Source organism: Methylobacillus glycogenes JCM 2850 (assembly GCF_000617925.1).
In the GTDB taxonomy this organism is placed as follows: Bacteria; Pseudomonadota; Gammaproteobacteria; order Burkholderiales; family Methylophilaceae; genus Methylobacillus; species Methylobacillus glycogenes.
Map to the genome: position 1 here is coordinate 55,320 of NZ_BAMT01000005.1, position 56,240 is coordinate 111,559.

Consider the following 56,240-nt stretch of genomic DNA (forward strand, 5'->3'; position numbering starts at 1 on the left):
GGCCTTTGGTGCCAGCCTGACCTATTGGATTATCAGTGGAGTAACTCAACCCTTGCACAGCGCAATTGAAATTGCCAAGACTGTCGCCAGTGGCGATCTGACAGCGCAGATTGTGGTGCAATCCAGTGATGAAACCGGGCAGTTGCTGCAAGCACTCAAGGAAATGAACAATAGGCTGACCACCATCGTCAGCAAGGTGAGGCTGGGTACAGACACCATCGCTACAGGCTCCAGCGAAATTGCCAGCGGCAATCTCGACCTGTCGTCACGCACGGAAGAGCAAGCCAGTGCGCTGGAAGAAACCGCTTCTTCCATGGAGCAGATTACTTCCGCCGTAAAGCAGAATGCCGACAATGCCCGTCACGCCAATACTCTGGTGTCATCCTCGGCCGAAATTGCCGTGCGCGGCGGCAAGGTGGTGGCTCAGGTAGTGGCCACCATGGCGTCTATCAATGAAGCTTCACGTCGGGTGGAAGACATTATCTCGGTCATAGACGGCATTGCCTTCCAGACCAATATTCTGGCGCTGAATGCGGCGGTAGAAGCGGCGCGTGCGGGTGAGCATGGGCGAGGCTTTGCCGTGGTGGCTTCTGAAGTGCGCGGCCTGGCGCAGCGCTCGGCGGTGGCCGCCAAGGAAATCAAGGAATTGATCGCCAACTCAGTGGCACGCGTGGATACAGGCGAAAAGCTGGTGGAAGAAGCCGGGGCCACCATGCAGGAGATTGTGGATAGCGTAAAACGCGTCACTGGCATCATGAGCGAAATCAGCAATGCCAGCCAGGAGCAAAGCAGCGGCATAGATCAGGTCAATATTGCCATCACGCAGATGGATGAGGTGACGCAGCAGAATGCAGCCCTGGTAGAACAGGCCGCCGCTGCCGCCGCTTCATTGCAGGATCAGGCAGATCAACTGGCGCAGACCGTGGCCTGGTTCAAGGTGCCCAACTGATGTAGCAGCGCTGCAACTAGGCTTGCTGGTTAAATAAAAATGGGCGCTACAGCGCCCATTTTTTATTAGCTGATGCTAGCTTGCGCTTAAGGCGCAGGGTTCATATAGCGCAAATGTATTGCTTCTATCTCTTGCAGAATTTCGGCAGACAAAGGCTTTTGCCAGGCCTGAATATTCTCTTGCAACTGCAACATGCTGGTGGCCCCAATAATCGTGCTGGTAACAAACCAGCGGTGGTAAACAAAGGATAGCGCCAGCTGCGCCGGGCTCATGCCATGCTTGTGTGCCAAGGCAGCGTAAGCGGCAGTGGCAGGCTGCACATTGGGCTTGGTGTAGCGCTGGGCATAACCGGGGAAGAGATTGACCCGGCCCTGGGCTTGCGGGTCGCAATATATTTGCCACTCAGATGACCAAAGGCCATGGGCGAGTATGCTGTCAGGCTCACCTGCTCACGGTAGATCAACTCGGTCATGCCAAACTCGAAACCACGGTTAAGCAGGCTATAGCTGTTCTGGATGGAGGCGATACGCGGCAGGTCATATTCCTTGGCCACGCGCAGGAACTCCATGACACCCCACGGTTGTTCATTTGAAACACCAACGTAGCGTACCTTGCCTTCCTGCACCAGTTCCGCCAGCACTTCCAGTTGGGTTTGTATGCTCACCCATTGCTTTTCCTTGCTCGGGTCGAACTGGTACTGGCCAAAGATAGGCACATTTCTTTCTGGCCAATGAATTTGGTAGAGATCGAGGTAATCGGTCTGCAAGCGCTTCAGCGAGCCTTCAATTGCGCTGCGTACATTGTCTCTATCGACGGCGGTAGGCCCACCACGTATCCATTCCAGCTTGCGGTTACCGCCGGAAACCTTGCTCGCCAGTATCACCTTGTCGCGCGGCTGGCGCTTGAGCCAGGTGCCTATGATGCTTTCGGTACGGGTGAAGGTATCGGCCTTGGGCGGCACCGGATACATTTCGGCGGTATCAATGAAATTAATGCCCTGAGCCAGGGCGTAGTCCAGTTGTTCATGACCTTGTGCTTCGGTGTTCTGGTCGCCAAAAGTCATGGTGCCCAGGCAGATGGCGGAAACCTTGAGGTCGGATTGACCGAGATTGCGATATTCCATGGCGCGTGTTCTTCAAGACAAAAGAACAAGTGTACTGCAAGCCGATGGCTTTCGTATTGTCGAGCTGAGTGCTGCTAGGTATGATGAAAGCCATTATTCAACTTGTCTTCAACTCGCAGATACCCGCATGACTTACTGTGTTGCCTTACTGTTAGACCAGGGCCTGGTGCTGGCCTCGGATACCCGCACCAATGCAGGTGTAGATCATGTGGCAGTTTTCCCCAAGATGAATGTGTTTGAAGTCAGGGGCGAGCGCGTGATTACGCTGATGAGTGCAGGCAATCTTGCCATCACTCAGGCAGTGATCAACCGCCTGCGCGATGCCATCAAGCGTGATGACGGTGAGCACCTGCACAATGTGGCCAATCTGTTTGATGCCGCCAGATTGATAGGCGAGCAACTGCGTGTGGTCTACGAGCTGGATAACGAGCACCTGAAAAACCACAACACCGAATTCAATGCCAGCATTCTGGTGGGCGGCCAGATCAAGGGTGAAGCGCCGCGTTTGTTTTCCATCTATGCCGCAGGCAACTTTATTGAAGCCAGCCAGGAAACGCCGTATTTCCAGATTGGTGAAACCAAGTACGGCAAACCCATCATAGACCGCGTAGTCAGCCACGATAGCGACATTATGGAAGTGGTGAAGTGTGTGCTGATTTCATTTGATTCCACCATACGCAGCAATATCTCGGTGGCACCGCCCATTGATATTCTTATCTACCGCAGTGATAGCCTGCATGCCGATTGCAAGCAGCGCATCACCGAGCATGACGCCTATTACGCCAGCATACGTCAGGCTGGTCAGACGGTTTGCGCCAGGTATTTGCCGGCCTGCCTAACCCAGATTGGTGTTGATCTTTAGCCTTAAGCGCTTTTCCAGGCGTCATGGCTACCCTGCTGCAGCAGGGCAATAAAACGGCTGGCCCCTAGCCCCAGCGGGCGTTCCCGGCTCCACACCATATCTACCCACAGCCTTAACTGGTTGCTCATATTTTCCAGGCTTAACACATGTAGCGCGCCGCTTTTGACCAGCGGCGTCACCAGGCCTTGCGGCAGGAAGGCCCAACCCAAGCCGGCTTGCACCAGCGCCAAACTGGCGAGGTGGCTATCGGTACGCCATATCTGCCTAGCTATGCGCAAACGCGGGTCATGATGCTCATCCCCACGGCTGGCAATGACGATTTGCCTGCTGTTCAGAAGGTCACTATCTCTGAGTAATTGCGTGGATTGCTGCAAGGGGTGCCCGGGGGCAACCACCGCCAGCAGGATTTCGCTGCTGAGCTCCTGAAAGGCCTCGCGCTCATCGGCAGCCGGGCGTTCAAACACCAGCGCCAGTTGCACACAGCCTTCATGCAGCATGCGCAGTGCATCGGCTTGAGGTGCAGATAATACTTCCACCTCCAGCGCAGGAAACTCAGAGGCGAGCTTGGCCAAAGGCTGGTTCCAGGGACCATAAAGCAGCTCAGGCGCGATGGCGATGCTGAGTCGCTGCTCCAGGCCCTGATGCAAGCTTAAAGCATGGGCCTGCAATTGCCGCATCTGGCTGGCGACTTGCCGGGCTTGCGGCTCCAAAGCACGTGCCGCCTCGGTGGGGCGTGGTTCACGTCCGCTGCGGTCAAACAATACCAAGTCCAGCTCAGCCTCAAGCTGGGCAATGGTCATGCTCACTGCCGAAGGCACTTTACCAAGCTGGCGCGCAGCGGCAGAGAAAGAGCCATGATCGAGCACGGCCAGTAAGACTTTGAGGTTGTCGCTACTAAATGCCATCGGTAAGTTTTGAATATCATCTGTCAAAAATATTGATAGATACTAACTTTTTATATCAGGATATGCCAAATAAAATGCCTACCATTGACTAAGTTGGGAGAGCATCATGCAAGGCATCAAGCGCAAGCTGGTTTATGTCAGTTTCTATGAAATGTTTGCCATGTTATTCACCAGCATAGGGCTGGCCTTGTTTTCAGGCCAATCCCTGGCGCATGCGGGGGTGGCTGGCGTGGCTTCCTCGCTGGTGGCCCTGGTGTGGAACCTCATTTACAACACCATGTTTGAAGCCTGGGAAGCCAAACAAGCCGAGGCGGGACGTAGTATCAAGCGCCGCATTGCCCATGCGCTGGGTTTTGAACTGGGGCTGGTGATCACGCTGGTGCCTTGTTTGCCTGGTGGCTGCAAGTGAGCTGGTGGCAGGCGCTGGTGATGGATGCCGGGCTGATTGTGTTTTTCCTGATCTATACCTATTTATTCAATTTGGTCTTTGACCATCTATTCGGCTTGCCAGCCTCGGCGCAGCCGCGTAAGCCAGCACTTGCTCACTAAGCCAACTATGGGATGTAGCCCATGGCTTAGTGCATGAACGCAGCGGGGAAACTGCGGGCAACTCCAGTATAATGGCGGGGTATTTTCCTCCCGATTTGAAAGCCCCCGCTTGAGCGACCTCAGTAGCGATCTGCAGCACGTGTTTTCCGCGCAAGGCCCCCTGGCTGAAACCATCCCTGGTTATCGCTCGCGGGTGCAGCAGCAGGAAATGGCCCTGGCCATTGCTGAAGCCATCAAGGGCAATCGCCAGTTGGTGGCCGAGGCGGGCACAGGCACAGGCAAGACCTTTGCCTATCTGGTGCCCGCTTTGCTCTCTGGCGGCAAGGTGATTATTTCCACTGGCACCAAAACCCTGCAGGATCAGCTTTATAACCGCGATTTGCCCGCAGTGCGCGATGCACTCAAGGTGCCTGTGACCGTGGCCATGCTCAAGGGCAGATCCAACTATGTCTGCCACTTCCATTTGCAGCGTGCCATGAGCGAGGGCAAGTTTTTCTCGCGCGAAGATGCCACTTATGTGCACAAAATCCAGGCCTTTGCCGAAAACAGCGCCACCGGAGACAAGAGCGAGCTGACCGCCGTGCCGGAAAGCGCCACCATTTGGCCCGCCGTGACCTCAACGCGCGATAACTGCATGGGTCAGGAATGCGCACATTACAAAGAGTGCTTTGTGATGGAGGCGCGCAAACGCGCACTGGCCGCCGATGTGGTGGTGGTTAACCATCATTTGTTCTTTGCCGATGTCATGCTGCGCGATGAGGGTGTGGCCGAATTATTGCCCTCGGCCAATACCGTGATTTTTGACGAGGCCCATCAGTTGCCTGCAGTGGCAGGGGCTTTCTTTGGTGAAGGCTATTCCACCACCCAGTTGATGGAGCTGGCGCGCGATGCGCACACCGAATACATCACCAGCATCAAGGACTGCACCGCCTTGCCCGAGGCCACGGCTGCGCTGGAAAAAGCCGTGCGCGATTTCCGCCTGATTTTTGCCTATGAAGGCGCACGCCTGCCAGTACAAAAGGCCTTGGCCTTGCGCAATTTCGAGAGCGCTTATGTCTTGATGCAGGAAAAACTCGCCGCCCTGGATGCCATACTGGAAACCCAGGCCGCGCGTGAGCCTGCGGTGGAAAACTGCTGGCAGCGTGCCCAAGCCCTTAAAGTCATGCTGCAACGCTGGCTATCGGCCGAAGACCCCAACCTGGTGCGTTGGTAGAAGTGTTTACGCAGTCAGTTCAGCTGCATGCCACGCCATTGTCGGTGGCCGCTGGCTTCAGCAAGCAGCTTAACGCCCAGCCACGCGCTTGGGTGTTTACCTCGGCCACGCTGGCGGTTAAGAGTGATTTCAGCCATTACCTGACGCAAATGGGCCTAGAGCAAGCCAGCACAGGTTACTGGAACAGCCCCTTCGATTATGGCAGTCAGGGTTTGTTCTATGTGCCGCAAGGCATGCCTGAGCCCAATAGCGCAGGCTATGCCGCCGCAGTGGCTGCGATGGCCTTGCCTGTGATCAAGGCCAGTCGGGGCCGGGCTTTTGTGCTCTGCACCAGCCTGCGCGCCATGCGCGAACTGCATGCCCTGCTTAAGGACGCCATGGAAACCGAAGGCCTGGATTATCCCATTCTGCTGCAAGGCGATACCGCGCGTAGCGAGTTGTTGGATCGCTTCCGCCGCCTGGGCAATGCCGTGCTGGTAGGCTCGCAGAGTTTCTGGGAAGGCGTGGATGTGCGTGGCGAAGCCTTGTCTGCGGTCATCATAGACAAGCTGCCGTTTGCGCCGCCGGATGACCCGGTACTGGCCGCGCGCATAGATAAAATGAATGCCGAAGCAAGAACGCCTTTATGGAATACCAGCTGCCTTATGCCGTGATTACCCTCAAGCAGGGCGCAGGGCGCTTGATCCGTGATGAGGCTGACAGAGGCGTGCTGATGATTTGTGACCCGCGCCTGATCAGCAAGCCTTATGGCCGCCGCATCTGGCAGAGCCTGCCCCCCATGCGCCGGACGCGTGAGGTGGCAGATGTAGTAGAATTCTTTGCACCCCCACAGTCTGACCCAGCATGAAAATCCTCGCCCTAGATACCTCCACCGAATACCTCTCGCTTGCGCTGGCACTAGATGGCCAGTTCTATGGCCGTGAACTGCTGGCGGGGCAAACCCATTCCCAGCGCATACTGCCTTTGTTGCGTGAATTGCTCGATGAAGCGGATATTGAACTGATGGATCTGGACGGCATTGCCTTTGGTGCCGGGCCAGGCTCGTTCACTGGTTTGCGCATAGGCTGTGGCGTGGCCCAGGGCCTAGCATTTGGTGCAAACTTACCTGTGGTGGGTGTCAGCACCTTGCTGGCGCTGGCCGAAGATGCAGGCGATGCCCAGCAAGTGATTGCCTGTCTGGATGCGCGTATGGGCGAGGTGTATCACGCGGCCTATCGTCGGCAGGCAGGCGGCTGGCAAGAGGTGCTGGCCCCTGGCCTGTATGCGCCAGAATCTGTACCTATAGTGCCGCAACAGGATGGACTAGCGGCTGACTGGGTAGGCATAGGCAGTGGCTGGAAAACCTATGCTGATAGCTTGCAACAACAGTATGCAGCGCATGTGCAGCAGATATTGCCGGATGCCTACCCGCGCGCTGCCGCCATCGCCAAGCTGGCGCTGCCAAGGTTTGCTGCGGGTGAGGCACGTCCGGCAGCAGAGGCAGCGCCCGTGTATATCCGTAACAAGGTGGCCATGACCACCAGTGAACGGCAAAAAGGTCAGGCCGCATGAGTAGCGCAAACAGGTTGGCAACATCCTCACTTTCAGCGCAACTGCATCCTGCGCAGGCCAGGCCCATGCAGATGGAAGACTTGCCTGCGATTGCCCGTATAGAGCCCACTATCTTTCCCTATCCCTGGACCCTGGGTAATTTCCGCGACTCACTGAATTCTGGCTATAGCTGCTGGGTATTTGAACAAAATAGCCAGATCATGGGCTATGCCGTGCTAATGATGGTGCTGGATGAAGCGCACTTGCTCAATATCAGCGTGGCCTTGCCCTGGCAGGGCAAAGGCTATGGCCGTGCCTTGCTGCAACATATGATGGAGATTGGCCGCAGGCATGGCGGTGCCAATATGTTTCTGGAAGTGCGACCATCCAACACCGCCGCGATTGCGCTTTACGAAAGCCAGGCTTTAATGAAATGGCCATACGCCGTGGCTACTATCCTGCCGCCAATGGCCGTGAAGACGCCGTATTGATGGGAGCAGCCTTATGAGTGCCTTGCCGGAAGACAAGCGCCGCGAAGACATTCTGCGCGAACTGGAGCTACTGCCAGTATGGCGCCAGCGTGATGTTGCCACTGTGCTACAGGTGGCGGCTGCTGAGAAAACCATAGCCGTCGCGCCCAGCAGTGCTGGCGCAGTTCTGCCGCACAGTGAGCCGAAGAGTGAGCCTGCATTCAATACAACCGATACCCACGCAGCCGCAACCGAACAGGGCAGCGCGCCTGCGGCTTTGGTCATAGCCAGTGCTGAGGAAGCAGCGCCTCTGCTTGTATCTGCTGAAGATTCGTCCGCAGAGGCCTTATTTGCAGAAGCTAGGCCTGCAGAAGCTAGGCCTGCAGAAACTTCCCTGCAAGTTGCCGAGCCGCATGTCCCAACACCCACTGCCGCAGTGGTCGCTATAGCTGATGATGACCAGATTGAAGTCAGCCCAGGCGCAACAGCGCCCGCTGTCGTTACCCCGCAAGCCCAGGCTGACTACGCAGGCGATGAGCATGCGGCCGAGCGCGAATATTACGCCGCCAGCCCTACGGCCTGGATGGAATATGCCGAAAGTGTGGAGCCAGACTGGTATAGCCAGGAAGAGCTGGCTGCGGCGACGCCAGACAGACGTGCCGAGATCATGGGCATGAGCTGGCAGGCCTTGCAGCAAAATGTGGCAGGCTGCCAAGCTTGCCAACTGCACAGCACCCGCACGCAAACCGTATTTGGCGTGGGCGATCCGCAGGCCGAGTGGCTGTTGGTTGGTGAAGCGCCAGGCGCTGAAGAAGACAGGCGCGGTGAGCCTTTTGTCGGCCAGGCTGGCAAGCTGCTGGATAATATGTTGGCGGCGATACAACTCAAGCGCGGCGAAAATGTCTATATCGCCAATGTGCTGAAATGCCGCCCGCCTGCCAACCGTGATCCGCAGGGTGAGGAAGTCCAGCAATGTGACCCTTACCTCAAACGGCAGGTGGAATTGATCAAGCCCAAACTGATAGTGGCACTGGGCAAGTTTGCGGCGCAATCGCTATTGCAGAGTGAGGGCAGCATTGCCAGCTTGCGCGGTGGTTTGCATGATTTTCATGGGGTGCCAGTGATCGTTACCTATCACCCGGCCTATCTACTGCGCAACCTGCCGGATAAAGCCCGCGCCTGGGAAGATTTATGCTTTGCGCGTGACACCATGCGCGGCTTGCAATCGCAGCAGGCAGCCCCATCTTCGCTCTAGATTTGTCAGTAGTGCTAGGTTTTAGTCTAGCTGTGCTTAAATCAGCCGCAGCTAGATATGAATATATCAATCAATATATTAATCAATACTTGTTCATCAATTTGGAGACAATGAAATGCAAAAAATCTGGTTAAAGCTGGCGGCAGTGATGCTGGCATTGAGCTTGAGTGGCTGTGGCTATAACACCTTCCAGGCGCTGGATGAGCAGGTCAATGCCGATTGGTCTGAAGTGCTGAACCAATATCAGCGTCGTGCCGATCTGGTGCCTAATCTGGTCAATACCGTCAAGGGTTATGCCTCGCATGAGAAAGAAGTGCTGACACAAGTGGCCGATGCACGCTCCAAGGTGGGCAGCATTCAAGCCACCCCAGAACTGATCAACGATGAGCAGGCGTTTGCACGCTTCCAGGCTGCGCAAGGTCAAATGACCTCGGCTTTGTCACGCTTGATGGCCGTGGCAGAAAACTATCCGCAGCTCAAGGCAGATGCCAACTTCCGCGATCTGCAAGCACAGCTGGAAGGTACGGAAAACCGCGTGACCGTGGCGCGTAACCGCTATATCAAATCGGTACAGGCTTATAACACCACCATACGCCAGTTCCCCAACAACATGACCGCGAAGATGTTTGACTACAAGGCCAAGCCTAACTTCTCGGTCGAGAACGAGCGCGAAATCTCCAAGGCACCTGCTGTTAGCTTCGATAAGTAAGCCGCATGCCTAGTGTTAGCCTCAGCGCGCTTACTCGCTGGCCCTTGAGCGGGCTAGCCACCATGCTTGACCCTAGGCTAGACCTGAGGCGCATCGTCTTTAGTCTGTTGCTGCTGTGCAGTCTGGCGCTTAGCCTGCTGCTGCCTGCCATGGTGCAGGCTGAAGATGAGGTGGCGGTGCCCAAGCTGACCGCCCGCGTCACAGACCTGACGGGCAGCCTGAGCCAGCAGGATCAAGCCGCACTGGAAAGTCATCTGGCCCAGCTGGAGCAACAGAAGGGCAGCCAGATAGCAATTTTGCTGGTGCCCACCACACAACCAGAAACCGTGGAGCAATATGCGCTGCGCGTGGCGGAAGCGTGGAAGCTGGGGCGCGGCAAGGTTGATGATGGCGTGCTGATTCTACTGGCCAAGAATGATCGCAAGATGCGCATAGAAGTAGGCTATGGCCTGGAAGGTGCCATTCCTGATGTGGTTGCCAAGCGCATCATTGCCGAAGTCATGGCCCCGGCCTTCCGCAAGGGTGATTTCGCTGGTGGCCTGGCCGCAGCGGTCGATACCCTGGCGCGGCTGGTGGATGGCGAGCAATTGCCACCCCCGCCTGCGCGGCAGAACAAACCTCAGGACGAAGGCAGCCTGGGCGAAATGCTGCCCTTGTTGCTGTTTGGTGGCTTGATCGTCGGCGGCGTGCTCAGGTCTATCTTCGGTAGCTTCCTCGGTGGCTCTATCAATGGTGGCCTCATCGGTCTGGCGGTATTTCTGCTGGGTGGCGGCTTGCTGTTTGCGCTGGTGCTGGGCGTCATGGCCTTTATCTTCACCATGAGCGGCGGTTTTGGCCTGCCCATGGGCATAGGCGGTGGAGGGTTTGGCGGCGGTAGTGGCGGCGGCGGATTCTCGGGTGGTGGTGGCTCTTTTGGTGGCGGCGGCGCTTCCGGTGATTGGTAAAGAGAGGCGACGGGTAAGGATATGAAGAAACGCAATACGTTGATGCGCCTGTTCAGCCATCTGTTCAGCACGCCCTGGCATGTGCGGCGGCATTTCACCAAAACCGCGCTGCACAATATAGAGCAGGCGATTGCCGCCAGCGAGCGCCAACACAATGGCGAGATACGCTTTGTGGTGGAAGGTGATTTACATCCGCTGGCTATTTTGCGCGGCGTCACGCCCAGGCAGCGGGCCATCAGCCTGTTTTCGCAACTGGGCATCTGGGATACCGAGCAAAACAACGGTGTGCTGATTTACCTCTTGCTGGCAGATCATGATGTTGAAATTCTCGCGGATCGCGGTATCAACCGCCATCTGGGTCAGCATGGTTGGGAAAGCATCTGCAAGGCCATGGAAGCGGAGTTCCGCCAGGGCCGCTTCGAGCAAGGTGTGATCCATGGCATTAATGAGATCGGTCACTCGCTAGCGCAGTATTTCCCCGCAACCGCAGACGATACCAACGAGCTAAGCAACAAGCCCATCGTGCTTTAAAGGGTAAAGTTGATGAAACTATGGCCTGCTCGCGACGTGATCGCGGCAGGCCATAGTTTTTAGAGCGGTAGCTTAGGTTGGCAAAGCTGGATGCTGAGTTTAGGTGTAGTTCAGGACTTCGCCGCGCAAGGTGTAACTTGCCACCCGACAGGCTTCCACAATCGGGCGCCAGGCGCGACCATAAATTTCGCTACAGGGCACATGGTCGATATTGTGTTTCATCTCGGCAGGCTCGGGTGCCAACAGGGTATTGGCAGCTTCCAATTGAGAGAAGATAATCATGACTTGTTCTACTGCCGTGATCGTGCCCAGGTTATGGATGGGAATTGCATGCAATGCCATTTCCAGCCGTCCCAGCTTGTTGCGGTTGAACTCGCGCATCTGCCGGGTTTCATTCTTGTAAGGATTGCTGCGCAACTGTTCAATATTGTGCAGGGTCAAAAAGATGTCATACGCCAGTTTGTGCGTCACCGACATCAAGCGCTTGGAGTAACCACGCTGCTCCATGCTGCGACGGCGGGTATCAACATAGTTCTGCCAGGCAGAAATACCGATGGCAGCAAAAATGGCAACGATGGAGCCTATGGCCTGAACCCAGGCGGCCCAGTCTGAAGTAGTATGTTCTGTCATGTGCTAGCGTTAAAATTGAAGCGGTTGAATAAACTCATGCGGCATAAGGGTATAACAGTTTGCTGTGGTTGTGGGATTTGTGGGCCAAATCGAAAGTACTGCTGACCAAATCAAGCAACCGCATGTTAAGGATGATGACAAGGTGATCGCGGCTTAAGTGTGATCACCCTGTCGCTAAAGCGGGCCGGGCCAAAAGCCTAGCCTTCTTGGCGTAGCCAGGCCAGTGTTCATTGTGCTGGCTTACGCGTTTTTGTAGATGGATACCATCCAGAGAAAGGCACTAATCATGAAAGCCTTGTTTAGAGGTAATGTCATTCGTGGCATGCGTCTGGTCGGCGTGTATGAAGACCAGGATCAAGCAGCCATCGATCACTATATGAACCAGCTGGACGATCCGCTGGCCAACAATCAGGACAGGCTGTTCCATCAGTTTGTCGACCTGACCCCCTCCTCGCATGCGGCGCAATATGGCGAAATTCCACCCGCATCACGCACCATACTAGTGTCGGGTAGCCTGACCCGTGGTGTCATCGCCCGTGGCCCCTTCCCAGCGCGTTCAATTGCGCTGGGCTATGCCGTCAATCTGAGCTTTGGCCAAAGCACCAATTACTACGTGATTGATCTTGAGCCGGAATATGCCGAATTGCGCGATAGCCTTTACGGCCTAGTGGAAACGGCGGCGGTCGCCTAGCCACAGGCTGGGCATGACGCGATGCACGTTTCCCTATAAAATCCGCAGCTTCCGAGATTTTAAAGACTATCCCCATGCGTGCATCACAGTTTTTTATTGCCACCCAAAAAGAAGCGCCCCAGGAAGCGGAGCTGATCAGTCATAAGCTCATGCTGCGTGCCGGCCTGATCAAGCGCCTGGGCTCCGGCCTTTATAGCTGGATGCCGCTGGGGCTGCGCGTGCTGCGCAAGGTTGAGGCCGTGGTGCGTGAAGAAATGAACAATGCCGGGGCGCTGGAATTGCTGATGCCTGCGGTGCAGCCCAAGGAATTGTGGGAAGAAACCGGGCGCTGGGCAGTATTTGGCCCGCAAATGCTCAAGATCCGCGACCGCCATGAACGTGACTTCTGTTTTGGCCCTACCCATGAGGAAGTTATTACCGATCTGGCACGCCGCGAGATTCGCTCCTACAAGCAGTTGCCACTGAATTTCTACCAAATTCAAACCAAATTCCGCGATGAAATACGCCCACGTTTTGGCGTGATGCGCGCGCGTGAATTCATGATGAAGGATGCTTACTCCTTCCATACCAGCCTGGAATCTCTGGAGCAAACCTACCAGACCATGTACCAGGCCTATAGCAATGTCTTCAACCGCCTGGGCCTGAAATTCCGCGCCGTACGTGCCGATACTGGTGCCATAGGTGGCGATGGCTCGCATGAGTTCCATGTGCTGGCCGACTCCGGTGAAGATGCCCTGGCTTATAGCGAAGATTCTGACTTTGCCGCCAACGTTGAATTGGCCGAGGCCGTGGCACCTGCAGGTAGCCGTGCTGCCGCCAGTGAAGCGCTGCGCGAGGTGGATACGCCCAAGCAGACCAGCTGCGAAGCCGTGGCTGAACTGCTGGGCATACCGCTGAGCAAGACCGTGAAATCGATTGCGCTGATTGCAACGGATGAAGCAGGTCAGACCAGCTTCTACCTGTTGCTGCTGCGTGGCGACCACAACCTGAACGAAATCAAGGCTGCCAAGGTGGCAGGCCTGAGCAATTTCCGCTTTGCCACAGAAGAAGAAATCCGTGATCACCTCAATTGCCCACCAGGCTTTATTGGCCCGGTCGGTGTTTCCGAGCGCGTGCATCTGGTAGCAGATCGCAGCGTGGCGGCATTGCACGACTTTGTCTGTGGCGCTAACAAGCCCAAGTTCCACCTGGCGGGTGTGAACTTTGGCCGTGACCTGCCCGAGCCTTTGGTGGCGGATATCCGCAATGTGGTAGAGGGCGACCCTAGCCCGGATGGCAAGGGCAGCATCAGCCTGTGCCGTGGTATCGAAGTGGGTCATATCTTCCAGCTGCGCACCAAGTATGCGGCGGCTATGGATGCGAGCTATCTGGATGAAAACGGCCAGAAGCAAATCATGGAAATGGGCTGCTACGGCATAGGTGTATCGCGCATTATCGGCGCTGCGATTGAGCAAGGCCATGATGAGCGCGGCATTATCTTCCCCACCGCCATGGCACCGTTCAGCGTGGCGATTGCCCCCATAGGCTATGACAAGAGCGAGGCGGTGCAAGAGGCCGCGCACGCGCTTTACGCCGAATTGCAGGCTGCGGGTGTGGATGTACTGCTGGATGACAGAGGTGAGCGCCCAGGCGTGATGTTTGCCGATATGGAACTGATAGGCATCCCACACCGTATTGTGATTGGCGATAGAGGCCTGAAAGAGGGTCAGGTGGAATACCAGGCGCGTACGGACAGTGCCGCCCGCAACCTGGCGATTGCTGACGTGGTAGGCGTGATTCAGCAGGCGCTCTGATGCGCAGCCTGACGCTGTTACTGAGAGGGTGGCTAGCGCTGGCAGGTATTGCCCTGGCAGTGCTGAGCATCAATGGCACTGCCCTCGCAGGCGGGCAACGCGAGGAACCGCTCTCCAACAGCGTCAAAGCGCTAATGCAGCGCTCCATCAGCGATAGCGCAGCACCACGGCTGGTGTTTGCCAGTGCCGAGGAAGGTACGCTGTGGATGACAGCCATGTCACAGCGCCTGAAGTCGCGCATGCCGGATGACAGAATGCGTGAAGATTTTTTGCGTACCGTCAATTACGAGGCTGCGCGTGCGGGGCTGGACCCGCAACTGGTGCTGGCCTTGATTCAGGTAGAGAGCGCCTTCAAGAAATACGCGGTGTCTTCAGTGGGTGCACGCGGCTTTATGCAGGTCATGCCGTTCTGGGTCAAAAGCATAGGCAACAGCGAGCACAATCTGTTTCATATGCGCCTCAATCTGCGTTATGGCTGCACTATCCTGCGGCATTATCTGGATATAGAAAGTGGCGATCTCTACCGTGCCCTGGGGCGTTATAACGGCAGCCTGGGCCAGCCGCAATATCCCAATCTGGTGGTCAATGCCTGGAAGAAAAACTGGACCTACCAAATGCCTTTACGTCCTGTCAGTGCCAGCCAATAGCCTTGCTGTTTGAGGCGGCATACCCCTACATATCTAGCCTCTTGCCCTCATGGCTCAAAATAAACTGATTCAAACTCAAAAGACCCAAGCGCCTCAAGTGCCCCCAGCGACTCATAGCAGCAAGCTGGTGGTTTATATTTCCGGCCATGGTTATGGCCATGTGGCACAGGTAGCCCCAGTGCTCAATCAGCTGGGCCAGCGTTATCCGCAATTGCAGTTGCTCATCTGCAGCGCCGTCAACGAGACCTTTCTGCGCTCACGTATTCATGTGGCCTTCAGCTACCAGCCACGCAGTGCCGATTTCGGCATGTTGATGCAATCGGCGTTCAAGGTCGATGTCGCCGCCAGTGTGGCTGCCTATATAGCATTCCACAGTGACTGGCAGCAAAAACTGGACAGCGAGATTGCCTGGCTGCGTGAGCAGCAAGCCACGGCTGTATTCTGCAATGTTGCCTATCTGCCCCTGGCGGCGGCCCAGCAGTTGGGCTTGCCCGCCCTGGCGCTGTGCTCACTGAACTGGGCAGATATTCTTGAGTATTACGCCCCGGCCCATCCTGCGCTGCTGGCGGCACAGCAACAGATACGCGCAGCTTATGCCAGCAGCCTGTTCTTGCGCCCCAGCCCATCCATGCCCATGCCCTGGCTGCATAGTGTAGAGATAGGGCCGCTGGCGGACCCGCTGCCCTCTGCGCGCCAGACCTTATTGCAAAGCCTGGGGCTAAATGCAGATAGCCGCCTGGTGCTGGTGGGCATGGGCGGTATAGAGACCCAGGTTTCCGTGCAGGCCTTCCCGCGGATAGCTGGCGTGCATTGGTTGTTGCCACGGGAGTGGCTGCCTGTTGAACACGCTGATAAACCTGAAAGTCTTAAAAGCTCTGAAAATCTGCGCGATGACTTCCATGCGCAGCAGGATATCCCCCTGGGTTTTTCCAGCCTGATTGCCAGCGTTGATCTGGTATTGACCAAGCCCGGCTATGGCACTTTCGTGGAGGCCGCCTGCCATGGCTTGCCTGTGCTGTATGTGCCGCGCGATGGCTGGCCGGAGCAGGATGATCTGATTGCCTGGCTGCAAGCGCATGGGCAATGCCTGCCTGTCACCGAGGATGCCTTGCGTGACGGCGAGTTTGCCGATCCATTGCAGCAGCTACTGGCCTTGCCCAAATCCGCCCCTGTGCAGCCCGTGGGCAATCAGCAGGCGGCTAGCTTGCTTGCCCGGCATCTAGCATTTAATTGAGCCTTTAAACCAAAAAAACCTGGCTTTATGCGTGGCATAAGGCCAGGTTTTAAGTGAGTCTGCTGGTATCTACAAGACTAAATAAATTGCGAGAACAGCCAGTAGATAGAGCCAGAAAGCAGCATGGCCATAGGCAGGGTCAGCACCCAGGCCATCAGCAGATTGCGTATGGTGGCCATCTGTAGGCCAGAGCGATTGGCCGCCATGGTGCCAGCCACACCTGAGGACAAGACCTGGGTGGTGGAGACTGGCAGACCGTACATATCGGCAGCGCCTATGGTCAGCATGGCCACAGTCTCGGCAGAGGCACCCTGGGCGTAGGTGAGGTGGGTTTTGCCTATGCGCTCACCCACGGTCACCACAATACGTTTCCAGCCCACCATGGTGCCCAGGCCCAGCGCAATTGCCACGGCCACCTTGACCCATAGCGGAATGAATTTGGTGGCCTTGTCGATTTCCTTCTTGAAGGCCATCAGATTGTCTTTGGTATCCCCCTGCAATGGCACCAGCGCAGGGTTTTTATCCAGCACGCGTATGGTTTCAGATGTCAGGTACATATCGTTACGCACGTTGGCCACCGCGTCAGCAGGCACCAGGGACAGGCTGCCATAGCCACGCACCTGCTGGCCTATGCTCCAGTCACCGCGGCCAGCGCAGGGAGCAGTTCAGGCGTCACTTGCTTGGTGCGGACAAAGGCGGAGAGGGTATCCAGTGGTTTCTCTGGCGCAGCGCCAGGGGCAATCTTGATCAGCGATTGCTGCGTTACCTGGGCTACGGCGGCAAACTGCACGGCTTGATCCGCAGGCATGGCGCGATTGAGCGCATACGCCATAGGCACCGTGCCCACCAGAATCAGCATGATCAAACCCATGCCTTTTTGCCCGTCATTAGAGCCATGGGCAAAGGAAACGCCAGTACAGGTCAGTATCAGCAGGCCGCGTATCCAGGCTGGTGGTGGCTTGTTGCCCTTGGGTTCACGGAACAGCTCACGGTTTTTGATGACGGCGCGCAGGGTCAGCAACACCAGTGCAGCAGCAACAAAACCTATCATGGGGGAGAGCAGCAGCGAGTAACCTACCTTGCTGGCTTGCGCCCAATCCACCCCGCTGGTGCCGTCACGGCCATGCATCAGTGCATTGGCAACGCCTACACCTATGATGGAGCCGATTAAAGTATGCGAGGAAGAGGCAGGCAGGCCGAGGAACCAGGTGCCCAGATTCCAGAGTATGGCGGCGATCAAAAGCGAGAACACCATGCAAAGCCCGCAGCGGAGCCGACTTGCAGTATCAATTCGACCGGGAGCAGGGAAATAATGCCAAACGCTACCGCGCCGCTGGAAGCCATGACGCCGAGGAAGTTGAAGAAACCAGACCAGACCACAGCGACGTTAGCGGGCAGTGAGTGGGTGTAGATAACGGTGGCCACCGCATTGGCGGTGTCGTGGAAGCCGTTGACGAATTCAAAGCCCAGGGCAATCAGCAAGGCCACGCCCAGCAGCAGGAAAGGCAACCAGGTGCTGGTGGCAGTGCCAGTGCTGACCACATCATGATTGAGATTGGTGATGGTGAAAATCACACCCGCCAGCATCAAACCAAAGAACAGTATCTTGGTGAATATGCCGGGCTTGCTGTGCAATTCCGGACGGCTGGCTGACTTGTTTGCGTCGAGGACGCTGCTTGAATTGTTCATCTGCTCATGGCTTTAGGCGGGTCTAGCCCGCATTTTGCTGGCGCATTATGACATATTCATGACAATTACTAGTCAAAATTAACTGCTTGATTGGTGTTGACATTTCCTAGGTTGCAAACCTAGCCAGCCCATCCTCAAGTCACCTATCAAGGCGCGGATGACGCCTGCCGCTCCAGCAACATGGCATCGCCATAGCTGAAGAAGCGATAGCGCTCACTCACTGCATGCGCGTAGGCAGCACGGATATGGTCATAGCCAGCAAACGCCGACACCAGCATCAGCAGGGTGCTCTTGGGCAGGTGGAAATTGGTCAGCAGGCGTTCAACCACCTGGAAGCGATAACCCGGAGTAATAAAGATATCGGTATCGCCTTGTCCGGCCACAATGCTGCCGCTGCGGGCCGCACTCTCCAGTGCACGCAGCGCCGTGGTGCCCACCGCTGTCACCTTGCCGCCACTGGCGCGGGTCTGGCTGATCAGTTGCACAGTCGATTCAGGCACGGAATACAACTCGCTATGCATTTTGTGTTCATGGATATCATCCACGCGCACGGGCTGGAAAGTGCCTGCGCCTACATGCAGGGTGACATAGGCAATATTGATGCCTTGCGCCTGCAGCAGATCGAGCATGGCCTGATCGAAATGCAGGCCTGCCGTGGGCGCAGCCACAGCGCCAGGTTCACGCGCATAGACGGTTTGATAGCGTTCGTCGTCGGCTTCGCCCGCGTCATGCGTAATATAAGGTGGCAGCGGCAGCGCGCCATATTGCTCCAGCAAGTCCAGCAAGGGGGTCTCACCCAGGAAGCGCAGGTGGAACAAATCATCATCACGCCCCAGCACTTCGGCTTCAATCTCGCCTGCCAGTTGGATGCGGCTACCCGGCTTGGGTGAGCGCGATGAGCGCACATGGGCCAAGGCTTCAAACGGATTGAGAATGCGCTCAACCAGCACTTCCACCTTGCCGCCGCTGGCTTTTTCACCGTGCAGCCTGGCCTTGATCACGCGCGTATCGTTGAAGATCAGCAGGTCACCCGGCTGTAGCCAGGAGGGCAGGTCGGTGAACTGCTGATCGGTCAAATTACCCGTGTTGCCATCCAGATGAAGCAGGCGGCTATCGCGGCGCTGTTTGGCGGGAAATTGGGCGATTAGCTCGTCCGGTAAGAAAAAATCAAAATCTATGGTGCGCATCGTCATAAGGATTGCTATAATGCGCGACTTGTTGCCGAGGTGGCGGAATTGGTAGACGCAGCGGACTCAAAATCCGCCGCCGCAAGGTTTGGGGGTTCGATTCCCCCCCTCGGCACCAACAACAAGTTTTCAGCACTATTCAGCAGTCCTGTTTTTCCTCAGTAAAATTTCAAAAGTACTACCTTGTTTCCAGGCGTTACTAGCTGGTGGCCTTGAGTCACAGCCTGCACGGCCTGCATGCACTGGCTAGATCATTCCAGCCTGTCTGCCTTATTACCGCCTTTTACCCTGGGCAGGGCTTGGCACGTCTGCGTTGCAGAACGACGCCGGATTATACCTAAGTTGTCACCACTCCTTATAGTGGGCTTTCTATAAGGCAAAACAGTGCAGATCGTGCGGCTGCGTTATAAATCGTGCGGCTGCGTTATAATGAGTGTCGTTCTCATTTTGTTGCGTCATTTCGCCTTCTGCTTATGCAATCAGTGCAATCTTCCTCTGGCGCACGTTCCTTCTGGCTAAAACATCTTTATCGCTGGCACTGGATCAGTTCTGCCATCTGCCTGATCGGCATGCTGCTGTTTGCCGCTACCGGCATCACCCTCAACAATGCCGAGAAAATTGAATCCAATGCCGTCATCAGCAAGAAGCAAGGTCAAGTGCCCAAGCCCTTGTTGCCGCGCCTGCAGGCCGAGTACGCCGATGATGCACCACTACCCAGTGTCATCGCCGATTGGCTGGCGGGCAGCCTGGGCATAGAAACCGCAGGCCGCAAGGCGGAGTGGTCTGAGGATGAAGTCTATGTTTCCCTACCACGCCCTGGCGGTGACGCCTGGGTGGTGATAGATCGCGAAAGCGGCAGCCTCAATTACGAACTCACCGAACGCGGCTGGGTGTCTTATTTCAATGACCTGCACAAAGGCCGCAATACTGGCCTGGCCTGGAGCTGGTTTCTTGATATTTTTTCCATCACAGCGCTGATTTTTGCCATTACTGGCCTCTGCCTTTTGCATATGCACGCAGGGAATCGGCCATTGACCTGGCCGTTGGTGGCCTTAGGCATGGTGATGCCGTTGATACTGGTCATTCTGTTTATTCATTAGGTTATTTATTCATTTATTAATACTGAGTCTTGCTTGAGGAGATTTGCATGCGTTACGCCTTTATCCCGGCCTTAATTGCGGCCTTGTTTGCCAGTAACAGCCAGGCGGCTGGCCTGGATGTCAAAGTCAGCGTGCCACGTATCAATGCCGCTGAATATCACCGCCCATATGTGGCGGTATGGGTAGAAACCCCTAATCAGGATATCGCTACCACCTTGTCGGTCTGGTATTCCAAGGACAAAGCCGAAGGCAAGGGCACCAAGTGGCTCAAGGATTTGCGTCAATGGTGGCGCAAGGGCGGACGCGATCTGGATATGCCGCTGGATGGTGTTTCCGGGGCTACCAAGCCTGTAGGCGAGCACACGCTGTCCTATACCGAAGGCAAGGCACCGCTCAATAAACTGGCGGCAGGTGAATACAACCTGGTGGTAGAAGCCGCGCGTGAAAAAGGCGATAGAGAGCTGGTGCGCATCCCCTTTAGCTGGCCTGCCAAAAAGGCCGAAACCCTGAAAGCCAGTGGTGAATCCGAACTCGGTGCCGTCAGCCTGGAACTCAAACCCTGATCTTGCAATCAATGATTGCAATCTATGAAAGCTCAGTCCATGAACACAATTAAGTCTACTGTGAAATTTTCTCTATCCCTGATGGCGGCCGCGGCAGTGCTCAGCAGCAGCCTGGCGCAAGCGCACGGCTACTGGTTGTTGCCTTCCAGCACCGTATTGTCGGCGCCGCAGTTTGTCACCTTTGACGCTGCGGTTTCCAATGACCCTTTCCATTTCAATCACCGCCCCCTGGCCGTGGATGAAGTGCAGGTCACAGCACCCGATGGCAGCAATCAACGCCTGCAAAACGTCAGCAAGGGCGAGCTGCGAACCACCTTTGATGTGAATTTTGAGCAAAAAGGCACTTACCGCATCAGCAACTACCGTGAAGGCGTGCGCGCTTCCTGGAAGGAAGACGGCCAACCCAAGCGCTTCATGGGCAAGATAGAAGAATTCAAGCAGCGCGTGCCTGCCAATGCGCAAGAGCTAAAGGTCTCAGAGATTGCCAATCGACTGGAAACCTTTGTCACAGTGGGTTCGCCCAGCCCGCTCAAGACCAACGGTCATGGTCTGGAAATCGTTTCTTCTGTACACCCGAATGACTTAGTGGCTGGTGAACCCTTGACCCTGCAATTCCTCGTCGATGGCAAGCCCACCGCCGGGGTTGAGGTGGAAGTGATTCGTGGCCAGACCCGCTACCGCAACCAGAAGGGCGAGCAAAAGCTTAAAACCGATGCCGATGGCAAAGTGAAGATAGAACTGCCAGAAGCGGGCATGTACTGGCTGGATGCAGACTTTGTTGATCACAAGGTTAAAACCAAGGAAGCCAGCGAGCGCAGCCTGGCCTATGTGCTCACCCTGGAAGTATTGCCTCAGTAACTATGCGCCAGGTACTCATCCCCCATCAGTTGCATGATTTGCCGCGCGACTTGCCGCAGGGTGACATCATCACCCTGAACGGCCTGAGCATGGGCACCAGTTGGTCTGTGCGCTATGTGGCGCAGCCTACGCTGGGTCACGATCAAACTGCCGTGCAAGCGGCGATTGAAGCGGCGCTGGCACAGGTGGTGCAGCAGATGAGTACCTGGTTGCTGGATTCTGACATCAGCCAGTTCAACCAATTGCCTGCGGGCCGGGACATCATCATTCCGCGCGATTTTGCCACCGTGCTGGAAAAAGCCTTGCAAGTGGCAGTGCAGAGCGATGGTTGCTTTGATCCCACTATAGGTGCGCTGGTCGATCTATGGGGTTTCGGCCCCGCCGAGGCGATTCATGCGCCCCCATCTCCAGCGGCGATCAACGCCGCTTTGCTGCAAAGCGGCTGGCGCAAGCTAGGTTGGGACAGTGCCAACCGCCGCTTGACCCAGCCTGGCGGCCTCAAGCTGGATTTTTCCGGCATTGCCAAGGGCTTTGGTGTAGACCAGGTGGCAGCCAGCCTGCAGCAACTAGGTTTGGCGCATTATCTGGTGGAAGTGGGTGGCGAGTTTTATGGCCAGGACGTCAAGCCTGATGGTCAACCCTGGTGGGTGGCGCTGGAGCGTAGCGATGATGCCGGGACCTTGGATGAATATGTCGTGGCCATACATGGCCTGGCCTTGGCCACCTCAGGCGATTACCGCCGTTATTTTGAATATGAGGGCAGGCGCTATGCCCACACGCTGGACCCTGCCACGGGCTGGCCACTGTTGCATGCACCAAGCTCGGTGAGTGTATTGGCGGCCAGCTGCATGCAGCTGATGCGCTGGCGACAGCCTTGACCGTGATGGGTAGCGAGCGCGGCCTGGCCTATGCCCAAACCCATGATATCGCCGTGCTGTTTACCACGGCTCATGAATCAGGCCTGCGCCAGCAGGCATCTCCCGCGCTACAGGCTTTGCTGCAATGAAGCAGGCTGGCGCGATATGGGCTTGGTCTTTCATGGCCAGCCTGATATTCAGCTTGCCTGCCCAGGCGGCCATCGAAAATTCGTCCATGGAAAATCCGGCCTTTAATCGTGGCATGCTGGCCTTGGCGATTGCCTTGGCTTATATCATTTTCACGGTATGGATTTTCAAGCGCCACCGTCGTCGCATGGCTTTACCTGCTAGCTTGCAAGCCAAGGCAGGCAGCAGAGAGACGGCTAGTAGTGAAACGGCACTGCCATCGAGTAAACCCGCCAAACCCGAGCCTAGCATGCTGGTGGCTTATGCCAGCCAGAGCGGCCATGCCCGCGAGCTTGCCATCAAGACAGCGCTTTCCTTGCAGGAATCCGGCATACACACACGCTGTTTCTCGCTGGATGAAGTTGATAGCGACTTATTGCAGCGCATACCGCGCGCCCTGTTTGTGGTCAGCACCACAGGCGAAGGCGATGCGCCAGATAACGCCAGGGGCTTTGTACAGCGGTATATGCACCCAAGTCAGGGCCAGGCACTCAATCTGACCAAGCTGCAATACGGCATTCTGGGGTTGGGCGATAGTAGCTATCAATATTTCTGTGGCTTTGCTCATGAGCTGGATGGCTGGCTGCAGCATGTGCATGCACTGCCCTTGTTTGACCTGGTACAAGTCGATGGTGATGACCCCGGCGCACTGCGTCATTGGCAATATCAGCTAGGCTTGTTGGCGGACAATGCGGAGATGGCTGACTGGCAAGCGCCGCAATACGATAGCTGGCGCCTGGTGATGCGCCAGCAGCTTAATTCGGGCAGTGAGGCAGGTGCGGTCTACCATCTGGGCCTTAAGCTGAGCAGAGCGGCACCCGCTGGCAAGCGGGGGATATTGCCGAGATAGGCCCAAGAAACTCAGCAGCCTCTGTCACTGCCTTATTGGATGCCTTGGGTTTAACCCAGCAGCAGGCCGAGCATCTTGAAGATGCGGTGGATGTGCACACGCTGGCGCAGTCACTCAGTGAACGCCTGCTGCCGCATGATGCCCATGAACTGGCGCAACTGCAGGGCATGTCACCGCAGACCTTGCTGCAAACTCTCAAGCCTCTGCCACACCGTGAATACTCCATCGCCTCTTTGCCCGGAGATGGCCAACTGGAGTTGGTCATCCGCCAAACCCATTACCCCGATGGCAGGCCAGGGCTGGGTTCGGGCTGGCTGACCCAGTTTGTGGGATTGGGCGAGAAAGTCGCGCTGCGCATACGCGAGAATCCCAGCTTCCACCCGCCAGCAGCAGATCAGCCCATGATTTTGATTGGCAATGGCACCGGTATTGCCGGATTGCGCGCGCATCTTAAAGTCAGGGCAGCCAATAGCTCCGCTCCCAGCTGGCTGCTGTTTGGCGAGCGCCAACAGACTTGTGACTACTACTTCCAGACTGAGATCAAGGCTTGGCTAAAGAGCGGGGTGTTGCAGCGCGTGGATGCGGTGTTCTCGCGTGATCAGGCAGAGAAAGCCTATGTGCAACATGTGCTGGCGCAGCAGGCCGAATTACTGCGCGAGTGGGTCAAGCTAGGCGCGGTGATCTATGTCTGCGGCAGTGCCAGTGGCATGGCTCCGGCGGTGCATAGTGTTTTGTTGCATGCGCTGGGAGAACCGCTGCTGACGGAAATGGCATTGCACGGACGCTATAGGCGTGATGTTTACTGAAATGCCAGAACGCGCGATATAAGCGCGCAATGCTCTGCTGACTTTCTGTTGGCGCAGCCGATGGCAATAAATCACCGTCATCTGTCCAAAAGCCATGCTCAGCCTGGAGCATGGGCTACTGCTATCTATCAAGTATGCGAGCATGCACTGGTGGATTTTGAGCAGAAATACCTATCTACCAATCACCCAAGCTTATTTGTATTAACCCTCACAGTGATGGCTCATAGTGAGTGTGTACGTATTATCCATACGAATGTACGTTATAAACATACAATTTCGTGCTGGCTGGATTTATCCGAAGGTGAAATTCAAGCATTGCAACAGCAGCTTGCAAACCTGTTAGAAGAAGTTGAGTACAACTATAAAGCCTTGATCAAGCGTAAACCACATTTGAATGTGGCCTCGCATAGAGGCTGCTGCCAGTGAGTATCTATATTCAGGCTACTGAATTTTCTCAATTCAGGTCTGCGGTTCCGCACTCAAAGCTGGTGCGCGTTGCACCATTTAGCAATTCCCTTAACATTTTCTTCGCCGCTTGCCACTCAGGCTTGCCACTCTGCCGAGCCTGCAACTCCCCTCAGCGATTAATCTCGCGCTCAAATCAATCTCAAGCTCTCATCACCCTAAGCTCATCCATAAGCTCATGCGTAAGAAATATGCACTAATTTGGTGCCAGGCCTGATATTGGTGCATTAAATAACTTGTTGTTGTCGCTGATCTCAAACATGTTTTTACTAAGATGCTGAAATATATGATTAAAACACCCTGGCACGAGAGTTGCTGAGTCAGCAGTGTTCCAAAGAAACATTGTATGAACCAGCTTGCTGGTGTTTATCAACAAACTTTGATGCAAGGAGCATGTATGAAATTCATATCCGCTATCATCAAGCCGTTCAAGCTTGACGAGGTGCGGGAAGCTCTTTCCGCTATTGGCGTCCAGGGGATCACAGTCACTGAGGTGAAAGGATTCGGGCGGCAAAAGGGGCATACCGAGCTATACCGTGGTGCTGAATACGTGGTGGATTTTCTTCCCAAGGTGAAACTGGAAGTTGCCATTGAAGACGGCTTGCTGGATCAGGTGATTGACGCGATTGAGCAGTCCGCAAGCACCGGCAAGATCGGGGATGGCAAGATTTTTGTGTTTAATCTTGAACAGGCTTATCGCATACGCACCGGTGAAACCGGCGCAGATGCGCTTTGAGGGGGCAAGCCATGAAGCGACTTTTATCAATATCCACCTTGCTGGGCCTGTTGGGCAGCAGCTTGTACGCAATTCCCAGCCTGGCAGAAGAAGCGGCCGCAGCCGCCGCTGAAGCGCCAGCAGTTCTCAACAGTGGTGACACTGCCTGGATGATCGTAGCCACCGTGCTCGTCATCATCATGGCTGTGCCTGGTCTGGCCATTTTCTACGGCGGCCTGGCGCGTGCCAAAAACATGTTGTCCGTTCTCATGCAGGTGATGGTGACGTTTTCCCTGCTGTCTGTACTGTGGGCGGTGTTTGGTTACAGCCTGGTGTTTACCGATGGCAATGCAGTGATCGGTGGTCTCAGCAAGGCCTTCCTCAATGGCATTACGCCGGATAGCCTGCAAGGCACTATTCCCGAGCTGTTGTTCGTCACCTTCCAGATGACATTTGCGGCCATTACTCCGGCGCTGATCGTCGGTGGTTTTGCCGAGCGCATCAAGTTCTCTGCCGTGCTGTTGTTCATGGCTTTGTGGATGACCTTCTCTTATGTGCCTATGGCGCATATGGTCTGGGGCGGCGGCTGGATTGGTGAGCTGGGTGCAGCGGACTTTGCTGGCGGTACTGTGGTGCATATCAACGCTGGTGTTGCGGCGCTGGTGGGTGCTCTGGTGCTGGGCAAGCGTATTGGTTTCGGCAAGGAAGCCATGCCGCCGCATAGCCTGGTGATGACCATGATAGGTGGCTCACTGCTGTGGGCAGGTTGGTTCGGTTTCAACGTCGGTAGCGAACTGGCTGCTGATGGTGTTGCTGGCCTGGCTGTGGTGAACACACAACTGGCAACTGCTGCTGCGGTTATCGGCTGGACCTTCGCTGAGTGGCTGATCAAGGGCAAGCCTTCCATGTTGGGCGCAGTGTCTGGCGCAATTGCAGGTCTGGTAGCGATTACGCCTGCCTGTGGTTTCGTTGGCCCTATGGGTGCCATCATCCTCGGCTTCATCGCCAGCTTTGTCAGCCTCTGGGCCGTGACCAAGCTCAAGAACGCCCTGGGTTATGACGACACCATGGATGTGTTCGGCATCCACGGTATCGCCGGTATCATCGGTGCGATTGGCACTGGTGTGTTCATGGCACCTTCCCTCGGTGGCGTAGGCTACGACGAAGGCGTGACAATGGGCCATCAGGTCTATGTGCAAACCGTGTCTGTAGGCTTCACCCTGATCTACGTCGCAGTTGTGAGCTACATCCTCTACAAGATCGTGGATCTGGTAATCGGTCTGCGTGTGACAGAAGATGACGAGCGCGAAGGTCTGGATACCGCTTCCCACGGTGAGCGTGCATACCACTCCTAAGCAATACACTTTAGTCAGGAGACACTAGTCTCCAGCAACGAAAGCCCGGCATTGCCGGGCTTTTGTAATTATAGCGTGGTTAACTTTAAAGTTTGAGGCCGCTGATCAAGTGTTGCGCCCCCGCCAGGCTCAGGTGATTGTCATCGAAATACAGTGACTTTCCATCCATGACGGCAGGGCAGTAGCCATTGGCGCAGAGTATGTCGGCTGTTTTTAGCGGATGTATCGCTGGCCCAGACAAACTATCCAGCTTGGCAAGAATATAGGCATGGCGGGATTGGTAGAGCGCCAGCGTAGAGACTTGCTCTAAAGGCACAGTATCAGTCTGCTGCAACACGGAAAACGGCGTTACCAGCTTGCTGATATCGGCAGGCAGTTCTGGGATGGGGTAAAGCAGATGCACCTGTTTGCCTGCGGCTAGCAGGCGTTCGATGATGGTGTGCAGGCTTTGCCAGTACAGCTCGCGCAAGGCCAGTGCCGATTGGCCGCCATAAGCCGGACTAAACTTGTTGGCCGGGCTGATATCGCTGGGCTGTTGACTGCCTGCTTCCATCTCGCCAAACAAAAAGCGCGTATAGCTAAAGCCCAGCAGCACATGCTGGATTTCTGCATGTTTTTCCAGATATTGCAGTGATTCACGTATCCAGGCGCTACAGCCTGGCTGCCTAGCCTCAAACAGTAGCGCAGGCGGGCAGCCGCTAAAGCTCAGATGCAGCAAGCCTGGCTTGGTATTGACGTCCTTGGTGATGTCCTTGTCCTTGCTTTGCGCCTGCAAACGTTGCGCCAGCGCATAAGCCAGCTCTACCGTGTGGCTATCACCAAAGCTGGCCCAGTGCACGTCCTGGCCAAAGTAAGTACAAGCCTGGGCAGGTTTGAGGTAATCCGTGCCACTGGTATGGCACTGCTCGCGCTTGGGGCTGGGGGCTATGCTGGTCATCAGCTCGGCCTGGGCAAAGCGCTGCGGCTGGCCGTTAAGCCCCAGCACCCCTATGCCTATGATGGCTGCCAACGCAATGGCGGAAAGCTGGAAGATACGGCGTCTGTCATAGCGTTTGCGGTCACGGAAAGGCTGTTCCACCCAGCGATAACTCAGCACCGCCAGCAATACCGCCAGGAGGATGGCGAGTGCAAACAGCAAGGGGTGAGGCGCGTGTACATGCTTGAGGCGCAAAAAGGCAAACAAGCTGGTGCCAGAGATATAGCGAATAGGAAATCAAGCCTATGCCCACCATGGTGCGGCTGGCCAGCAGCTTGCCCACAGCATAATGACTATCGGCAAAGGCGATGATCAGGCAAGCGCCCAGTACCGGAATCAAGGCATACAGGCCGGGGAAGGGCGTGCTGTGATCCAGCCCGAAAATCGAAGCCACAATCAGCAGCATGCCCAAGAGCGCCAGCCAGGGGCGTAGCTTGGCTGGCAACTGCCATTGTTCAGGCCTGGCCAGCGCCAGCATGGCACCTGCCAGCAACTCCCAGGCACGGCTGAAAATCAGATAGAAATTGGCATCAATCTGCTGCATGCCTAATAGCAGTTCTGAACCCAGCAGGGAGATAACCATTAAACCCAGCATCAGCCAAGCTAGGCCACGCCGCCGCAAGAACCAGCACCAGGCCAATAAAAGGGGAAACAGCAGATAAAACTGTTCTTCTACCGCCAGACTCCAGGTGTGCAGCAGAGGTTTTTCATCAGAGGCGGTGGAGAAATAGCCGCTGCTCCAGTAGAAAAATACATTGGAGCAAAAGCTGGCAACGGAAATCAGGCTGCGCGCGTAATCCTGCAACAAGGCGGGTGGCATGAGCATAAACGCAGCAATGCTGGTCACCAGCAACACCACGCTCAAGGCAGGCAAGATACGGCGCGCGCGTCTTTCATAAAAACGCGAGATGGAAAATTTTCCCGCCTCCAGTTCAGCGAGCAGGATGGAGGTAATCAGATAGCCACTGATGACAAAGAAGATATCAACGCCTATATAGCCGCCGGAAAAACCAGCCCAGCCCGCATGAAAAAATATCACGGCCAGCACGGCGACCGCACGCAAGCATCTATCTCGCGTCTGTATTGCACGCTTTCCCCTTATGCACCTAATGATGTGCTGGTGTGACAGTGACTAGAGAGTGAAATTCAAGCGGGTGAGATTTAGGCGGATGTGTGGAAGCGAGGCATAGAGTCCTGCTTATTGCTGAGACCTGCGGTCAGAGCATGAGCTGGCGGGCCTGTAGGCGCGTGCTGCGCCAGCCCAGATGGTCGTAATAGGCCAGGGCGGGTGGGTTATCCATATCCACCAGCAATTGCGCGCGCGTGGCCCCCTTGAGCCTTGCCCAATCCAGTATGGCCGTTAACAGCTGGCGGCCTACACCCTGCTGCGCCAGGCCTGCTCTACTACCATGTCTTCTATCCAGCCGAGGGGCTGCCCTGGGCCGTGGAAATCACCAGTTGAGCGCTGACCATGGCAATCACTTCACCACTATCTTCACCACTCGCATTTTGTGCAATCAGTATGGTGCCGCGCTCGGGGTGTTGCAGCAGTTGCGTAAGGCCTGCCACCTGCCTGGCATTATCCGGCGTGAAGTCCTGCTCTATGCTGAATAACTGATGCAATAAAGCACTCAGGGCGGGGATATCACTGTTTAGGGCCGCACGGATCAGCAGCGATGGTTCTTCGTGATGTTCACTCATGATCATGCAGTTCCTCATCATTGTCGTAATGAATAATGGAGAGAAAGCGTATGGGCAGTTTGGCGTGAACTTCGGGTCTATGTGGAATTTCGCCCCTGAAAGTCAGCGCATCACCGGGGCGCAGAGTGTAAACCTCCTCGCCTACGCGGTAGCCCAGTTCGCCTTCCAGCATGTAAAGAAACTCGGTGCCTGCATGCTCAAAGGAGGGAAACTCTTCTTCCGGGTCTTCCAGGGTGATGAGGAAAGGCTCAAACAGCTTCTTGGGGCCTTGATCATAGGCCAGCAAGTGATAGGTATGGCCGTTACGCGTGCCGCGACGCACCACTTCCATGCCCTGGCCGCTCTTGACCAGTTGGGCGCCGCCTGTGGGCAGGTTATAGCCCTGGAACAGGCGCGAGATGGTCACGCCCAGGCTGTTGGCCAATTGCTCCAGGGTATCCAGACTGGTCGATACCAGATTGTTTTCTATCTTGCTCAGCATGCCGCGGCTGATATTGGCGCGCTCAGCTACTTCGGCAATGGTGAGGCCATGCTGCTGGCGAATATCCTTGATGACATTGCCAGATGCTTGCCCAGCGGCTTGCTATCGGATTCTGCAGGTAAGGCGGAACTGAGTTTTTTATCGTGATCAACCATCTTGTTTAACCGTTATGTTCAAGCATCGTGAGCGGTGTGGATGCGGTTTATAGAGCTGAGGGCAGTGTAATAGAGGATGCCTGCTTAGCCTATGCAAAAGATTACTCAGAAGAAAATTTTTTAATAAGAATTGACGGGTTACTTCAGGCAGAGTTTAATACAAAAAAGTTTCATATAAGTAAAAAAAGTTAATTATTGTGGTGTGTCGCTAGTCCGCTGGCTAAGTATGTTCCAGTTACTCGCCACCATGCGGTATTTGGTAGGAGGAGGCCGTGCAATGGGTTTCGGTGTTAGCGCAGCAGATGCGCGACATGGAGACCTGTTTGCAATTCCTTGCGTGCAAACGCGTTGGTCACCCTTTGACTGAGAAGCCTGCTATCTATGAAATCTGGCAAAACCGTTGTTGTATTCCAATTCACCGCCTCAGAAGGCCCGGGCTACCTGGCAGATTTTCTCTCGCGGCAACACATTCATTTGCATGTCATCAGGGTTGATTTAGGCGATCCATTACCCGTCAGCCTTGATGAATACAGCGGGCTGGCGATGATGGGCGGGCCTATGAGCGTCAATGACAGCCTGCCCTGGATCACGCCCTTGCTGGAGCTGGTGCGCGAGGCCGTACATAACCAGATTCCCGTGATTGGACATTGCCTGGGCGGGCAGTTGCTGGCCAAGGCTTTGGTGGGGTGGTCAGCGATAACCCAATGGCGGAGATAGGCTGGATACCTGCCAGCCACCTCGACACCCCACAAGCCAGGGAGTGGTTGGGGCCGCAAGTGGATCTCACCCTGTTTCAATGGCATTACCAGACATTTTCCATCCCGCAGGGTGGGCAACGCATTCTGGGCAGCCAATACTGTGACAACCAGGCCTATGTGGTCGACAAGCTGCACATAGGTTTTCAATGCCATATCGAAATGCAGGCCGAGATGGTCAGGGAGTGGTGCAATCTCTCACCCGAGGAGCTGAGGCCTGAGGGGCAAATGCTTGCTGCGCAGGCAGGCATACAGTCGGCTGCCGAGATACTGGCGGATCTGGATCAGCAGGTACAAAAACTCAATCTCTTGGCTGAACATGTTTATACGCGCTGGAGCCAAGGTTTGAAATAGTTGCCTTGATGTTATCAGTTCGCAGTTAATTGAAATGCCTAGCCCACTACCCCTTTGGAAGTACCCCTTCGAGAGAATGTTAAGCCAGCGGCAATTTCACTATCGTTGAGCTTGAAAATACCACTCTAAGGACTGCGGCATGGCAAGGAATTCAATACTTAATGAGCGTCACCGTGCGCTAGGCTCCAAACTCGATGGCGATACCTGGAACGATATGCCCATCCCCTGGAGCTACCATAGTGATGTGCATGATGAAGTAGTGGCGGTGCGCTCCAAGGCCGGGCTTTATGATGTCTCCGCGCTCAATATCATCAATGTCAGTGGGCTGGATGCCGAGCAGGTGATCGATCAGCTGGTGGCGCGTGACATCAGCAAGCTATTGCCCGGCCATGCCTTGCTGGCGGCCGAGCTGAATGAGCAAGGTGCGATTTGTGATGACATTATGGTGATACGCGATAGCGCCACCGAATTCCGCCTTTCGCACGGCAGCGGTGCTACGCCGCAAAATCTTGCCAAGCTGGCACAAGGCCGCAATGTGCTAGTGAGCGCTGACCTTGATGCGCATATCCTCTCCCTGCAAGGGCCGAAATCGCTGGAAATTCTCAATGCCTTGCTGGATTTTGATCTGTCTACCCTGGGCTATTTCCAGCATAAAGCCACCACCTTGCTGGGCAAGCAGGTGTATATCGCCAGGGGGGGTTATTCCGGCGAGCTGGGGTATGAGGTCTATTGCGGTGCTGCTGATGCGGTGTATTTATGGGATGAAATTCTTAAGGCAGGCGCACCACAAGGCGTGATTGCCGCGTCCTGGAATTCCCTGGAATTGACCCGTATAGAAGCCGCGCTGCTGTTCTTCCCGTTTGAGATGATAGAAGGCGATACCACCCCCTGGGAGGTCAATATGGGCTGGGGTGTGGATACAGACAAGGCAGGGGATTACACGGGCAAGGCCGCCGTGCTGGCGCTCAAGGACAAGGCACGCTTCCGTCAGATTGGGCTGATCTGTCGCAGCACTGAGGCGGTGCAGGCCGGGGCTGCCATTCTGCATGAAGGTCAGCAAGTCGGGGTGGTCACCAGTGCTTCCTATAGCCGTTACCTCATGCAATCGCTGGCGCTGGCGCATATCAGCGCTGAGTTTGCCAGCAATGGCACGGCGGTCGAGGTGCGTAGCGAGGCTGGCAGTTGCCAGGCTTATGTCGCGCCCACGCCATTCTATGATCCATTGCGTTTGCGCACTCACCCCCGCAGTCAGGCTTGAGCCATGCAAGCGGGATACTGGATACGCAGCAAGCCAATTTACGGCGGTTTGCAATGGCAACACAAGGCACAAGCCCATGTGATCATCGCCAGCGGCGAGGGTGGCCGCGCCGTGTTGCGCTTGTTACAGCAGCAGTTGCCACCGCAGGCGATCAAGGTCTTGTATCTGCCTGAGGCGCAGGCTGATCACAGCCATGCACTACGCCATATGCTGCAGGATGTGCTGGGCTTGGACCTCGCCTCGGCCTTGAGCCGCCATGACACCGCTGCCGCGCTCTGGCTGGCGCTGGATGAAGTGTTGACGGCCAGCCGCATGGGCACACGCATTTATGCCGCTGGCGATGAAGCCTTTCTCTGGCAAGTAGCGGCGCAGGCTGCACTGCATGGCGTACTCAATGCCGACATCATGCGCGAGCAGGCTGCCAGCCTAGCGCGCGCAGTCTACTGCGTGCACTGCAAAACCATCAGCCATCACGTCAACACCAATATTGCCACCTGCAGTGGCTGCCAACGCCAATTGCTGGTGCGCGACCATTTTTCGCGCAGATTGGGTGCGTATATGGGGCTGATGATAGATGCAGAAGAGCCAGGCAACGTGCCGGACATACTGGAGATTTATCCATGAGTGAGGTTTATCCATGAGTGCTTTGGCCAACAAGCTAATGATCACGGAGCCTGATATTCAGACGCCTGCCAATACCTCAGACCAGCGTAGCCAGAATGCTGGCCTAAAAGTGATCGTACAAACCATACGTGAAGTCGCAGAGGGCATACGCGAATTCACCCTGGTGTCTGCCGATGGTAGCGCCTTGCCCGCTTTTTCCGGCGGCAGCCATATCGTGGTCAGCATGCCCAGTGGCACGCGTATCTACCGCAATGCCTATTCCCTACTCAGCCCGCCACAGCAACGCGATCACTACCGCATAGCCGTGCGCCTGCAGGAAAACTCGCGTGGTGGATCACGCTTTATGCACCAAGAGGTCAAAGTGGGCATGGCGCTAGAAGTGGCCTGGCCGCTCAATCTGTTTGCATTGTCACGTTTGGCGCGCAAACAGGTGCTGGTGGCGGGTGGCATAGGTATCACGCCGTTTATGTCACAAGTGCAGGAGTTGCTGCGGCAAGCCCAGGCTAGTCAATCGGCGGTGTTACAAACGGCGGGGTCAAAAATTACACCGCCAGATTTTGAATTGCATTATGCCTATCGCTCGCAAGATCACGCCGCCTATGTGCCTGAGCTGCAAGCGCTGCTGGGTGACAGACTCAAGTGCTACGACCAAAGCCAGGGTGTCACTCTGGATATCCGTCAATTACTCGCAGAGCAACCCTTGGGTACGCATGTATATACCTGCGGGCCTGAAGGCATGGTGCAAGCTCTGCTGCAATCTGCGGATGAGCTGGGCTGGCCGCCAGCGCATGTGCATCACGAGGAGTTTTTGGCACCGCCTGTGGGCAGTCCCTTCACCATCAAACTGGCTAGCTCGCAGCAGGAAGTGCAAGTAGGGGCCGATCAAAGCATGCTGGAAGCGCTGGAGCAGGCAGGCGTAGACGCGCCTTATCTGTGTCGAGGCGGTGCCTGCGGGCGCTGCGAGCTGGAAGTGCTGTCTACCGATGGCACGCTGGAGCATCACGATCATTACCTTTCCGCCGAGGAAAAACGCGCCGGGCGCAAGATCATGCCCTGTGTCTCACGTGCACGTTGTGACGTGATAGAACTGAATTTCTGAGCTAAATCTCTGAGCTAAATTTCTGGGGTAAACCATGAACAAACTGGATCATATACAAGCCGAAACCGCAGCTTTCCACCATGCGCCATTCAATGAGGAAACCTTCAGAGGTGACTACAGCTTTCATAACTCTGCCAAGGGCATCAAGCGTTTTCCCTACCCCTTCGAGCAGGATCACTATATGTACTCGGTCAATATCGAGCCGCATCAGCCCGGTAAGCCAGGGGCCATTACCGAGCATGCCTTTGATATAGACGAACACTATGTGGCTGAATGCGAAGACAAGCGCATGACACTGGAGCAGGATGCAGGCCGTTATGCGGCACTGCCGCATATGATGGATGCGCAGTGGGATTTTCTGGAATTAACCATGGAAAGCCTGGCGCGGGATTACCCGCAATATTTCAGCCTGCTCAAGGACGGCGAGCGCTGGACCTGGCATAACAGCGTGCTGGGCATCAGCGACAGCTTTATCTTTGGTGACGCGAGCACGCTGCCCATGGAGCCGTTTGAATACATGGGCAGGCAGACCCAGGGTGATTTTGTGCTGCTGGATCAGCGCGAAGGCACTTTGTTTGCCGATGCAGGCTTTATTACCAGTCAGGCAGATTGGTCACTGGCCTTTGATATCGGCATGTCCTGGCATGAATGGCATGGCCCGGTACCGCAGGTAGACAAAATGGGCATTATGGATAGAGCCTTGAAATTCCTCATGAGCTTGCAACAAGGCAAACCAGTGCGGCGTTTGAACTGGACCATGACCGTCAACCCGCGCCTGGATACCTCCCCCGAGCATTACCCAGAATGGGGGCCGGACAGACTCACCGTGACCGCAGAAAATGCCGGGCAGAAAGCGCATTTGCGTGTGGAACTGCAAGCCATGTTCCGCTTGCCGCGCAGCAACGCCATTTTGTTCAGCATACGTTGCTATCTCCTGAGTCTGGAAGACATGGCAACACAGCCCAAGTGGATCAAGCGCTTTCACCGTGTGATCCGTGACCTGCACCCGGATTTGCTGGAATACAAGGGCATCAAGGTCTATCACGAACCCTTGCTACAATGGCTGGCCCCGCATGATGATGGCGCAGTGCTGAGCGAGGGTGCCCAGCTGGACTAGCTTCAGCCCTGGCTGAAATGCTGCTGCAACTGGGCAAGCAGGGGCGCACCCTGGCCCTCTTCCTTGCCGAGTATGGCAATAAAGCCTTCAACCGCCAGCAGCTCGCCTGTGCTGGCGTAAATGCCATTGCCATGCTCCCACACCCATTGATAATCGCCGTTGCGGGTATACAGGCGGTAGATCACCTGCAGCGCTTGCTGTTGTACCAGCTTGTCATAGGCACTGTCCCATACTGCACTGTCTTCCGGGTGCAGCAGCTTGCGGAAGCTGAGTGAGGGGTTGGCAATCAGTTCATGCGCACCATAACCCGTGAGCATGACGCAGCCATCGCTGACAAACTCGAAGTTAAAGCCATGATCAGCCTTGCGTCTGTAAATCATGCAGGGCACATGGTTAAGCAAACTGCTCATCGAGTGACGGTTGCTTCTGAGGCTGGCCTCTACCTGTCTGGCTTCATTGATATCGGTAATGGTGCCCACCACGCTGGCGCCTTCACTGGCAGTACTGGAAGCGCTGCGCGCGCGCAGTTCCACCCAGCTAGGTTCGCCATTGCGTTTGATCAGGCGTATCTGCTCGTTGCAGCGCAGGCGCTTGCCTCGGGCGATGGAATCCAGCCTGGCAATCGCCAGGGGCTGATCTTCGGGGTGTATAAAGTCTATGAGTGATTTGCCCAGTGATTCCTCGGCCGGGTATTCGAGCAATTGCTCCCAGCCGGGGTTGAGAAAGCTGAGCTTGTTGCCACGCTGCAACTGGAACACCACTTCTTCCAGGCGGTTGATCAGCAGGTGGTAATTGAATTGCTCGTCAAAACCCACGCCTGTGGCCGGGCTGCCGGAAATCAGCGAGAATTGCAGCAGCAAACTGCCATGCGGGCTACCGGGCCGCATAGGGGAGAGTGAGAGCTTACTTGGCAAGATGGTGCCGTCCAGGCAGAGTAGGCGTAATGTACTTTCTTCCTTGACCGGGGCATCCACATGCGCCAACAAGGCAGCGAGCAGGGCGTGGTCACCTGGGTAAATGACATTGGTTAAGGGCATGCCGACAATCTGATCTGACATGCCACTCATGCCTAACTCATTGAGAAACGCCTGGTTGGCAAAGATGACGGTATGGCCTTCTACCACGCAGCGGGCGAAGTCAGGCGCGAGGAAACTTCGCGCTCCCAATGCGGGTGATGTAAACGTGCCTGCATACGATTAAGGCCCTGGCGCTTGAGCACAGGGGACATGATTAATAGCAGCATCAGGGTGATGAGCACGCTGCCCGCGATGAGCATGCCAGTAAGGTGGGTAGCAAAAGGCGCGCTGGGCGACCACCAACTGTTGAATACCAGCAGGAACACGATGCTCAGGATCAAGGTGCTGAATAAATATAAGCTCATGGCAATCTTCAAGGCGGTTGTGGCAGGTAATGGTGCAAGGGGTACTAGTGTTAGCTAATTTACAACAGACATGCAATTAAACACGTTCAAGCAAAGACTGCTAGCGCGATGCCAGGGCTTGCTTGCGCGCTTGCTACGCCATGCGCTCTATCTGCGGCTCAGCATGCTGCTGGCTTGCGCCTCGATTCTTGGCGTGTTGATGCAAGTCAGTACTTTCTTTCTTTTAGATTACATACCCGCCAGCCAGACCGCAATCCAGCAAGTGGCGGAGCGCAAGCTGGAATGGCGTCTGGCCTTGAGCAACAGCAGCCAGCCACTGCCCAGCGTTTCCTGGCAGATTGAACATCAGTCTGGCCGCTTGGCGTCTCTGTTGAGCCGCTTGCAGCAAAGCGAGGCTGAGTATCGCTTGCAGCCCAGCGCTGCGCTGGCAGGGCCACTGATCAAACAACATGACGAACTACTCAATGCGCTCAGACACGACGTGGAAGAAAAGCAGACGGTGCTGGCCATGCTGCAATTCATGGGTTTGCTGCTCTTGCTCTGTTGTCTGCTCTCAGCAGCCCTGCTGGCCAAACATTTGCTGGTAGATAGGGTGGCGGCGCTGGTGGCCATGCTGCCTAGAGAGCAGCAGGCGGAGAGCGACGAATTTTCCCAGCTGGAAAGCGTGGTGCATGAGTTCTCGGCGCAGATGCAGGGCTTCCGTGCCGAAACCGAGTGGTTTAATCGCACGCGCAGTGAATTGCTGCGCAGGTTGTTGCGCGCGCGCGGCTTTGTTCACGGCCTGGTGCTGTCCTTGCAGGATGGTGCACTGAATCAATCTGCGCTCAATGAATCTGCCTTGAGAACCATGCTTTATTCCATGGAGAGCAGCCTGGATTTGCGCAATGTCGGGCTGCAATTGATGCTGAAAACCGGAGATGGTCAGGGCGAGCGCCTGCTTTACTCACAATATGCACCCACGCCGCTGCCCGAGCAGGTGCAACGCGACCTTGGCAGCCAGCGCTCGGCCAAATTTACGCTGGAAAGTGGCAATGAATGCATAGTGGCGAGCTTTGCCGGGCCAAATGAACACTTTGGCCTGTTGATGCTGGAGGCCAAGCCCGAGCAGGAGTTTTACGAATCCGACATTACGCTGGCAGAAATTACCGCGCAGTTACTGTCACTGGTGCTGGGTGCGCAAAGCCGTGAGGAGCAGGCCAGACGCCTGGCCTTGTTTGAGGAGCGCGCTGCGATTGCGCGTGAGCTGCATGATTCGCTGGCGCAATCGCTCTCCTATATGAAAATCCAGATTGCCAGGCTGCAAACCCACAAGGACTTGCAGCATAGCGACAGCCACGAAATCACCAGTGAGCTACGCGAAGGCCTGGATAATGCCTACCGTGAATTGCGCGAGCTGCTATCTACCTTCCGCATGCATATGGATGTGCGTGGGCTGGGCTTTGCCATTCAGGCGGCGATTGATGAATTTGCCCACAGATCACCGGTAGCGATTACCCTGGATAACCGTTTGGTCAATTGCAGACTGACCGTGAATGAGGAATTCCATATCCTGCATGTGATACGCGAGGCCTTGTCGAATATCATCCGTCACGCCGGGGCGCAAAATGTGGTGGTGGCACTGGCCTATAGCCCAGGCAGCACGGTGGTAGTGACCATAGATGACGATGGCATAGGCTTGCCGGAAATCCGCAGTGAAGAACCCGGCCATTACGGCCAAAGCATTATGCGCGACCGTGCCTATACCCTGGGCGGCGATATCACCATCACCGCCAGACGTCAGGGTGGCACCCGGGTCAGGCTGATTTTTATGCCTAAACTGAATCAGTAAAGTGCTTGCGACCAAGCAAGTTACCAGCAACACACAAGTCATACGCAAGCCATATTGGGGAAAATAATTGGACAAGCCATACAAGGTATTCCTGATCGACGATCACGCGCTGTTCCGTAAGGGCGTCGCGCAGATGATCAGCACCGATGTGATGTTTGAAGTGGTCGGCGAGGCTTCATCCGGGCTGGAAGGGCTGCAACTGGCCCCCGCACTGGCACCGGATATCGTCTTGATAGACCTCAACATGAAAGAGCTTGATGGCCTGGAAACCTTGCGCCGCTTCAAGGCGGGCGACCTGCAGGCAAGGTTTGTGGTACTGACCGTCTCTGATGCCGAGGATGACCTGCTGGAAGCCTTGCGCGCAGGCGCAGATGGTTATCTGCTCAAGGATATGGAGCCTGAGGAACTGGCGGCCAGCCTGAAGAAGATCATGAGCGGCATGACGGTGATACAGGACAGGCTGACCGAAGTGCTGAAACAGGCCTTGCAGGAGTTGGGCAACAAGCCTTTGCAACTGGCGCCAGAACAAGTGGCCTTGACCGAGCGTGAGCAGGAGATTCTGCAATGCCTGGCCGATGGCCTCAGCAACAAGGCCATTGCGCGCAGGCTGGGTATCTCCGATACCACGGTTAAGGTGCACGTCAAACATGTGCTCAGCAAGCTACGTTTGACCAGCCGTCTGGAAGCTGCGGTGTGGGCGCATAAACAGAAATAGTCATGACTGGAAGAACATCATCAGCCAGCGCGAAAAACCTTGCGCAAATTAGTGCGCAAAACTAGTGCATAAGTAAGCACCAACCTCGTGCCATAAGTGCGGTATTGGTGCTTCTGCTAGTGCACTACCTCCTTGGGAGTAATCCGTCTTAGGAATTGTCCCTGCCAGCCCATCCGTTATCCAATGGTGTCCTGAGCGAGATGCAATCCGCAGCTTGCCATCCATGATCAGGAGCCTGTCAATTGAGTACTTCACCCACTCTAGATGTCACGGCACCCGCTTTATCTCCAATGGAACAACCCAAACCCGGCAGCCTGCATCGCAAGATAGGCTGGCAGGGAGCATTCTGGGTCGCCAGCGGAGTACCAGCGCTGGTGCTGTTTTCCATAGGCGCCATCGCCTCTACCGTCGGTAAACCCGCCTGGCTGGCCTGGATGCTGTCTATCTGCTTTGGCTTTATCCAGGCTTTCACCTATGCCGAGATTGCCGGCATGTTCCCGCACAAATCCGGCGGGGCTTCAGTCTACGGCGCTATCGCCTGGGTACGTTACAGCAAGTTTGTGGCACCCATTTCGGTGTGGTGTAACTGGCTGGCGTGGACGCCAGTGCTGGCCATAGGCTCGGGGCTGGCGGCAGGGTATATCCTGCTCGCGGCTTTCCCCGCCGATGCGGTGATCAATACCTGGCAGGTCACGCTGATGGATCTGGGCTTTATCAAGTCTGGCCTTAGCCTGCGTATCAATGCCACCTTTATTCTGGGCGCAGCTTGCTGCTGGCGGTGTTTGGCATACAGCACGGCGGCATTTTGCGCTCTTCACGCGTGACCATGATTCTGGGGCTGGCGGCGCTGATTCCCTTGATGCTGATAGGCCTGGTGCCGCTGCTGACCGGGGATGTTTCGGCTGCCAATTTCCTGCCCATCGCGCCTTTGGCTTATGACGAGGCAGGTAATGTGGTGAATGGCCTGTGGGATATAGAAGGCTGGAAACTCATGGCGGGCGGTATGTTTATCGCTGCCTGGTCTACCTATGCCTTTGAGACTTCCGTCTGTTACACGCGTGAGTTCCGTAACCCCAAGACTGATACCTTCAAGGCGATTTTCTATTCTGGCCTGCTGTGCCTGGCAGTGTTCACGCTGGTGCCTATCGCTTTCCAGGCCGATCTGGGTCTGGGCCATCTGGTCACGCCAGCCGTGCTGGATGCGGCGGGCAATGAAATCAGCCCGGCGGTGTATGACGGCATGTTGGCCCCGGATATCTACAGCGGCATGGGCGTGGCGGGTGCTTTGTCTGCGATGCTGGGCGGTAGTCAGCAGGTGGCCAATGTCATCGTCATCATGCTGGTGCTGGCCTTGCTCTTATCCATCATGACTTCCATGGCAGGCTCCTCACGTACCTTGTACCAGGGCGCGGTGGATGGCTGGTTGCCCAAGTACCTGTCACAGGCCAATGAGCACGGCGCCCCCACACGGGCGATGTGGACAGACCTGTGCTTCAATCTGGTGCTGCTCTTGATGTCGGATTACGTCTTTGTACTGGCGGTATCCAATGTCTGCTACATCATCTTCAATTTCCTCAACCTCAACGCAGGCTGGATACATAGGCTGGACAGGCCCAACTGGGAGCGCCCCTATAAGGCACCCGTGATTCTGCTGGGCCTGGGCACTGTGCTGAGCTTCGTCAACGTAGCATTGATGGGGCTGGGGGCCAATATCTGGGGAGAGGGCACCCTGTGGTCTGGTGTGGTGTGCGCGTCATTGATTGTGCCTGTGTTCTTCTACCGCCACTTTGTGCAGGACAAAGGCGTGTTCCCCAAGTCCATGGTCGAGGATATGCATATGGGCAATGAAGTGGGCGTGAAGAAACGCGCCGGGATATTGCCCTTTGTCGCCATCGCCGTGGCGGTATTGATCGTGATCCTGATGCAGCAGTTGTAATGCCTGCGCCCAGGCCTGGTCTGGGCCAGCGCATGCTCTGCGGCATCAGCTTGCAAAGCCCATGAAGTGACATAACACAAAGCCCCAGCCATGGGGCTTTGTGCTTTTAGGCTGGCCTGTGCGCGAAAGAACAGGCAGTAAGCGCGGGTAGTAAGCGCAATTGGCATAACCCCTGCTTAATTTCTAGGCAAAAACCTAGTGATCAGAGCAGAAATTGCCTGCGAATTTTAGGTATTGAAAGGCCTTTTCGTTGGCTTCTACTCCCTAGGGAGTATTGACCTGGCGCTCATCTTTGGATCATGTTTCTTGGCAGGAAAAAAAGTTTCATTTTGTCATTGACACTGCATTTGCCCCTGAGGTTAAATACACCTAACGAGTTTCTCAGCAAGAAAAAAAGTTTCTTGTAAAAATTTAACGGTGTAGGTCACGGCCCGCCACGGAGTTATTAGATGCCCTTAAGATTGCTCAAATATGCCCTGAGTAAGGAATACCCCGGAAAGCGTTTTTTCCAGGCGCATGAAACCCCCAAGAAATCCTACGATGTGGTGATCATAGGTGGTGGTGGCCATGGTCTGGCTGCGGCCTACTATCTGGCCAAGGAACATGGCATCACCAATGTGGCAGTGCTGGAAAAAGGCTATATAGGCGGTGGCAATACAGGCCGTAACACCACCATCGTGCGCTCCAACTACCTCACGCCTGAAGGTGTGAAGTTCTACGATGCCAGCGTCAAGATTTACGAAGGTCTGTCTGAAGAGCTGGATCTCAATCTGTTCTACTCCACACGCGGTCACTACACCCTGGCGCATACCGAATCTGCCATGCGCACCATGCGCTGGCGCGCTGAGGTCAACAAGCATGTGGGGGTTGAGAGCTATGTGGTCGGCCCGGATGAGATTGCCAAAGCCTGTCCGCAGCTGGATATGAGCTGTAGCGGCCAGGCCCCTATCCTGGGTGCCTTGTTCCATGCACCGGGTTCGGTGGCGCGTCATGATGGCGTGGCCTGGGGTTATGCCCGAGGCGCCGATAGCCTGGGTGTGGAGATTTTCCAGAACACCGAAGTGCTGGGCATAGATGTGCAGGGCGGCAAGGTGGCGGGGGTCAAGACCAACAAGGGTTATATCGCCACCACCAAGGTGCTGTCTGCCGTGGCAGGTTTCACACCCCGCATCTGCGAGATGGTGGGTCTGGAAACGCCTATCGTGATTCATCCGCTGCAAGCCTGTGTCACCGAACCGATGAAGCCTTGGCTGGATACGATTCTGGTGTCAGGCAGCCTGCATGTATATGTCAGTCAGTCCTCACGTGGCGAGCTGGTGATGGGGTCTTCGCTAGACCCTTACGAAGTGCATTCCACACGTTCCACCCTGGATTTCGTTGAGGGGCTTACCTCGCACATGCTAGACATGTTCCCCTTCCTTTCCAATATCAAGGTGGTGCGCCAATGGGCAGGCATGGCCGATATGACGCCAGACTTTGCGCCCGTGATGGGCAAGACCCCGGTGGAAGGTTTCTATCTGGATGCGGGCTGGGGTACCTGGGGCTTCAAGGCCACGCCTATCAGCGGCAAGACCATGGCTGAGACCATCGCCCGTGATCAGGCACCCGATCTGATTCATTCATTCCGCCTTTCCCGCTTTGAGGATTACGAACTCACCGGGGAAAAGGGCGCGGCTTCTGTAGGTCATTAGCTCTAGCCCGGCCAGTAAAGGATACACAGATGAAATTATTGACTTGTCCCGTGAACGGCACCCGCCCCCTGAGCGAGTTTGTCTTTGGTGGTGAGCTGCGCCAGCCGCCAGCAGCGGATTGCAGTGATCAGGTCTGGGCCCACTATGTGCACAACCGCAATGGTGCCCCAGGACTCAAGCAGGAATGGTGGTACCACGCGCCGAGTGGCACCTGGTTTATCGCCGAGCGCAATACCTTGACCGATCAGGTCATCCGTACATATTTGAAAGGCCAGGAGAGCCAAGCATGAGTGCGCGTTTAGCCAATAACAAGGGCGAGTGGATCAATCGCGCCGCCAGCGTCAAATTCAGTTATGAAGGCCGCGAGTTCAGCGGCTTTGAGGGTGATTCCATCAGCAGCGCACTCTGGGCCAGCGGTGAGCAGGTGCTGGGCCGCAGCTTCAAGTATCACCGCCCACGCGGCATCCTCAGCCTGGCCAATCATGACGTCAATGTCATGCTCACCGACGGCATGGATACCAATATGCGCGGTGACGTAGTGGCCGTAGCCGAAGGCATGGCGCTTAAAGCGGTCAACACCGATGGCGGCGTCAAGAAAGATAAAAGCCGCTTTATCGATTCCATTTCGCCACTGTTACCCGTGGGCTTTTACTACAAGGCTTTTCATACCCCCAAACGCTTTTTCCCGTTCTGGGAAAACATTATTCGCAAGGCGGCAGGCCTGGGTGTGGTCAACTTCAATTACCCACGCATTACCAAGCCCAAACTGCATGAGCACTGTGATGTGCTGGTGATAGGCGCAGGTGCCACGGGTTTATCTGCCGCACTGGAAGCTGGAGCCAGCGGCTTGCGCGTGATTATCGCCGATGAAAATGCGCAGGCGGGTGGCAGCCTGGGCTTTGACTGGGCTGGCGGACAGGAGTCCAGCACCTTGCGTGAGCAACTGCTGGCACGTTTAGCGCAATTGCCCAATGTCAGCCTGCGCCTGGGTGCTTATGCCGCAGGTTATTACCCTGACCACCTGATTCCCCTGGTCAGCAAGGCGGGCATGGTCAAGGTCAGGGCACGCTCTGTCATCATGGCCAGCGGCGCTTTCGAGCAGCCTCCGGTGTTCCGCAACAATGATATTCCTGGCGTGATGCTGGGCTCTGCCGCGCAACGTCTGATGCACCGCTACAGCGTGCTGCCTTTCAGCAATGGGGTGGTGTTTACCGCCAATGATTATGGCTACCGCGTGGCGCTGGATCTGCTGCAAGCTGGAGTCAAGGTGGCGGCACTGGTGGATTTACGTGAGCGTGCAGAAGAAAGTGCGCTGCCGGATCAATTGCTCAAGCGCGGCGTCAAGATTATCCCCGCCAGCTGTATTTATGAAGTGCAGGCCAATGCCGACAAATCTGGCGTCAAGTCCGTGACCATCGCCAGCTATGACAGCGCAAGCAACGAAGCCCAGCTGCACGACAAAATCACCCTGGCCTGCGATGGCGTAGCCATGTGCGCGGGTTGGGTGCCTACCGCCAACCTGCTTTACCAGGCAGGTACCCAGATGCGTTATGACTATGGCGTACACCAGTTTGTGCCACAGCGCTTGCCTGCAGGCATGTTTGCCGCTGGTCGGGTCAATGGGGTTTATGAGCTGAATGACAAAATGGCCGATGGCGTAAGAGCAGCAAGACTGGCTTTGCGTCACCTGGGCCAAGAGGTGGCAGAGCCAGCCACGGTTGCCCTCGCAGCCACTGCGCAAAGCCATGCTTACCCCATAGTGCCACACCCCAAGGGCAAGAACTTTGTGGATTTTGATGAGGATATCCAGGTCAAGGATTTCATCAATGCCGCCAAGGAAGGCTTTGACAACATCGAGTTGATGAAGCGCTTTACCACCGTGGGCATGGGCCCCAGCCAGGGCAAGCATTCCAATATGAATGCCATCCGCATTCTGGCACGTGTACGCGGTGTGCCTGTGGAACAGATAGGCACTACCACTTCACGTCCTTTCTTCCACCCCACACCGATAGGGCATCTGGCGGGCCGCGGTTTTCACCCGCACCGCCTCACGCCTTTGCATGATGCCAATCTGCAACTCGGGGCAGTGATGACTGATGTTGGGGCCTGGAAACGGGCTGCCTACTATCAGGTGCCTGGCTTGAACGTGGCGCAAACGGTATTGGCCGAGGTTGAAGCGGTGCGCAAGCAGGCGGGCATTATAGATAGCAGCTCTTTCGGCAAGATAGAAGTCCATGGCAATGAAGCGGCCTTGTTCCTGGAGCGATTCTTTACGGGGCGTTACGCCGATCAGGCCGTAGGTGAATCACGCTACACCTTGCTGCTGGATGAAGCAGGCGTGGTGGTGGATGACGGCCTGGCCCACAGGCTGGATGAAAAACTGTTCTATCTCAGCTCGGGGACTTCCAATGCCGCCGCGGTTTATCGCGAAATGCAGCGCTGGCAGCAAATCTGGCAACTGGATATTGGCCTGGTCAATGTGACTGGGGCCTATGCCGCTATCAATATTGCCGGGCCACTGGCACGGCAGATTCTTTCCGGCCTCATGCAAGGCTTGGATCAACTACAGCCTGGCAGCGCCTGTTTGAGTGAGATTGCAGGTGTGCCTGTGCGCTTGTTGCGCGTGGCTTTTGTCTCTGACTTCACCTACGAATTGCATATCCCCACCCCCCAGGCCAGCTTTGTCTGGCAGCGCGTAATGGCGGCAGGGCAGGGCCTGGGCCTCAAGCCTTTTGGTACCGATGCCCAGCGTTTGCTGCGCCTGGAAATGGGCCATGCCATGCCGGGTATAGATACCGATGGCCTGACCAATCCTTTTGAGATTGGTGCCGACCATGCCCTGGCGCTGGACAAGCCCGATTTCATAGGCAAGCGCAGCCTGCAGATTATTGCCAAGCGGCCACTGAAAAAAGCCTTGGTGGCCTTTGCCCTGGCGCCAGGTTATGCCGGGGAAATTCCCTTGGAGTGCAATCTGGTGATACGGGATGGTGACATTGATGGTCGCGTCACCAGCATTGCTTACTCAGACACGGTCAAGCGCGTCATCGGCTTTGCCTATGTCTCGCCACAGCAGCAGGCCCTGGGCACGGTATTCCAGATTCGCACCGATAGTGGCGCGCTGGTGGCGGCCACTGTGGTGGATAGCCATTTTCTTGAAGCGCAATAACTAGTGAACCGCGTAGCCAGCTTGAAAGAACAGAGCATGAAATTGAATAGCGAAATGCAGACAGAAAAACTCATGACACCCATCGCCCACGCCCTGCATGGTCAGGACCTGCTCTGGGATGACATCAACGGCATGCGCCAGGCAACGCGGTTTGCCACCGATGAAATTGAGTTGGCAAGAAAAGCAGTATTGGGCCTGGCCGATGCCAGTGCCCTGCGCAAATTTGGCGTCAAAGGTGCCAATGCCGCGCAATGGTTGCAGCAACAGGGACTGGTCATCCCCGAGGCTGCCAATCGCTGGGTAGTAAGCGCAGCAGGTTGCTTGATTCTCAGGCTGGGTAACACTGAGTTCCTGATTGAGGATGCAGCAGGCACAGCAACTGAGTCGGTATGTGAAAGGCTGAGTCTGGCCTTTAGCGCTCAGCCTGGCTTGTACCTGGTACCGCACGTGGAGGCCGCATTTGTTCTTAGCGGCACTGCGGTGGCGCAGTTGTTTTCAGAAGTTTGTTCCATAGATTTAACTCGCGTAGCCCTGGGAGGAAAAGACGTCGTTATGACGCAGTTCGCCGGGGTCAGCGTAGTCCTGATGCACCAGGACCTGGAGGAGGAGAGCCTTTTCAGGCTGTGGTGCGATAGTTCGTACGGTCCATATATGTGGGATGTGATTGCAGGCATCGCTCACGAGCACAGCGGCGGACCCGTCGGCATAGGTCGCTATTTCAGCGCCTATAAATGAATCATATCGGGAGAGTTATATGAAGATAGTTGATGGAAAATTCACTTATCAGGCCAGCACGCCGGCGCAGGAATTGGCCGATGCGAAGAAGTTTCTGGCAGATAACCAGGTGAAATATGTACTGGCCCAGTTCGTGGATATTCACGGCGTGGCCAAGGTTAAATCGGTGCCTGCAGCCCACCTAGAATCCATAGTCAAGGGTGGTGCAGGTTTTGCTGGTGGGGCGATCTGGGGCATGGGCATTTTGCCTAACGGCCCGGATTATATGGCCGTGGGCGATTTATCCACCCTGAGCCTGATTCCCTGGCAGCCCGGCTATGCGCGCATTATTTGTGATGGCCATGTCGAGAACAAGCCTTATGAATATGACTCACGCGTGATTCTGAAAAAACAGGTAGATCGCCTGGCCGCACGTGGCTGGACGCTTTACACCGGCTGGAGCCTGAATTCTCGCTGCTGAAGCGTGATGACAAGGGCGCACTGCAACCCTGTGATGAGCACGATACCTTGCAGAAGCCTGTTATGACTACAAGGGCATGACGCGGCAATCGGTATTCCTCGAGCGCCTGACCGAATCGCTGATTGCGGCTGGCCTGGATGTTTACCAAATCGATCACGAAGACGCCAACGGCCAGTTCGAGATCAATTACACCTACGCTGATTGCCTCAAGAGCGCGGATGATTACATCCTGTTCAAGATGGCGGCCAGCCATATTGCCAATGAACTGGGCATGACCTGCTCCTTTATGCCCAAGCCATTTGGCAATCGTCCAGGCAATGGCATGCATATGCATATGTCCATAGGCGATGGCGAGAAGAGCCTGTTCCATGATGATAGCGACACGACGGGTCACGGTCTGTCACCGCTGGCTTATCACTTCCTGGCGGGCATTCTGCATCACGCACCTGCGCTATGCGCGCTGGCAGCACCCACGGTCAATTCCTATAAGCGTCTGGTGGTGAGCCAGTCATTGACGGGTTCTACCTGGGCACCTGCCTATATTTCCTACGGCAATAACAACCGCTCGACCATGGTACGTATTCCTTATGGTCGTCTGGAACTGCGCCTGCCGGATGGCAGCTGCAACCCTTACCTGACCACGGCCGCGGTGATTGCTGCTGGCCTCGATGGTGTGGAGCGCAAGCTGGACCCAGGTGCAGGTCACGCCAGCAATCTGTTTGACCTCAGCCTGGCGGAGATGAAGGCACAGGGCATAGGCATTCTGCCGCAAAACCTCAACGAGTCTCTAGACAAGCTGGAAGCCAACCAGGTGTTGCGCGATGCGCTGGGCCATGCGCTGACCGATGAATTTATCAAGCTCAAACGTGCGGAATGGATCGATTACCAGCGCCATGTCTCGGACTGGGAAATCAATCGCTACGTCGAATTTTTCTAATATTTTTTAGCATTTTTAGCCACATCTTTAATTCAGGATTTTTGTAAGGAGAAACATCATGTGTGGAATCGTGGGATTGCTGGTGAAGAACCAGAACATGCGGGCCAATATCGGTGAACTGATGCTGCCCATGCTGATAGGCATGACAGAGCGCGGCCCGGATTCCGCTGGTTTGGCCATCTTCGGCGCCCCGGTGGATGCCAGTGCGCGCAAGTTCAGCCTCTATAGCGCCGATGCCTCGCTGGACTGGAACAAGCTGGGTAGCGAACTCAATGCCGCGCTCAAGACCAGCGCCAAGCTGGAAGTTAAGGTCAACCATGCGGTACTGACCACCAACGTCAGCCCAGACACCGTCAAGGCCTGGGTCAAACAGGCTTATCCGCAAGTGCACCTACTGGCAGTGGGCCAGTTGATGGATATCTACAAGGACACTGGCACCCCTGCACAAGTGGCCAGCCGCTATGACTTCTCCAAGCTCTCTGGCAGCCACTTGGTGGGTCATACCCGCATGGCAACCGAGTCCGCAATTACACCTTCGCACGCTCACCCTTTCACGGCGGGTGAAGACTGGTGCCTGGTACACAACGGCTCCCTTTCCAACGCGCACAGCATACGTCGCAAGTTGGAACATGAAGCATTTCCTTCGAGACCGATAACGATACCGAAGCTGCCTGCCGCTTCCTGCAATGGCGCATGCGTGAAGGTGACGATCTGCAAACCGCGCTGGAACATGGCTTTGACGAGTTGGATGGTTTCTACACCCTGCTGATGGGCACCAAGGACCAACTGGCGCTGGTGCGTGACCCCTTTGCCTGCAAGCCCGCCATCATTGCCGAACACGATGACTACGTGGCGATTGCCTCCGAGTTCCGCTCACTGGCGCACCTGCCTGATATCAAGAACGCCAAGGTCTTCGAGCCTGCACCTAAGGAGATGTACGTATGGAAACTGTAAAATTTGATCTGGAAAAGCACACCCTGCGTGAGGTTAACCAATACCTGCACAGTGACGCCAGCGTGCTGGACGGCAAAGCGGTGACCATAGATAACCCCAACGGCTCGCACAATATTGCCGTCGGCCTCAAGGCAGATGTCAATGTCACCATCCAGGGTCATGCGGGTTATTACGCCGCAGGCATGAACCAGCTGGCCAATGTGGTGATTGAGGGCAGCGCTGGCACTGGCGTGGCAGAAAACATGATGTCTGGCCGTGTGCACGTCAAGGGCTTTGCCTCCAACGCTGCGGGTGCTACCGCCAATGGCGGCCTGCTGATCATAGATGGTGACGCTGGCCTGCGCTGCGGCATCTCCATGAAGGGTGCCAATATCGTGGTTGGCGGCTCGGTAGGCAGCTTCTCCGCCTTTATGGCGCAAGCTGGCAACCTGGTGATTCTGGGTGATGCTGGCGAAGCACTGGGTGACTCCCTCTACGAAGCGCGCATTTTTGTGCGCGGCAATATCCAGAGCCTGGGTTCTGATTGCGAGGTCAAGCCCATGGATGACACCGCCAAGCAGATTCTGGTGGACCTGCTGGCTGAATCCGGCCATGGCGATGTAGACCCTGACAGCTTCACCTTGCTGGGCTCGGCCCGCAAGCTTTACAACTTCCACGTCGATAACGCAGGAGATTACTAATCATGAGCGACGCGCCAAAAATCCCGCATACCGAACCGCGCTTTTCCGCGACCTTCGACAAAAACACCATCTCGGAAATCCGCCGTGCTTCGGCAACTGGCATCTATGACATCCGTGGTGCTGGCACCAAGCGCAAGCTGCCGCATTTTGATGACCTGTTGTTCCTCGGGGCCTCCATCAGCCGTTACCCGCTGGAAGGCTACCGCGAAAAATGTGGCACCGATGTGATTCTGGGCAACCGCTTTGCCAAGAAGCCTATCCACCTGAAAACCCCAGTCACCATCGCAGGCATGAGCTTTGGTGCCTTGTCCGGCCCGGCCAAGGAAGCCCTGGGCCGTGGTGCCAGTGCCGTGGGCACCAGCACCACTACAGGTGATGGCGGCATGACACCGGAAGAGCGTGGTCAGTCCTCCATTCTGGTTTATCAATACCTGCCATCACGCTACGGCATGAACCCGGACGACCTGCGCAAGCTGACGCCATTGAAGTGGTTATCGGCCAGGGTGCCAAGCCAGGCGGCGGCGGCATGCTGCTGGGGCAGAAGATCAGTGACCGTGTAGCCAAGATGCGTTGCCTGCCTAAAGGTGTGGATCAACGTTCTGCCTGCCGTCACCCAGACTGGACTGGCCCGGATGATCTGGAAATCAAGATTGCCGAAATCCGCGAGATTACCGATTGGGAAAAACCTATCTACGTCAAAGTTGGCGCAACGCGTCCTTATTACGACGTAGCGCTGGCGGTGAAAGCGGGTGCGGATGTGGTGGTGCTGGATGGTATGCAAGGTGGCACCGCTGCAACGCAGGAAGTGTTTATTGAGCATGTAGGCATCCCCATCCTCGCGGCGATTCGCCCTGCGGTACAGGCCTTGCAGGACTTGGGCATGCACCGCAAGGTACAGCTGATTGTTTCTGGTGGCATCCGCAATGGCGCTGATGTTGCCAAGGCGCTGGCCCTGGGTGCAGATGCAGTGGCGATTGGTACTGCCGCGCTGATTGCCCTGGGTGACAATGACCCAGCGCTGGAAGAGGAATACAACAAGCTGGGCACCACCGCGGGTGCTTATGATGACTGGCATGAGGGTAAGGACCCTGCAGGTATTACCACGCAAGACCCTGAACTCATGAAGCGCGTAGACCCGGTCAAGGCGGGTCGTAGACTGGCGAATTACCTGTCGGTGATGACCATGGAAGCGCAAGTGATTGCCCGCGCCTGCGGTAAGTCACATTTGCATAACCTGGAGCCGGAAGACTTGGTGGCCCTGACCCTGGAAGCCTCCGCCATGGCCAAGGTGCCGCTGGCAGGCACGACTTGGATTCCTGGGCAAACCCAGTTCTAAATCCCGAGGCTAAATCTGTAGTAAGTAGCAGTATGAAGTACTGACGTAGGTCCCATCGCCGGGTAAGCACAGTGTGCCTACCCGGTTTTTTTATGGCCCACTGCGGTGCTGCTGAGTTAAGTGCTGAATACTACCTCCTTGGAAGTAGTACTTCTTGGGAATGGTCTGGTGAAATGGCTTTAGCGAAAATAAGCTGGCTTTTACGAGCGATGCCTGCTTCATATCCATGATTGGAGCATTCGGAAAGGAGGGAACACTGACCATGTCCCTCCTTTTTGTTTTTCTAGGATGGCTGATATGCTAAAGCCAATATCTAAAAGGGTTTAAGACTAAGTGAGTACTCCTTAGTTGCTACCCATTCCAGGGTATTCAAATACATATGCTGATTCTTTATTGTCGAGATTGAGTCATCAATCCCAACCCTGACAATACAAGGAATCAACATGCGTACTTCAACAAAAATCCTGCTCACCTGTGGCCTGCTAGGCTCACTTTCAGCCATGCATGCCATGGCTGAAGAAGCCCCTGCCACAGCGCAGGATATGCCAGCTTCACCCCATCACATCACCACCAACTTCGGCTTCTATAGTGATTACCTGTTCCGTGGCATTTCCTATGCGCGCGGTCGTGGGGCGATACAGGCGTTTATTGATTATTCGCATGAGAGCGGCTTGTTCCTGGGGTTGGGTGCCACCAATGTGCACAAGGACGCTATCTACGGGAACACCTTGGAGGTGGATATCTACGGGGGCTATAGCCATGCCTTGACTGAGGAGCTGGTGGGTACAGCTGGTTTCTTGCAGTTCTACTACCCAGACAATGAAAAAATCGCCGGACAATCGGCCAATGTCACCGAACTCAACCTGGCGCTGGATTACCGCCACTTTACCTTGAAGTATTCCTACTCACTGACAGACTGGTTTGGCGTGAATGGCAAATCCTATGGCAATACGCTGATAGGCAACCATATGACTGGAGACAGCGATTCCAAGGGCAGCAGCTATGTGGAATTGAACTACAACAATGCCTTGCCATGGTATGAGCTGAATGTGTCGCTACATGTGGGGCATCAGGCGGTGAAGAATTATTCGGTGGCAGATTACACCGATGTTTCTGTGGGAGTGAATCGGGATTTTGCGATTGCGGATAGCAAGGGCTGGAATGCAGGGGTGAGTTATGTGGTGACGGATGCCAATGATGATTGGTATGTGACGGCGAGTGGGTATAAGACTGGGGATAATAAATTCTTTGCTTATATCAAGCGGACGTTCTAGGAGCAGGGCTATTTTTTAAGGGGGGTTACCGCTACTTCTGCTGTTGCGAGAGGCTTTTCTTTGGTCGCTTGGTGGTCTTGACCAATAGTTGACGTAGCGAGAAGCCCAGCCCCCATGCACTAAGCAGAAATGTATTACCCCTGTCCGCGGGAGCAAGCAAAAGAAGTGACCGCAACAACCTCCGTGGCAGCAGCTTGTCCAGCTCCCCTAAAACCGCCCTACTCGATGTGATCGTAAAACTGCGAGGTATCAAACTGCATCAAGGCAGGGTGCTCATGCGCCCCGCTGATATGCGCCAAACGGCTAGGCTGAGGTAAGGTCAATTGCTCGGAAATATTAAGATTAGGGTAAACGCCTTGGATCGCCGGGTGTATCTCAGCCGCCACAATGATATCGGCATACATCACCAATGCACCGCCCCACGCGCGTATCAACCCCCGCTGGCTCACCGGCACTTCTCGTACGCTAGAGGTCTTGATCTGCGCATCCAGCCAGGCATAGGCAATTCTGATGCAGTCATTATTTTGATGTACAGGCACAAAGCCTGCGTAATTAGCGCTGGCCTTGGCTAGCGCAATAATGTCGTCCGATAACATGGTTTTTCTTTTTTCTTGCTTACCCTGATTCTGTCACAGTTCTCAGCCGTGCTACAAAACAAATGACGCTAAAGAGCTTATTTATGGTTATAAGCATAATGCCTGTCAAGACCGCTTTGAATTGATAAAGGCGGATAAAGTAAAAGATAGAGCAAGAGTGTCGAGTCAACTGAAAAGCCCTATTTAACAGATAGTTGCAAGCAGGCGGCAAGCCGCTGATAATACTTAATGAGACGCTCTATCAGTTGTTTTATTATTTGCTTTCATGGTCTGGCTTAAGTCTTCACTCATCAAACGCTTTCAAAATCAGGGATTCGTCACTATGCATTCATTTGCTGCTACTCCGCCTTTCAGCCTTAAGGCGCTAATACACTGTCTGGTGATGGCAGGTGTGTCCAGCACCCTCTCGCTGGCGCAGGCGCAAGAAGAGGCCGCTGCAACCTTGCCTACGGTCACGGTGGTAGGTTCTGCCGATAAGTCCGGAGATAACTTCAAGTCTTCGGCGCAGTCTGTCTCTATCATTACCGAGCAGGACATCAAAGACAGAGGCCCTATCCGCAGGCTGGATGATTTGCTGTTTTATGAAGCCGGGGTGCTGGGTCAGCAATATGGCTCAGATAATAAATCCACCTGGCTGCGTATCCGTGGTTTTAATACCAATGTCACGCTGGATGGCACGGCGGTTTCTAACAATAGTTTCTTCGTGCTGGAGCAGGAGTCTTACGGCCTGGAGAAAGTTGAAGTGCTGAAAGGCGCAAACTCGTTCAATTATGGGTCTACAGACGCAGGGGGTACGGTTAACCTGGTATCCAAGCGCCCTAAGAAAACCGCAGAAGGTGAGTTGAATGTCAGTGTTGGTAATTTCAGCCGCCGCAGTGTCAGCGGCGACTATAGCGGCCTGATCCATGAAGATTTGCGCTATCGTCTGGTGGGGCTTTACTCCAAGGGTAATTTCCCGCAAGACCACACAGGCATGGAGCAATATTATTTTGCGCCCAGCATCACCTGGGATATTTCTGACCGTACTAACCTCACCGTGCTGGCCAGTGTGCTGAAAAGGCAGGGCTTGCCGACCACTGGTTTTATGCCTGCCTATGGCTCCTTGATCAATACACCGTTTGGCAAGATAGGTTACGACACTTACCTGGGTGAGCCTGGCCGCGATTATTTGCAGCGCCGCCAGTATTCACTGGGTTATGAATTCAGCCACGATTTTGGTGACCAGCTCAAGTTCACGCAGAATTATCGCTACGGCAAGATAGATCACAACTTCCTCACCACCTTTGCCTACGGCATGGTGACAGGCAGCGATAGGCTGGGGGCGCGAGGCTATTCCTTTATGGATGGCGATTCTTCCGTGCATAGCGTGGATAACCGCTTGAGCAAGACTTTTACCTTTGGGGATTTCGAGAACACGCTGTTGGTAGGCTATGACTACAAGCGTAATCGCGCAGATGCACAGCACCGGGCTTTTGGTTTCCCGGTGGCGGATATAGATATTTTCAATCCAGAGTACGACGGTAATTTTGACGTCACTGGCGTGCCCTATGTCATCAGGCTCAAGCAGCATGGGCTGTATGCCTTGAACAAGCTGAACTGGAATGATTTGGTGTTGTTTAACCTGGGCTTGCGCCGGGATAACTTTGACAGTGCTGCCAATGTGAATGGCACCATTTCTGATGACAAGGGTGACAAGAACACGCACAACGCCAGCCTGATGTTCAACCTGCCCCTTGGCTTCTCGCCTTATGTCAGCCATTCCACCTCATTTAATCCGCAGGTTGGAGCGGATAATCGAGGCCGCGCCTACGTGCCCTTGAGTGGCAAACAGCTGGAAGTGGGCCTTAAGTACAACCCTGATTGGCTCAAGGGCAGCAGCTTCAACCTGGCCTTGTTCGACCTTAAGGAAAACAATGCACTGGTGCCTGATGCCTCGTTTGTGCAAACCCAGGTGGGGGAGCGTAGAAATCGCGGTATTGAGTTGCAGTCTGATGTCCGCATCAATGACAACTTGTCTGCACGGCTGAGCCTGACGCGCAATCATGCAACCCAGGACTACACTACCGAACGTTCTGGCCGCGCCTTGTTGATTCCGGATCATCAAGCCGCCGTAAAGCTTAATTACAGACACACCCAAGGCGCGCTGAATGGCCTGCGCTTGAGTTTGGGCGTGCGTTACAACGGCAGTACCGAGGACAAGGCCAATAACAGCGGTTACACCGTGCCTTCCTATACGCTGGTGGATGCAATGGCGATTTACCCTTTGTCTGAGCATTGGAGCCTGCAAGTTAATGCGACCAACTTGCTCAACAAGGAATATCTCAGTGTCTGTGAAAGCGCTTGTTTCTACGGCACGTCACGAACTGTGGATGCCCAGCTGAGCTATTACTGGTAAACCCTGCCTCATCGCAAGGGTGAGGCTTCACCCTTGCATCATGCTTATGGTGGTCTATTCGAGAATGAGCTTGGGATAGACCGCCATCATCTTTTTGTTTTTATCCCAGGCAACACCGCTTCAGAAGTTTGCGTCAGAAGTCCGGGTGAGAAGTTTATAGACAAGCCATCATGAATAGTTCACGGATGCGCTTGAACCATCTGTAAATCAATCAGCTCTACTTGCTGTATCAACCAGCGAGGCAGAGTGGGGCAATGACAGGTCGAGTAGTAGCCAAGAGCAAACATGGCAAAAAATACGTATTGGAATGCGACAAACGCTTTGTGGGGTTCAAAATTTCAGACTCCCATCAATTGGGTGTGCACGACGAAGTGATGGGCAGCATGGTGCATCTGGGTGAAGAAATTCTGGAAGACCACATGGGGCAACGTTTCAAGGCGCAGATTAGCCTGGTTACCAAGAATGATGTTGAAGCCATGCGCTGGATGGCGATGACTTGATTGCATAATTTATCTATCTTAATAGATAAATTACCGAATTTGATTTCCATGATTTGATTATTGTAATATATAAATTATGGAAAGCATTATTGAGGTATATCAAGATCGCGCATGGATTGCCGCTGCTGAAATAAGGCAGGTGGCAGGTCATCGCGCATGCTTTGATTACCTGCCTATTTATCAATTTTCCGATAAGCCTATTCCGGTTTCTTTTGCCCTGCCTGTTCACGGTGCAAGGTTTGGGATTGGTGAGGATGGGGTGCCAATTTGCCCGGCTTTTATCTTTGATCTAGTGCCTCAAGGTCTGGGGCGAAAATATTTGCTGCAAGAGTTGGCCAGGGCGGATGGCGATGATATGGATATCCCGCTGGCACAAATCGGGGCATTCAACCCGATTGGCAATCTACGGCTGAATACCGCCGTTGAGTATTTCCACCGCTGGCGTGAACGGCATGTGGATGCGCAAGTGG

Annotated in this window: 53 protein-coding genes, 1 tRNA gene and 9 pseudogenes (2 of these 63 cut by a window edge); 48 read left to right on the forward strand and 15 right to left on the reverse strand. The window is 55.3% G+C overall.

Features of this window, described 5'->3' with window-relative positions; translation table 11 throughout:
* On the forward strand, positions 1 to 949 hold the 3' portion of the coding sequence (locus tag JCM2850_RS23615) for a methyl-accepting chemotaxis protein (protein WP_025871199.1). 623 nt of this gene lie to the left of the window's left edge; only the last 949 of its 1,572 coding nucleotides appear in the window; its start codon lies off the left edge, out of view; it ends in the stop codon at positions 947 to 949.
* Positions 950 to 1,035: 86 nt separating this feature from the next.
* Here the strand turns inward: JCM2850_RS23615 and JCM2850_RS18135 are convergent.
* Positions 1,036 to 2,072: pseudogene (locus JCM2850_RS18135) on the reverse strand (NADP(H)-dependent aldo-keto reductase).
* Positions 2,073 to 2,199: 127 nt separating this feature from the next.
* On the opposite strand from JCM2850_RS18135, the pseudogene JCM2850_RS18140 reads away from it, so the two are divergent.
* Positions 2,200 to 2,927 (forward strand): annotated as a pseudogene (locus JCM2850_RS18140) (proteasome-type protease).
* Positions 2,928 to 2,936: 9 nt separating this feature from the next.
* Here JCM2850_RS18140 and JCM2850_RS08610 read toward each other — a convergent pair.
* Entirely contained in the window at positions 2,937 to 3,839 is a 903-nt protein-coding gene (locus JCM2850_RS08610; RefSeq protein WP_025871201.1) for a LysR family transcriptional regulator, read from the reverse strand.
* Positions 3,840 to 3,999: 160 nt separating this feature from the next.
* On the opposite strand from JCM2850_RS08610, the pseudogene JCM2850_RS18145 reads away from it, so the two are divergent.
* From JCM2850_RS18145 to JCM2850_RS08650, 8 genes and pseudogenes are all read left to right on the forward strand, one after another.
* Positions 4,000 to 4,388 (forward strand): annotated as a pseudogene (locus JCM2850_RS18145) (PACE efflux transporter).
* A 109-nt stretch (positions 4,389 to 4,497) separates the two neighbouring features.
* Positions 4,498 to 6,448 (forward strand): annotated as a pseudogene (gene yoaA / locus JCM2850_RS18150) (DNA repair helicase YoaA).
* The gene (tsaB, locus tag JCM2850_RS08625) at positions 6,445 to 7,152 is read left to right on the forward strand and encodes a tRNA (adenosine(37)-N6)-threonylcarbamoyltransferase complex dimerization subunit type 1 TsaB (protein ID WP_025871203.1); all 708 of its coding nucleotides are present in this window, start codon (positions 6,445 to 6,447) and stop codon (positions 7,150 to 7,152) included. Before yoaA ends, tsaB begins: the two are co-directional and overlap by 4 nt.
* Positions 7,153 to 7,217: 65 nt before the next feature.
* Positions 7,218 to 7,639 (forward strand): annotated as a pseudogene (rimI, locus tag JCM2850_RS18155) (ribosomal protein S18-alanine N-acetyltransferase).
* Complete coding sequence (locus tag JCM2850_RS24280; protein WP_025871204.1) at positions 7,636 to 8,856, forward strand: uracil-DNA glycosylase; 1,221 nt, start codon at positions 7,636 to 7,638, stop codon at positions 8,854 to 8,856. Before rimI ends, JCM2850_RS24280 begins: the two are co-directional and overlap by 4 nt.
* Positions 8,857 to 8,971: 115 nt before the next feature.
* On the forward strand, positions 8,972 to 9,565 hold the full coding sequence (locus JCM2850_RS08640) for a LemA family protein (protein WP_025871206.1): 594 nt from the start codon (positions 8,972 to 8,974) through the stop codon (positions 9,563 to 9,565).
* 62 nt (positions 9,566 to 9,627) lie between these two features.
* Positions 9,628 to 10,509, forward strand: coding sequence for a TPM domain-containing protein (locus JCM2850_RS08645; RefSeq protein ID WP_051525348.1), 882 nt, complete (start codon positions 9,628 to 9,630; stop codon positions 10,507 to 10,509).
* A gap of 21 nt (positions 10,510 to 10,530) precedes the next feature.
* The gene (locus JCM2850_RS08650) at positions 10,531 to 11,040 is read left to right on the forward strand and encodes a TPM domain-containing protein (RefSeq protein WP_025871210.1); all 510 of its coding nucleotides are present in this window, start codon (positions 10,531 to 10,533) and stop codon (positions 11,038 to 11,040) included.
* A gap of 99 nt (positions 11,041 to 11,139) precedes the next feature.
* Here the strand turns inward: JCM2850_RS08650 and JCM2850_RS08655 are convergent, their stop codons facing one another.
* A complete protein-coding gene (locus JCM2850_RS08655) occupies positions 11,140 to 11,670 on the reverse strand; it encodes a hypothetical protein (RefSeq protein WP_025871212.1) in 531 nt (176 codons plus the stop codon).
* Between the two features lie 286 nt (positions 11,671 to 11,956).
* On the opposite strand from JCM2850_RS08655, the gene JCM2850_RS08665 reads away from it, so the two are divergent.
* From JCM2850_RS08665 to JCM2850_RS08680, 4 genes are all read left to right on the forward strand, one after another.
* On the forward strand, positions 11,957 to 12,361 hold the full coding sequence (locus JCM2850_RS08665; protein WP_025871214.1) for a hypothetical protein: 405 nt from the start codon (positions 11,957 to 11,959) through the stop codon (positions 12,359 to 12,361).
* 74 nt (positions 12,362 to 12,435) lie between these two features.
* Positions 12,436 to 14,154 carry a proline--tRNA ligase gene (locus tag JCM2850_RS08670; RefSeq protein ID WP_025871215.1) on the forward strand — a complete coding sequence of 573 codons (1,719 nt, stop codon included), beginning with the start codon at positions 12,436 to 12,438 and terminating at the stop codon, positions 14,152 to 14,154.
* Positions 14,154 to 14,801: a lytic transglycosylase domain-containing protein gene (locus tag JCM2850_RS08675; RefSeq protein WP_088177745.1), complete on the forward strand. Its 648-nt coding sequence runs from the start codon at positions 14,154 to 14,156 to the stop codon at positions 14,799 to 14,801. Before JCM2850_RS08670 ends, JCM2850_RS08675 begins: the two co-directional genes overlap by 1 nt.
* Before the next feature lie 97 nt (positions 14,802 to 14,898).
* Complete coding sequence (locus tag JCM2850_RS08680) at positions 14,899 to 16,035, forward strand: hypothetical protein (protein ID WP_148301224.1); 1,137 nt, start codon at positions 14,899 to 14,901, stop codon at positions 16,033 to 16,035.
* A gap of 77 nt (positions 16,036 to 16,112) precedes the next feature.
* Here JCM2850_RS08680 and JCM2850_RS22665 read toward each other — a convergent pair whose 3' ends face one another.
* The 4 genes from JCM2850_RS22665 to queA all read right to left on the reverse strand — a co-directional run bounded on the left by JCM2850_RS22665 (position 16,113) and on the right by queA (position 18,911).
* On the reverse strand, positions 16,113 to 16,655 hold the full coding sequence (locus tag JCM2850_RS22665) for an inorganic phosphate transporter (protein ID WP_234406171.1): 543 nt from the start codon (positions 16,653 to 16,655) through the stop codon (positions 16,113 to 16,115).
* An 8-nt stretch (positions 16,656 to 16,663) separates the two neighbouring features.
* On the reverse strand, positions 16,664 to 17,290 hold the full coding sequence (locus tag JCM2850_RS22670; RefSeq protein WP_267879260.1) for an inorganic phosphate transporter: 627 nt from the start codon (positions 17,288 to 17,290) through the stop codon (positions 16,664 to 16,666).
* Entirely contained in the window at positions 17,272 to 17,724 is a 453-nt protein-coding gene (locus JCM2850_RS23415; RefSeq protein ID WP_267879261.1) for an inorganic phosphate transporter, read from the reverse strand. The genes JCM2850_RS22670 and JCM2850_RS23415 overlap by 19 nt, the downstream gene beginning before the upstream one ends.
* A 146-nt stretch (positions 17,725 to 17,870) precedes the next feature.
* Positions 17,871 to 18,911: a tRNA preQ1(34) S-adenosylmethionine ribosyltransferase-isomerase QueA gene (queA, locus tag JCM2850_RS08690; RefSeq protein WP_025871221.1), complete on the reverse strand. Its 1,041-nt coding sequence runs from the start codon at positions 18,909 to 18,911 to the stop codon at positions 17,871 to 17,873.
* A gap of 33 nt (positions 18,912 to 18,944) precedes the next feature.
* On the opposite strand from queA, the gene JCM2850_RS08695 reads away from it, so the two are divergent.
* From JCM2850_RS08695 to JCM2850_RS08735, 11 genes are all read left to right on the forward strand, one after another.
* Positions 18,945 to 19,029: transfer RNA gene (locus JCM2850_RS08695), tRNA-Leu, on the forward strand.
* A 355-nt stretch (positions 19,030 to 19,384) separates the two neighbouring features.
* The gene (locus JCM2850_RS08700) at positions 19,385 to 20,011 is read left to right on the forward strand and encodes a PepSY-associated TM helix domain-containing protein (protein WP_025871223.1); all 627 of its coding nucleotides are present in this window, start codon (positions 19,385 to 19,387) and stop codon (positions 20,009 to 20,011) included.
* A gap of 47 nt (positions 20,012 to 20,058) precedes the next feature.
* Positions 20,059 to 20,574 carry a DUF2271 domain-containing protein gene (locus JCM2850_RS08705; protein ID WP_025871225.1) on the forward strand — a complete coding sequence of 172 codons (516 nt, stop codon included), beginning with the start codon at positions 20,059 to 20,061 and terminating at the stop codon, positions 20,572 to 20,574.
* A gap of 39 nt (positions 20,575 to 20,613) precedes the next feature.
* Positions 20,614 to 21,432 (forward strand): DUF4198 domain-containing protein, encoded by an 819-nt coding sequence (locus tag JCM2850_RS08710; RefSeq protein WP_088177746.1) that lies wholly within the window; start codon positions 20,614 to 20,616, stop codon positions 21,430 to 21,432.
* A 2-nt stretch (positions 21,433 to 21,434) separates the two neighbouring features.
* Entirely contained in the window at positions 21,435 to 22,310 is an 876-nt protein-coding gene (locus tag JCM2850_RS18165) for an FAD:protein FMN transferase (RefSeq protein ID WP_234406172.1), read from the forward strand.
* Positions 22,307 to 22,438, forward strand: coding sequence for a hypothetical protein (locus tag JCM2850_RS23420; RefSeq protein WP_267879263.1), 132 nt, complete (start codon positions 22,307 to 22,309; stop codon positions 22,436 to 22,438). The genes JCM2850_RS18165 and JCM2850_RS23420 overlap by 4 nt, the downstream gene beginning before the upstream one ends.
* Positions 22,435 to 23,325, forward strand: coding sequence for a flavodoxin domain-containing protein (locus JCM2850_RS22675; RefSeq protein ID WP_051525333.1), 891 nt, complete (start codon positions 22,435 to 22,437; stop codon positions 23,323 to 23,325). The genes JCM2850_RS23420 and JCM2850_RS22675 overlap by 4 nt, the downstream gene beginning before the upstream one ends.
* A 44-nt stretch (positions 23,326 to 23,369) precedes the next feature.
* Positions 23,370 to 24,131, forward strand: coding sequence for a ferredoxin reductase domain-containing protein (locus tag JCM2850_RS22680; RefSeq protein ID WP_234406173.1), 762 nt, complete (start codon positions 23,370 to 23,372; stop codon positions 24,129 to 24,131).
* Between the two features lie 60 nt (positions 24,132 to 24,191).
* Complete coding sequence (locus JCM2850_RS08725) at positions 24,192 to 24,557, forward strand: hypothetical protein (protein WP_025871228.1); 366 nt, start codon at positions 24,192 to 24,194, stop codon at positions 24,555 to 24,557.
* Positions 24,558 to 24,993: 436 nt separating this feature from the next.
* The gene (gene glnK, locus JCM2850_RS08730) at positions 24,994 to 25,332 is read left to right on the forward strand and encodes a P-II family nitrogen regulator (protein WP_025871230.1); all 339 of its coding nucleotides are present in this window, start codon (positions 24,994 to 24,996) and stop codon (positions 25,330 to 25,332) included.
* Positions 25,333 to 25,343: 11 nt separating this feature from the next.
* Entirely contained in the window at positions 25,344 to 26,666 is a 1,323-nt protein-coding gene (locus tag JCM2850_RS08735) for an ammonium transporter (protein ID WP_025871232.1), read from the forward strand.
* Between the two features lie 85 nt (positions 26,667 to 26,751).
* On the opposite strand, the gene JCM2850_RS22685 is transcribed toward JCM2850_RS08735, so the two are convergent.
* The 5 genes and pseudogenes from JCM2850_RS22685 to JCM2850_RS18185 form a co-directional block, all read right to left on the reverse strand.
* Positions 26,752 to 27,603: an SGNH hydrolase domain-containing protein gene (locus tag JCM2850_RS22685; RefSeq protein WP_234406187.1), complete on the reverse strand. Its 852-nt coding sequence runs from the start codon at positions 27,601 to 27,603 to the stop codon at positions 26,752 to 26,754.
* Between the two features lie 121 nt (positions 27,604 to 27,724).
* Positions 27,725 to 28,705, reverse strand: a complete 981-nt coding sequence (locus tag JCM2850_RS21890; RefSeq protein WP_199898296.1) for an acyltransferase family protein — start codon at positions 28,703 to 28,705, stop codon at positions 27,725 to 27,727.
* 253 nt (positions 28,706 to 28,958) lie between these two features.
* Positions 28,959 to 29,066 (reverse strand): annotated as a pseudogene (locus JCM2850_RS23950) (hypothetical protein); the annotation flags it as partial.
* Positions 29,059 to 29,343, reverse strand: coding sequence for a GNAT family N-acetyltransferase (locus JCM2850_RS22695; protein WP_234406174.1), 285 nt, complete (start codon positions 29,341 to 29,343; stop codon positions 29,059 to 29,061). The gene JCM2850_RS22695 and the pseudogene JCM2850_RS23950, both read right to left, overlap by 8 nt.
* Positions 29,336 to 29,896 (reverse strand): helix-turn-helix domain-containing protein, encoded by a 561-nt coding sequence (locus tag JCM2850_RS18185; protein WP_234406188.1) that lies wholly within the window; start codon positions 29,894 to 29,896, stop codon positions 29,336 to 29,338. Before JCM2850_RS18185 ends, JCM2850_RS22695 begins: the two co-directional genes overlap by 8 nt.
* 110 nt (positions 29,897 to 30,006) lie before the next feature.
* On the opposite strand from JCM2850_RS18185, the gene JCM2850_RS21625 reads away from it, so the two are divergent.
* The 7 genes from JCM2850_RS21625 (at position 30,007) to JCM2850_RS08780 (ending at position 35,186) form a co-directional block, all read left to right on the forward strand.
* Positions 30,007 to 30,171: a hypothetical protein gene (locus JCM2850_RS21625; RefSeq protein ID WP_159105146.1), complete on the forward strand. Its 165-nt coding sequence runs from the start codon at positions 30,007 to 30,009 to the stop codon at positions 30,169 to 30,171.
* A 189-nt stretch (positions 30,172 to 30,360) separates the two neighbouring features.
* Positions 30,361 to 30,696: a type 1 glutamine amidotransferase gene (locus JCM2850_RS22700; protein ID WP_051525335.1), complete on the forward strand. Its 336-nt coding sequence runs from the start codon at positions 30,361 to 30,363 to the stop codon at positions 30,694 to 30,696.
* A complete protein-coding gene (locus tag JCM2850_RS22705; protein WP_234406175.1) occupies positions 30,666 to 31,088 on the forward strand; it encodes a type 1 glutamine amidotransferase family protein in 423 nt (140 codons plus the stop codon). Before JCM2850_RS22700 ends, JCM2850_RS22705 begins: the two co-directional genes overlap by 31 nt.
* A gap of 139 nt (positions 31,089 to 31,227) precedes the next feature.
* Complete coding sequence (locus JCM2850_RS08765; protein WP_025871236.1) at positions 31,228 to 32,346, forward strand: aminomethyl transferase family protein; 1,119 nt, start codon at positions 31,228 to 31,230, stop codon at positions 32,344 to 32,346.
* Positions 32,347 to 32,349: 3 nt separating this feature from the next.
* A complete protein-coding gene (locus tag JCM2850_RS08770) occupies positions 32,350 to 32,970 on the forward strand; it encodes a dimethylamine monooxygenase subunit DmmA family protein (protein ID WP_025871238.1) in 621 nt (206 codons plus the stop codon).
* A gap of 13 nt (positions 32,971 to 32,983) precedes the next feature.
* Positions 32,984 to 34,069 (forward strand): PDR/VanB family oxidoreductase, encoded by a 1,086-nt coding sequence (locus JCM2850_RS08775; RefSeq protein ID WP_025871240.1) that lies wholly within the window; start codon positions 32,984 to 32,986, stop codon positions 34,067 to 34,069.
* A 34-nt stretch (positions 34,070 to 34,103) separates the two neighbouring features.
* A complete protein-coding gene (locus tag JCM2850_RS08780; protein WP_025871242.1) occupies positions 34,104 to 35,186 on the forward strand; it encodes a heme-dependent oxidative N-demethylase family protein in 1,083 nt (360 codons plus the stop codon).
* Positions 35,187 to 35,188: 2 nt separating this feature from the next.
* On the opposite strand, the gene JCM2850_RS18195 is transcribed toward JCM2850_RS08780, so the two are convergent.
* The gene (locus tag JCM2850_RS18195; protein WP_234406176.1) at positions 35,189 to 36,352 is read right to left on the reverse strand and encodes a PAS domain-containing protein; all 1,164 of its coding nucleotides are present in this window, start codon (positions 36,350 to 36,352) and stop codon (positions 35,189 to 35,191) included.
* Positions 36,304 to 36,567: a hypothetical protein gene (locus JCM2850_RS22710; RefSeq protein WP_234406177.1), complete on the reverse strand. Its 264-nt coding sequence runs from the start codon at positions 36,565 to 36,567 to the stop codon at positions 36,304 to 36,306. The genes JCM2850_RS18195 and JCM2850_RS22710 overlap by 49 nt, the downstream gene beginning before the upstream one ends.
* A gap of 70 nt (positions 36,568 to 36,637) precedes the next feature.
* On the opposite strand from JCM2850_RS22710, the gene JCM2850_RS08790 reads away from it, so the two are divergent.
* The 13 genes and pseudogenes from JCM2850_RS08790 to JCM2850_RS08850 all read left to right on the forward strand — a co-directional run bounded on the left by JCM2850_RS08790 (position 36,638) and on the right by JCM2850_RS08850 (position 52,279).
* Positions 36,638 to 38,395: a histidine kinase gene (locus JCM2850_RS08790; RefSeq protein ID WP_051525337.1), complete on the forward strand. Its 1,758-nt coding sequence runs from the start codon at positions 36,638 to 36,640 to the stop codon at positions 38,393 to 38,395.
* Positions 38,396 to 38,462: 67 nt separating this feature from the next.
* A complete protein-coding gene (gene narL, locus JCM2850_RS08795; RefSeq protein WP_025871246.1) occupies positions 38,463 to 39,110 on the forward strand; it encodes a two-component system response regulator NarL in 648 nt (215 codons plus the stop codon).
* A 290-nt stretch (positions 39,111 to 39,400) separates the two neighbouring features.
* Positions 39,401 to 41,046: pseudogene (locus JCM2850_RS18200) on the forward strand (APC family permease).
* A gap of 449 nt (positions 41,047 to 41,495) precedes the next feature.
* A complete protein-coding gene (locus JCM2850_RS08805) occupies positions 41,496 to 42,737 on the forward strand; it encodes an FAD-dependent oxidoreductase (RefSeq protein ID WP_025871248.1) in 1,242 nt (413 codons plus the stop codon).
* 29 nt (positions 42,738 to 42,766) lie between these two features.
* Entirely contained in the window at positions 42,767 to 43,027 is a 261-nt protein-coding gene (locus JCM2850_RS08810) for a sarcosine oxidase subunit delta (RefSeq protein ID WP_025871250.1), read from the forward strand.
* Positions 43,024 to 45,903: a 2Fe-2S iron-sulfur cluster-binding protein gene (locus tag JCM2850_RS08815; protein WP_025871251.1), complete on the forward strand. Its 2,880-nt coding sequence runs from the start codon at positions 43,024 to 43,026 to the stop codon at positions 45,901 to 45,903. The genes JCM2850_RS08810 and JCM2850_RS08815 overlap by 4 nt, the downstream gene beginning before the upstream one ends.
* 36 nt (positions 45,904 to 45,939) lie before the next feature.
* Complete coding sequence (locus JCM2850_RS08820) at positions 45,940 to 46,638, forward strand: sarcosine oxidase subunit gamma (protein WP_148301225.1); 699 nt, start codon at positions 45,940 to 45,942, stop codon at positions 46,636 to 46,638.
* A gap of 19 nt (positions 46,639 to 46,657) precedes the next feature.
* On the forward strand, positions 46,658 to 47,098 hold the full coding sequence (locus JCM2850_RS22715; protein WP_234406178.1) for a type I glutamate--ammonia ligase: 441 nt from the start codon (positions 46,658 to 46,660) through the stop codon (positions 47,096 to 47,098).
* A 76-nt stretch (positions 47,099 to 47,174) separates the two neighbouring features.
* Positions 47,175 to 48,035 (forward strand): hypothetical protein, encoded by an 861-nt coding sequence (locus JCM2850_RS22720; protein WP_234406179.1) that lies wholly within the window; start codon positions 47,175 to 47,177, stop codon positions 48,033 to 48,035.
* A gap of 58 nt (positions 48,036 to 48,093) precedes the next feature.
* Positions 48,094 to 48,989, forward strand: a pseudogene (locus JCM2850_RS18210) (class II glutamine amidotransferase).
* Complete coding sequence (locus tag JCM2850_RS08835; protein ID WP_025871255.1) at positions 48,977 to 49,669, forward strand: GltB/FmdC/FwdC-like GXGXG domain-containing protein; 693 nt, start codon at positions 48,977 to 48,979, stop codon at positions 49,667 to 49,669. Before JCM2850_RS18210 ends, JCM2850_RS08835 begins: the two are co-directional and overlap by 13 nt.
* Before the next feature lie 2 nt (positions 49,670 to 49,671).
* Positions 49,672 to 51,005: pseudogene (locus tag JCM2850_RS18215) on the forward strand (FMN-binding glutamate synthase family protein).
* Between the two features lie 443 nt (positions 51,006 to 51,448).
* Positions 51,449 to 52,279: a TorF family putative porin gene (locus JCM2850_RS08850; protein ID WP_025871257.1), complete on the forward strand. Its 831-nt coding sequence runs from the start codon at positions 51,449 to 51,451 to the stop codon at positions 52,277 to 52,279.
* A gap of 218 nt (positions 52,280 to 52,497) precedes the next feature.
* Here the strand turns inward: JCM2850_RS08850 and JCM2850_RS08855 are convergent, their stop codons facing one another.
* The gene (locus JCM2850_RS08855) at positions 52,498 to 52,875 is read right to left on the reverse strand and encodes a hypothetical protein (protein WP_025871259.1); all 378 of its coding nucleotides are present in this window, start codon (positions 52,873 to 52,875) and stop codon (positions 52,498 to 52,500) included.
* Positions 52,876 to 53,197: 322 nt separating this feature from the next.
* Between JCM2850_RS08855 and JCM2850_RS08860 the strand changes: the two genes are divergently transcribed.
* The 3 genes from JCM2850_RS08860 to JCM2850_RS08870 all read left to right on the forward strand — a co-directional run.
* On the forward strand, positions 53,198 to 55,270 hold the full coding sequence (locus JCM2850_RS08860; protein ID WP_036265862.1) for a TonB-dependent siderophore receptor: 2,073 nt from the start codon (positions 53,198 to 53,200) through the stop codon (positions 55,268 to 55,270).
* A 254-nt stretch (positions 55,271 to 55,524) separates the two neighbouring features.
* A complete protein-coding gene (locus tag JCM2850_RS08865) occupies positions 55,525 to 55,770 on the forward strand; it encodes a hypothetical protein (RefSeq protein WP_025871263.1) in 246 nt (81 codons plus the stop codon).
* 355 nt (positions 55,771 to 56,125) lie between these two features.
* Positions 56,126 to 56,240 carry the 5' end (the start) of a type II toxin-antitoxin system HipA family toxin gene (locus JCM2850_RS08870; protein ID WP_234406180.1) on the forward strand. 881 nt of this gene lie beyond the right edge of the window, so 115 of the gene's 996 nt are visible here — the first part of the coding sequence; it begins with the start codon at positions 56,126 to 56,128; the stop codon falls past the right edge of the window.

Bases quoted from the DNA above. Each gene is read 5' to 3' on its own strand.
- JCM2850_RS22710 (WP_234406177.1), bottom strand. From the start codon at position 36,567: ATGAGCTTATATTTATTCAGCACCTTGATCCTGAGCATCGTGTTCCTG.
- JCM2850_RS18165 (WP_234406172.1), top strand. From the start codon at position 21,435: ATGCGCCAGGTACTCATCCCCCATCAGTTGCATGATTTGCCGCGCGAC.
- JCM2850_RS22670 (WP_267879260.1), bottom strand. From the start codon at position 17,290: ATGGTGTTCTCGCTTTTGATCGCCGCCATACTCTGGAATCTGGGCACC.
- JCM2850_RS08735 (WP_025871232.1), top strand. From the start codon at position 25,344: ATGAAGCGACTTTTATCAATATCCACCTTGCTGGGCCTGTTGGGCAGC.
- JCM2850_RS08775 (WP_025871240.1), top strand. From the start codon at position 32,984: ATGAGTGCTTTGGCCAACAAGCTAATGATCACGGAGCCTGATATTCAG.
- JCM2850_RS08655 (WP_025871212.1), bottom strand. From the start codon at position 11,670: ATGACAGAACATACTACTTCAGACTGGGCCGCCTGGGTTCAGGCCATA.
- JCM2850_RS08665 (WP_025871214.1), top strand. From the start codon at position 11,957: ATGAAAGCCTTGTTTAGAGGTAATGTCATTCGTGGCATGCGTCTGGTC.
- JCM2850_RS22675 (WP_051525333.1), top strand. From the start codon at position 22,435: ATGAAGCAGGCTGGCGCGATATGGGCTTGGTCTTTCATGGCCAGCCTG.
- JCM2850_RS08610 (WP_025871201.1), bottom strand. From the start codon at position 3,839: ATGGCATTTAGTAGCGACAACCTCAAAGTCTTACTGGCCGTGCTCGAT.
- JCM2850_RS22695 (WP_234406174.1), bottom strand. From the start codon at position 29,343: ATGAGTGAACATCACGAAGAACCATCGCTGCTGATCCGTGCGGCCCTA.
- JCM2850_RS08805 (WP_025871248.1), top strand. From the start codon at position 41,496: ATGCCCTTAAGATTGCTCAAATATGCCCTGAGTAAGGAATACCCCGGA.
- JCM2850_RS08710 (WP_088177746.1), top strand. From the start codon at position 20,614: ATGAACACAATTAAGTCTACTGTGAAATTTTCTCTATCCCTGATGGCG.
- JCM2850_RS08860 (WP_036265862.1), top strand. From the start codon at position 53,198: ATGCATTCATTTGCTGCTACTCCGCCTTTCAGCCTTAAGGCGCTAATA.
- JCM2850_RS22685 (WP_234406187.1), bottom strand. From the start codon at position 27,603: ATGACCAGCATAGCCCCCAGCCCCAAGCGCGAGCAGTGCCATACCAGT.
- JCM2850_RS08850 (WP_025871257.1), top strand. From the start codon at position 51,449: ATGCGTACTTCAACAAAAATCCTGCTCACCTGTGGCCTGCTAGGCTCA.
- JCM2850_RS08700 (WP_025871223.1), top strand. From the start codon at position 19,385: ATGCAATCAGTGCAATCTTCCTCTGGCGCACGTTCCTTCTGGCTAAAA.
- JCM2850_RS22700 (WP_051525335.1), top strand. From the start codon at position 30,361: ATGAAATCTGGCAAAACCGTTGTTGTATTCCAATTCACCGCCTCAGAA.
- tsaB (WP_025871203.1), top strand. From the start codon at position 6,445: ATGAAAATCCTCGCCCTAGATACCTCCACCGAATACCTCTCGCTTGCG.
- JCM2850_RS08865 (WP_025871263.1), top strand. From the start codon at position 55,525: ATGACAGGTCGAGTAGTAGCCAAGAGCAAACATGGCAAAAAATACGTA.
- JCM2850_RS08645 (WP_051525348.1), top strand. From the start codon at position 9,628: ATGCTTGACCCTAGGCTAGACCTGAGGCGCATCGTCTTTAGTCTGTTG.
- queA (WP_025871221.1), bottom strand. From the start codon at position 18,911: ATGCGCACCATAGATTTTGATTTTTTCTTACCGGACGAGCTAATCGCC.
- JCM2850_RS23415 (WP_267879261.1), bottom strand. From the start codon at position 17,724: ATGAACAATTCAAGCAGCGTCCTCGACGCAAACAAGTCAGCCAGCCGT.
- JCM2850_RS08855 (WP_025871259.1), bottom strand. From the start codon at position 52,875: ATGTTATCGGACGACATTATTGCGCTAGCCAAGGCCAGCGCTAATTAC.
- JCM2850_RS08725 (WP_025871228.1), top strand. From the start codon at position 24,192: ATGGCAATAAATCACCGTCATCTGTCCAAAAGCCATGCTCAGCCTGGA.
- JCM2850_RS08820 (WP_148301225.1), top strand. From the start codon at position 45,940: ATGAAATTGAATAGCGAAATGCAGACAGAAAAACTCATGACACCCATC.
- JCM2850_RS08815 (WP_025871251.1), top strand. From the start codon at position 43,024: ATGAGTGCGCGTTTAGCCAATAACAAGGGCGAGTGGATCAATCGCGCC.
- JCM2850_RS08650 (WP_025871210.1), top strand. From the start codon at position 10,531: ATGAAGAAACGCAATACGTTGATGCGCCTGTTCAGCCATCTGTTCAGC.
- JCM2850_RS08770 (WP_025871238.1), top strand. From the start codon at position 32,350: ATGCAAGCGGGATACTGGATACGCAGCAAGCCAATTTACGGCGGTTTG.
- JCM2850_RS22715 (WP_234406178.1), top strand. From the start codon at position 46,658: ATGAAGATAGTTGATGGAAAATTCACTTATCAGGCCAGCACGCCGGCG.
- JCM2850_RS24280 (WP_025871204.1), top strand. From the start codon at position 7,636: ATGAGTGCCTTGCCGGAAGACAAGCGCCGCGAAGACATTCTGCGCGAA.
- glnK (WP_025871230.1), top strand. From the start codon at position 24,994: ATGAAATTCATATCCGCTATCATCAAGCCGTTCAAGCTTGACGAGGTG.
- JCM2850_RS08790 (WP_051525337.1), top strand. From the start codon at position 36,638: ATGCAATTAAACACGTTCAAGCAAAGACTGCTAGCGCGATGCCAGGGC.
- JCM2850_RS08640 (WP_025871206.1), top strand. From the start codon at position 8,972: ATGCAAAAAATCTGGTTAAAGCTGGCGGCAGTGATGCTGGCATTGAGC.
- JCM2850_RS08670 (WP_025871215.1), top strand. From the start codon at position 12,436: ATGCGTGCATCACAGTTTTTTATTGCCACCCAAAAAGAAGCGCCCCAG.
- JCM2850_RS08705 (WP_025871225.1), top strand. From the start codon at position 20,059: ATGCGTTACGCCTTTATCCCGGCCTTAATTGCGGCCTTGTTTGCCAGT.
- JCM2850_RS08780 (WP_025871242.1), top strand. From the start codon at position 34,104: ATGAACAAACTGGATCATATACAAGCCGAAACCGCAGCTTTCCACCAT.
- JCM2850_RS22720 (WP_234406179.1), top strand. From the start codon at position 47,175: ATGACGCGGCAATCGGTATTCCTCGAGCGCCTGACCGAATCGCTGATT.
- JCM2850_RS08835 (WP_025871255.1), top strand. From the start codon at position 48,977: ATGGAAACTGTAAAATTTGATCTGGAAAAGCACACCCTGCGTGAGGTT.
- JCM2850_RS08765 (WP_025871236.1), top strand. From the start codon at position 31,228: ATGGCAAGGAATTCAATACTTAATGAGCGTCACCGTGCGCTAGGCTCC.
- JCM2850_RS08810 (WP_025871250.1), top strand. From the start codon at position 42,767: ATGAAATTATTGACTTGTCCCGTGAACGGCACCCGCCCCCTGAGCGAG.
- JCM2850_RS08675 (WP_088177745.1), top strand. From the start codon at position 14,154: ATGCGCAGCCTGACGCTGTTACTGAGAGGGTGGCTAGCGCTGGCAGGT.